The following is a 56,915-nucleotide window of genomic DNA, read 5'->3' on the forward strand; positions in this document are numbered from 1 at the left end:
GGCGGCAGTACCCGCGCCATGGGATTGAAAAGCGCCTGACTGCTAGAATCGGAGCACGTCAACCATCCGGGGAATCCGATGAGCCGCAGTGCCGCTTTTTCCACTGATTTCGTCACCGATTTTGCCACCGCCGACCTGTGCGACGACAACGCCATCCTGCTCGAGGATGGCCGCCTGGCCGTGCTGCCGCCCGTGTTCCGGCACTTCGGCACGCGCCTTCGGTTCGCCGGGCGGATCGTCACCGTGAAGGTGTTCGAGGATAACGCGCTGGTGCGCGCCTTGCTGGAAACGCCGGGCGACGGACAGGTGCTTGTCGTCGATGGCGGCAGCAGCCTGCGACGGGCATTGCTCGGCGGCCAGCTGGCTCTGCTGGCGCAGGACAATGGCTGGGCCGGCGTCGTCGTCGATGGCTGCGTGCGCGACACCGTGGAAATCGACAGCTGCGACATCGGCATCCGCGCGCTGGCGGCCCACCCGCAGCGCAGTGCCAAGAAGGGCGCCGGCGAGCGCAATGTGCGGGTGCAGGTCGCCGGCGTGCCCGTCAATCCGGGCGACTGGCTGTATGCGGATGCGGATGGCATCCTGGTTGCCCAGCAGCGGCTGGCCTGAGGGCCTTGACGGGAACGCGATGGCCGGCGTCGGCATGTTGGCATCGTGGTTGCCGGTGCAGCGGGCGCTTCCAGCATGTGTTCGGTCGATATCGCCCGTTTTTGGTGGCGTTCCCGTTCTCTGGGATAATGGCGGTTCGAATCATCCCATTGAGAACCATGTTCAGTTACCGTCACGCCTTCCATGCCGGCAATCATGCCGACGTCCTGAAGCATTTTGTCCAGATCCAGCTGCTGCAATACCTGAACCAGAAGGACGTGGCCTACACTTATATCGACACGCACGCCGGCGCCGGCCTGTATACGCTCGATAGCGCGCAGGCCACGAAAACGGGCGAATTCGAAACGGGCATCGGGCCGCTGTGGGACCGCACCGACCTGCCGGCGCCGCTGGCCGACTATGTCAACCTGGTCAAGGCCATGAACCCGAGCGGCAAGATGCGCTTCTACCCCGGGTCGCCCTACGTGGCCGAGCAGGTGGCGCGCGAGATGGACCGCCTGCGCCTGTTCGAACTGCACCCGGCCGACGTGCGGATCCTGAACGACAATTTCATCAAGCTGGAGCAGCACAAGGCGGCGCAGGGCGTGCGCAGCACGGTGCGCGGCAAGCGGGTCATCGTCAACAAGGCCGACGGCTTCCTTGGCGTGAAGGCGCTGCTGCCGCCGCCGTCGCGCCGCGCGCTGGTGCTGTGCGATCCGCCGTACGAGGACAAGCAGGATTACCGCAAGGTCGTCGACATGCTGGGCGACGCGCTGAAGCGCTTCCCGGCCGGCACCTATGCAATCTGGTACCCGGTGCTGCAGCGGATCGAGGCGCGCAACTTCGCCGAGAAGCTCAAGCACCTGCCGGCGCAAAGCTGGCTGAACGTGACGCTGTCGATCTCGGGGCCGACGCCGGATGGCATCGCGCTGCACACGAGCGGCATGTTCGTGCTGAACCCGCCGTATACGCTCGTGGCGACCCTGAAGAGCGTGATGCCTTACCTGGTGCAGGTGCTGGGCCGCGACAAGGGCGCCGCGTTCACGCTCGACAGTGGCGAAGGCGCGCCCCCTCGCGTCCAGGACAAAAGGAATGTCACGCGGCGGTCATAAACTGATTGCCATTTCGCTAATGAGCGGTTATGGTAGCGGCATCGTTTTCAAGCAGGTCCCTCCATGACACTGGCAGTTAGCCCGGATATTCCGATGCCCTACGCCAACCAATTTTTCCTGGCGCGGCAACCCATCCTCAATCGTTCCCAGCGGCTCGTTGCCTACGAGCTGTTGTACCGTAACGCCGAATGCGACGGTGCGCACTTTACAGACGGCGCTGCGGCCACCGCTTCCGTGATTGCCCATGCTTCCGAGCTGGGCATGCAGAAGGTGGTCGGTGAGCAACTGGCCTATGTCAACGTGGACACGGCCGGCCTGATGAGCGATTTCATCCACTTCCTGCCGAACGACAAGGTGATCCTGGAGGTGCTGGAATCGGTCGAGGCGACGCCGGACGTGGTTGCGCGCGTCGTCGAACTGAAGCTGGCCGGTTACAAGTTTGCCCTGGACGATGTGGTGGCCACCTCGGACAGCGTGGCCAAGCTGCAGCCCTTGATGGACGTGATCAAGATCGATATCCAGGGCATGGGTCGCGACACGCTGGCCGCGTTGACCCGCTCGCTGAAAAACCCGAGCCAGAAACTGCTGGCGGAAAAGGTCGAGACGCAGGAGGAGTTCCGCCACTGCATGGACCTGGGTTTTGAATATTTCCAGGGATATTATTTTGCCCGGCCGGTCATTTTGTCGGGCAAGAAGATAGCGCCATCACAGATGGCCATCATGCATCTGCTGGACTTGCTGGCGTCGGACGCGGACCAGCGCGACATCGAACGGGGCATCAAGCTCGACCCGGTGATCACGCTGAACCTGCTGCGCCTCGTCAACACGCCGGCCGTCGGCGCCCGCTTCCGCATCAATTCCGTGGGCCATGCCCTGATCGTGCTGGGCCGCCAACAACTGCAGCGCTGGCTGCAGATCCTGCTGTATGTCAAAGGCCAGCAGTATGATTCGCCCCTGCTGCAATTGGCCACCACGCGCGGCAAGACGATGGAAAACGTGCTGGAGCACCTGCGCCCCGGCCAGCGCATCGGCGCCGATATCGGCTTCACAGTCGGCATCATGTCACTGATGGATACGCTGTTCTCGGTGGCGATGCCGGAAATCCTCGACAGCGTGAACGTGCTGGACGACGTGCGTGCCGCGCTGCTGCATCGCACCGGCGACTATGGCGACGTGCTGAAACTGATCGAGCTGGTCGAGGACGCCCGGGAAGGTCCGGAGCTGACGAGCCTGCTGCACCGCATCGGCCTGGCGCCATCGACGCTGTACGCCAGCCAGCTGGCCGCGTACGACTGGATCAACAACTATACGAGCGGCGTGACCGTCACGCCCGTCCGCTGATTCCGCCTAGACCGCCAGGAACAGGAATACCGTCGGCTTCTTGTGGAAATCCGGCGCCCGGCCGCTGGCCAGCGCGCTTTTCCATTGCCCCGCCGTGTGCGTGCGAATTGTTTCCGATGGCAGGCTGATATCGGTTGCCACGCAGACGAGCGTGCCGGGCTGGCAAGCCGCCACCAGCGCCTCGAGCAGCGCCCCGTTGCGGTAGGGCGTCTCGATGAACAGCTGCGTCTGCTTTTCCGCGCGCGAGCGCATCTCCAGCTCCTTCAGGCGTTTGGCGCGTGCCGCGGCGTCCGTGGGCAGGTAGCCGTTGAACGCGAAGCTCTGGCCGCTCAGCCCGCTTGCCATCACGGCCAGCAGCAGCGAGGATGGTCCGACCAGCGGCCGCACGGGAATGTTTTCCTGGTGGGCCAGGCGCACCAGGTCCGCCCCCGGATCGGCCACGGCCGGCACGCCCGCTTCGGACAGCAGGCCCACGTCGTGCCCCGCCCGGAGGGGCGCCAGCAGCCCCGCCAGCGCCTCGGCCTTCGTGTTGACATTCAGCTCGGTAATGGCGATTTCCTGCAGCGGCCGCGCGAGCGGGTGCACGGCGTTCACCAGCTTCAGGAAGGCCCGCGCCGTCTTGGCGTTTTCGGCAACGAAGTGCGCCAACTGCGCCGTCAAGGCCTGCACGTGCTCGGGTATGACATGGTTCAGCGCCGTGGTGTCGCCCAGCGTGTTGGGAATGAGGTAAAGGGTGCCGGGCATGGTCAGGCCTTGAAAAATGGGACGCCGGCCGCGCGCAGCATGCCGGTCAACGCGATCAGCGGCAGGCCGGTCAGCGCGGTGGGGTCGGACGAGTCGATGCGTTCCAGGATCGCGATGCCGAGGCCTTCATTCTTCGCGCTGCCGGCGCAATCGTAGGGCTGCTCGATGCGCAGGTAGGCATCGAGTTCGGCGTCCGGCAAGTCGCGGAACTTGACGACCGTCTGGATGTCTTCCAACTGGCAAGTGCCGGTGCGGCCATCCCACAGGCACAGCGCCGTATGGAAGACCACTTCGCGCCCGCGCATCGTTTGCAGCTGGGCGAGGGCGGCCGCATGGGTGCCGGGCTTGCCGATCTGCAGATCGTCCAGCGTGGCCACCTGGTCGGAACCGATCACGAGGCTGCCGGAGTGGCGCGCGGCGACGGCGCGGGCCTTTTCACGGGCCAGGCGCAATGCGGTGGCCGATGGCGACTCGCCGGCCAGCGGGGTTTCATCGATGGCCGGCACGTCGACCGTGAAGGGCAGCCGCAGGCGGCCCAGAAGCTCGCGGCGGTAGGCCGAGCTCGAAGCGAGGATTAGTGAAGAAAAGTTGTGATTCATGGAAAGATTTTATTGTGGCGAGGCGCCACGAATTGTTATATGCTTCGTGCGCGTTGGATTTATGCCGCACTGCGCTGGCAACGAGCTCTCGAATACCCCTGGAAGTGCGGGATACGCGCGCAAGTCTTTGACCAGGCGCTGAAAACCCTGCTATTATCTCAGGTTTTCGAGGGAAGTTTTAGCCGATGAGCGCTGCGATGAACGTCCAACTGATCGACGCCTTTGAATTCTGTCGGACGGGCGGTACCCGTGAAGGCGTGACGCCGGTGGCCAGCATGGAGCGCCTCGTGCGCGATTGCGCCTCTCCCGATGGCGAGCTGGCCTGGAAGGCCGAAGGTGGAACAAGCAAGCAGGGGTTCCCGCAACTGCGCCTGGCCGTGCACGGCACCGTGCAACTGACCTGCCAGCGCTGCCTGGCCCCGTTTGCCTACGAGATCGATTCCTCGACCGTGCTGATGCTGGGCGAGGATGATGCCAAGGCCGATGAAATCGAAACGGTCATCGATGACGAGACGATCGACGTGATCGTCGGTACGCGCTCGATGAACCTGATGGACCTGATTGAAGACGAGGCCCTGCTGGCCTTGCCGCAAGCGCCGAAGCACGACACCTGCCCCGATACGGCGGTGCTCGATGCGGTGCGCAGCGAAAAGAAATCGCCATTCGACGCGCTCAAAGCGTTGAAAAAATAAAGTCAATTTTGCAGTAAAAAATATGCCAATCGGCTGCGAGTGGCATTGAGTAGTAATGCAGCATGGTAGCGCGACAGGTATTTTCAATGCCGCAATGCCGCTGGGATACTCGATTTGCATGTATTTGCCAGTCGATTGTGTTAAAATTTTAGAACTTATGTATTAGGAGTCATCATGGCTGTTCAACAGAACAAGAAGTCCCCGTCGAAGCGCGGCATGCACCGTTCGCACGATTTCCTGACCGCCCCGAACCTGGCAGTCGAGCCGACCACCGGCGAAACCCACCTGCGTCACCACATCAGCCCGAACGGCTTCTATCGTGGTCGCAAGGTGCTGAAGACCAAAAACGACGAGTAATCGGCGTTTTGGTTTCGGCCAAAGACCAAAAGCGGTGCACGCGAAAGTTTTATCGTGGCGCCGCTTTTTCTTTTCGCCGTCCCCGAGCACCTTCCAGCATGCGATGGCTGTATTCGCGCTTGCTGTTCCCCGGCCTGCCGGGAATTGATGTGTCTTGAAACCGCAGGCTCCGGCGCTGTCGCCGGGATTGCATCTTGCCCGCAATGACAATAAAAATTTCTATCGACTGCATGGGCGGTGACCACGGCCCGTCGGTCACGATTCCTGCTGCAATTTCCTTCCTGAACCGCGTATCCGATGCCGAATTGATCCTGGTGGGCCTCGAGGACGTGCTCCGCGCCGAACTCAAAAAGCACCGCGCCGGCGACCATTCCCGCATCACCATCCTGCATGCCTCCGAACAGGTGCTGATGGACGATCCTCTCGAGGTCGCCCTGCGCCGCAAGAAGGATTCGTCGATGCGCGTGGCCATCGAGCAGGTCAAGGATGGCAAGGCCCAGGCCTGCGTTTCGGCCGGCAATACCGGCGCGCTGATGGCCGTGTCCCGCTATGTACTGAAAACCATGGCCGGCGTCGATCGCCCGGCCATCTGCGGCATCATGCCGAACCAGAAGGATGGCCCCACCTATGTGATGGACCTGGGCGCCAACGTCGACTGCGAACCGCACCACCTGCACCAGTTCGCGATCATGGGCTCCGTGCTCGTGCACGCGATGGAAGGCATCGCCCGGCCCACGATCGGCCTGCTCAACGTGGGCACCGAGGACATCAAGGGCAATGAAGTGGTGAAGGCCACCTCCGCCTTGCTGCAGGCCGACCACGAACGCGGCAAGCTCAATTTCTTCGGCAACGTGGAAGGCAACGACATCTTCAAGGGCACGACGGACGTCGTCGTGTGCGATGGCTTCGTCGGCAACGTGGCCTTGAAGGCCGTCGAAGGCGTGGCGGGCTTCTTCAAGATGGTGCTGACCACCGAATTCAAGCGCACGCCCCTCACCATGCTGGGCGCCGCGATCGCCAACAGCGCGCTGAAGCGGATCCGGCGACGCCTGAACCCTGCGCGCTATAACGGCGCCAGCCTGCTGGGCCTGCGCGGCCTGGTGTTCAAGAGCCACGGCAGCGCCGAAGCGGAAGCCTACGAATGGGCCATCCGCCGGGCCTACGATGCTGCAAAGAACGATGTGCAGCAGCAGCTGGCGGATCTGATCGCCGAACTGATGCCGCGCGAAAACACAACGATTGGATGAGACGGCATGACCCTGTACAGCAAAATCATCGGCACGGGCAGTTACCTGCCCGAGCAACGCGTCACGAATCAGGAGCTGGCCGAGCAGCTGGCGGCCAAGGGAATCGAAACGTCCGACGAGTGGATCACCTCCCGTAGCGGTATCGCGGCGCGCCATTATGCGGCGCCGGAACAGGTTTCTTCCGACCTCGCGGTGCATGCGGCACAGCGGGCGCTGGAAATGGCGCAGTTGCAGCCGGACGATATCGACCTGATCATCGTCGCCAGCTCCACGCCGGACTTCTTCGGCAGCTTCCCCAGCACCGCCTGCATCGTGCAGCGCAAGCTGGGCATGACCAATACCAGCGCGGCCGTGGACGTGCAGGCGGTCTGCAGCGGCTTCGTCTACGCGCTGGCGTCGGCGGACAGCTTCATCAAGTCGGGCATGCACAAGAACGTGCTGGTGATCGGCTCGGAAGTGTTTTCGCGCATCCTGAACTTCGAGGACCGCACCACGTGCGTGCTGTTCGGCGATGGTGCCGGTGCCGTCGTGCTGAGCGCGTCGGAAGAACCTGGCGTGCTGGCGTGCAAGCTGCATGCGGATGGCCGCCACTCGGACATCCTGTCCGTGCCCGGCAACGTGGCCGGCGGCGCGGTGGCGGGCAGCGCCTTCCTGTACATGGATGGCCAGGCCGTGTTCAAGCTGGCTGTCACGGTGCTGGAAAAGGTCGCCCATGAGGCGCTGAACGCGGCTGGCATGACGAGCAGCCAGATCGACTGGCTGATCCCGCACCAGGCCAATATCCGCATCATGAATGGCACGGCGAAGAAGCTGGGCATGTCGCCGGAAAAAATGGTCGTGACCGTCGACCAGCACGGCAACACGTCGGCTGCGTCGATCCCGCTGGCACTCGATACCGCCGTGCGCGATGGCCGCGTGAAAAAGGGCGACGTCGTGCTGATGGAAGGCGTCGGCGGCGGCTTCACGTGGGGGGCCGTCCTGGCGAGGATGTGACCAAAAAAAGCTTTGCCTGCTTGCCAGGACTTGGCGAGGATGTGACCCAAAAAGCTTTGCCTGCCCGCCAGCACGTGGCGCGATGCAGGCTTCGGCTTGCGCTGTAGGTGGAATGCAAACGGCGGTGTACAATGCGCGCCGTTTTAGAATTGTTGCTCTAAACGTGGATGCTCCTGCGCGTCCACCTTTCATAACGAGAACACACCATGACCCAATTCGCATTTGTATTCCCCGGCCAGGGTTCCCAGGCCGTGGCCATGATGGCCGGTTTCGCCGGCAATCCGGTCGTCGAGCAGACGATCGCCGAAGCGTCGGACGCGCTGCAGTTCGACCTCGGCAAGCTGATCGCCGAAGGCCCGAAGGAAGAACTCGACCTCACCACCAACACGCAACCGGTCATGCTGACGGCCGCCGTCGCCGTCTACCGCGCGTGGATCGCCGCGGGCGGTCCGGTGCCGTCCATCGTCGCAGGCCACAGCCTGGGCGAGTACTCGGCGCTGGTCGCGGCCGGCGTGATTCCCTTCAAGGATGCGGTGCCGCTCGTGCGCTTCCGCGCCCAGGCCATGCAGGAAGCGGTGCCGGTGGGGCAGGGCACGATGGCCGTGGTGCTGGGCCTGTCGGACGAGGACGTGCGCGCCGCCTGCGCCGAGGCCGTGGCCGCCGATCCAACCCAGGTGGTGGAAGCGGTCAACTACAACGCGCCCGCCCAGGTCGTGATCGCAGGCCACTCGGCTGGCGTGGACAAGGCATGCGAAATCGCCAAGGCCAGGGGCGCCAAGCGCGCCATGCGCCTGCCGGTGTCGGCGCCATTCCATTCGTCGCTGCTCAAGCCGGCATCGGACCGCTTGCGCGACTACATGGAAAGCATCCATTTCCATGCGCCCCAGATCGATTTGATCAATAACGTCGATGTTGCTGTTTTACATGATCCGGCCAGCATCAAGGATGCGCTCGTGCGCCAGGCCGCCAGCCCCGTGCGCTGGGTGGAAACGATGCAGAAGGTGGCGGCGGGTGGCATCACCCAGGTCGTCGAATGCGGCCCGGGCAAGGTGCTGATGGGGCTGACCAAGCGCATCGATCCGAACCTCGTGGGCGACGCGATCACCGACCAGGCTTCGCTGGAACGCCTGCTGGCAACGTTGAAATAACATCGAAGGAAGACCATGAACCTGTCCAACCAAGTCGCACTCGTCACGGGCGCATCGCGCGGCATCGGCAAGGCCATCGCCACCGAACTGGCGCGCCAGGGCGCGAAGGTGATCGGCACGGCCACCACCGAAGCGGGCGCCGAAGCGATTTCCGCCTACCTGGCCGGCATCGGCCCGGATGCGGGCAAGGGCATCGTGCTGGATGTAACCGATGCGCAGCGCTGCGGCGCCGTCATCGACGAAGTGAGCAAGCAATCCGGCGCGATCGGCATCCTCGTCAATAACGCCGGCATCACGGCCGACCAGCTGGCCATGCGGATGAAAGACGATGAATGGGACAAGGTCATCGCCACCAACCTGTCCGCCGTGGGCCGGCTCTCCCGCGCGGTCCTGCGTGGCATGATGAAAGCCAAGACTGGGCGTATTATCAATATCACCTCGGTGGTGGCCTCGTCCGGTAATCCGGGCCAAATGAATTATGCGGCAGCCAAGGCCGGCGTCGAAGGCATGTCGCGCGCGCTGGCCCGGGAAATCGGCAGCCGCAACATCACCGTGAATTGCATCGCACCGGGTTTCATCGATACGGACATGACGAAGGTCCTGGGCGAGGAACAGCATGCGGCCCTGCTCACGCAGATCCCGCTGGGCCGCCTCGGCAAGCCCGAAGATATCGCCGCGGCGGTGGCTTTCCTGGCCTCGCCGGGTGGCGCATATATTACCGGCACGACATTACACGTGAATGGCGGCATGTACATGGGGTAATAAGGAAGCATGAGGAATTGAACGGTTTTGCGTGGGGTAATATGCGCAATCCCGTTTTTTAGCAGCGATTTCGGTAAAGCTGAGCACAGAAGCCGAAATTAGTTTTTCAGCGCGCAAACCTGATAAAATGCGCGCTTTCCGTAACATACACACAATGGAGCCATAACATGTCCGATATCGAACAACGCGTTAAGAAGATCGTCGCCGAACAACTGGGCGTCGCCGAAGCCGACATCAAGAACGAATCGTCTTTCGTCGATGACCTGGGCGCCGATTCCCTCGACACCGTTGAACTGGTAATGGCACTGGAAGACGAGTTCGAGATGGAAATCCCTGACGAACAAGCTGAAAAGATCACCACCGTGCAGCAGGCTATCGACTACGCGACCAACCACGTCAAGGCCTAAGTTCGTAGCAACAGCAGCAAAGATCGACTCCAGGAGAATCGCTTGAGTTCCAAAAACCGTCGTGTGGTGGTTACCGGCCTCGGTTGCGTGTCCCCGATCGGCAATACGATTGCCGAAGCGTGGAACGCGATCACCGAGGGCAAATCCGGTATCGCCAACATCACCAAGTTTGATGCCAGCGCGTTCTCGACCCGCTTCGCCGGCGAGGTCAAGAACTTCAACGTCGAAAGCTATCTCGACGTCAAGGAAGCCCGCCACATGGATGCGTTCATCCATTTCGGCATGGCTGCGGGTATCCAGGCGATCCAGGATTCCGGTCTGGTCGTCACCGAAGAGAACGCCGATCGCATCGGCGTGATCATCGGCTCCGGCATCGGCGGCCTGCCGATGATCGAAGAACAGAAAGCGGATTACGACAAGCGCGGTCCGCGCCGTATCTCGCCGTTCTTCGTGCCGGCCTCGATCATTAACATGATCTCCGGTAACCTCTCGATCAAATACGGCATGCGCGGTCCCAACCTGGCGATCGTCACCGCATGCACCACCGGCCTGCACAGCATCGGCGCGGCAGCGCGCCTGATCGAATACGGCGATGCCGACATCATGGTGGCCGGCGGTGCCGAATCCACGGTGTCGCCGCTGGGCCTGGGCGGCTTTGCATCCGCCCGTGCGCTGTCGAGCCGCAACGACGATCCCGCGACCGCTTCGCGTCCGTGGGACCAGGATCGCGACGGCTTCGTGCTGGGCGAGGGCGCCGGCGTGATGGTGCTGGAAGAGTACGAGCATGCCAAGGCGCGCGGCGCCAAGATCTACGCGGAATTGCTGGGCTTCGGCATGAGCGCGGATGCCTACCACATGACGTCGCCGCTGGAAGATGGCAGCGGTGGTGCCAAGTCGGCGATCGCGGCCATGAAGAACGCCGGTATCAATCCCGACCAGGTGCAATACCTGAATGCGCACGGCACGTCCACGCCGCTGGGCGACGCGGCCGAAGTCACCGGCATCAAGTATGCATTCGGTGACCATGCCAAGAGCCTCGTGGTGAGCTCGACGAAGTCGATGACCGGCCACCTGCTCGGTGGTGCCGGCGGCCTCGAAGCCGTGTTCACCGTGCTGGCGATCCACCACCAGGTGGCACCGCCCACGATCAACCTGTTCAACCAGGATCCGGCGTGCGACCTGGACTTCTGTGCCAACGTCGCCCGCCCGATGGCCATCCAGTATGCCGTCAAGAACTCGTTCGGCTTCGGCGGAACGAACGGCAGCCTCGTGTTCGGAAAAGTTTGAACTTCCCCTGCTCACTCCGGTCATACCGAAGTGAGCGCCAGTGGTCCGGCGGCTGACTGTTGACATGATTGTCGACGGTCAGCCGCCGCGGCCTGCCGGTGCCGGCATTCGTCGGCACCGATCGCCCGGCAAGAGGCCGGCGCTTCCTGTTTTTTCCAGGTCATCGGCTGATCCAGCACGCGACATCCGTCATGCGCTGATCCGTCATTTGCTGATTCGTCATGCGCCGCCGTCATGTGCTGATTCGTCATGCGTTGATCCGTCATGCCTGATCCGTCATGCACTGACGCCTCGCGCATTGCTGCACCCCGTGTTTCATGTCGTCGCCCTGAGCGTTGTCACGCCATTGCCATGTCCATCGCCATTGCCGCCGTCATCCGTCCATCGCGCGCCTTGCACTTGGCGCAGGTAGCGCTGTGCGTGGCCGTGCTGGCCTGCGCGGCCTGGTCGGGGCCGGGCATCGCAGGCGCGTTCCTGCTGGCCGCTGGCGTTGTGGGAGCCGCTTCCGGACGAGCTTTTGTCAAGCCGGCGCGCATTGATATTTCGGCTGTCGGGCAAATCCGCCTGGCGGTATACCACCAGAGGGATGCGCAGCACGCGGGCATGGGGCAAAGCGTGCGGCTGCTGCCGGGCTCCACAGTATGGCCCGGCCTGTTGCTGTTGCGCTTGGAAAGCGAAGCGGGCAAGGCTGGCCGTGTGTACTGGCTGATCGTGCTGCCCGACAGCGCTGCGCTGGACGTGCGGCGCCGGCTGTCGCTGGCGGTGCGTGCGATTGCCGTGAATGCGGCGGGCGATAACGGCGCCGCTAAAAAAATCCTGTAAACCCCCGAACCAATTACCTCGCACCGCCTCTATAGCCATATGGAGCGCCGGCGCTGCAGGCCACCGAGGGCTAAGGTGTGACGACAGACCGTGAAAGCGATCAACTGCTGGTCGAGCGAGTCCAGGCAGGTGAGCGGCAGGCATTCGACTTGCTCGTGTCGAAGTATCAGCGCAGGCTGATGCGGCTGGTGTCGCGCATCGTGCACGACCCCGCCTCGGCGGAAGACGTGGTCCAGGAAAGCTTCATCAAGGCGTTCCGTGGCCTGCGCCATTTCCGTGGCGATTCCGCTTTCTACACGTGGCTGTACCGGATCGGCATCAACACCGCCAAGAATTTTCTCGTCACGCAGAGCCGGCGCACCACCGCGGCGCCTGCCGATGCCGAGAGCGCGGCGGCACTGGGTGAAATCGATGGCCTGCGCGACATCAACACGCCGGAGTCCATGCTGGCCAGCAAGCAGATCGCGGAAACGGTCAATGCCGCGATGGAGGCGCTGCCCGTCGATTTGCGCACGGCGATCCTGCTGCGCGAAATCGAAGGCCTGAGTTATGAAGAGATATCGGAAATCATGTCATGCCCTATCGGAACCGTACGCAGCCGCATTTTCCGGGCGCGTGAAGTGATCGCCGACAAATTGCGCCCACTCCTGGATGTGCCGGTTGACAAGCGCTGGTAGGCCTCCGAAACTGACAGTTCAGCCCGTTTGATCATCGTTATTTTTTCCGCCCAGGGATATGTCATGGAAACCCCGACCCGCCTCCAGGAAAACATCTCGGCGATGGTGGACAACGAATTGCCGGCGTCCGAAGTCGAGCTGACCCTGGCCGCCTTGTCCGAGCCGGATGGGCTTGCCGCCTGGCGCATGTACCACCTGGTCGGCGATGCTTTGCGCGCGCACCAGCCGGAAGCGGAGCTCTCCGCCAGCTTCGCCGAGCGCCTCGCCGAGTGCCTCGCTGCCGAGGAATTGCCGGGCCGTCCCGCCGACCCAGCCGTGCGCGAAGGTCCCGCAGCCGTCACGCTGCCCTGAGCGCATCGTCTGCTTCCCGGCTGCCGCGCGGCCGCGCCAGCCTTCCGCTTCCCGGCTGCCATGCGGCCGCACCAGTCTTCCGCATTCTGGCCGCCGCACGGCTGCGCCAACCGTCCATTGCCCCGGCTGGCGCCACGTTACAGCGCGCTACAAATCTCCTCTTGAAATTTGTTATCAGCTGCAACATCTTGTGCGTGCTGCAACTTCAGCTTTTCGCTTACCATACAGCGGAGCCTCCGGCTTGCGTTGCGCCCTGACCCATACCGAAAACAGACATTCTATGAAAACCAATATCTCTGCTGGTAACAAAACCTTGTCGGCGCTGCTGGTCAGCGCGGGTATCCTGTTTGCACCTGCCATGACCGGTCTGGCACCCGTCCACGCCGCGCCGGCGACTGGCGCCGTGGCGGGGCTGCCCGATTTTGCCGACATGGTGGAGAAAGTCGGTCCGGCCGTCGTCAATATCCGCACCACCGAGCGCCAGCGCATGCGTCCCCCCGGTGCCGAGGATGAGGAAATGCAGGAATTCTTCCGCCGCTTCTTTGGCGGCCAGATGCCCACCCCGCGCCGCGAAGGCCAGCAGCCGCGCGGCAACCGCCAGCAGCAGCAGATACCGCAGGAGCGCGAAGTGCAGCGCGGCGTTGGTTCCGGCTTCATCATTTCCGCCGACGGCTATGTGCTGACCAATGCGCACGTGGTGGCCGGTGCCGATGAGGTCTATGTCACGCTGACCGACAAGCGCGAATTCAAGGCCAAGGTGCTGGGCTCCGACGCGGGTACCGACGTGGCCGTGCTGAAGATCGACGGTTCGCGCCTGCCGGTGCTGACGATGGGCGACTCGAACCGGATCCGCGTCGGCGAATGGGTCGTGGCCATCGGCTCGCCGTTCAACCTGGAAAACTCGGTCACCGCCGGCATCATCTCGGCCAAGTCGCGCGACACCGGCGAATACCTGCCGCTGATCCAGAGCGACGTGGCCGTCAATCCGGGCAACTCGGGCGGGCCGCTGATCAATATGCGCGGCGAAGTCATCGGCATCAACTCGCAGATCGCCACGCTGTCCGGCGCCTATAACGGCATTTCGTTCGCCATTCCCATCGACGAGGCCATGCGCGTGGCCGACCAGCTGAAGAAATCCGGCAAGGTCACGCGCGGCCGCATCGGCGTGCAGATCGGCGAAGTCACGCGCGACGTGGCCGAATCGCTGGGCCTGAAGGATGCTCGCGGCGCCGAAGTGTCGATGGTGGAAGAGGGCGGCCCGGCATTCAAGGCCGGCCTGCGCCCCGGCGACATCGTCACCAAGTTCAATGGCAAGGACATCGAGCGTTCGTCCGACCTGCGCCGCCTGGTCGGCAACACGGCCCCGAATACCCGTGCCACCATCACGGTCTGGCGCCAGGGCAAGGCGGTCGACCTGCCTGTCACCGTTGCCGAGCTCGAGTCCGACCAGCCACGCGGCGCCCGCGGCGAAGGCAGCAAGCCATCCGGCGAAGGCGCGGCCAATGCGCTGGGCCTGAAGGTGACCGACCTGTCCGCCGCCGAGAAGAAGGAGCTCGGCGTGCAGGGCGGCGTGAAGGTGGCCGCGGCAGAAGGCGTGGCGGGTGGCGCCGGCATCCAGGAAGACGACGTGCTGCTCCAGCTGAACAACTCGCCGATCATCGACGCCAAGCAGTTCAACGCGCTCGTCTCGAAACTCGATCCGAAGCGCAATGCGGTCGTGCTCGTGCGCCGTGGCAACCTGGCGCGCTTCCTGACGCTGCGCCCGGCCCCGGCACCGGCACCGAAGTAAGCGACAGGCGGCATGGACGGCCATTAGGCCGCCCATGCCGCGCAGGCATACCCGCGCGTTGCGCCCTCCGCATACCTCCATGCATTTCACACTCTATTCGCGCAGTTATTGCCACCTGTGCCAGGACATGCTCGATGCCCTCCTGGCATTGCGCACGCCTGGCCGGTCGTTCACCGTCGACGTGATCGACGTGGATGCCGACCCCGCGCTGGTGGCCCGCTTTGACGAGCTGGTTCCCGTGCTGTACCGCGGCGAGGAGCAGCTGTGCCATTACTTCCTGGATGAACCAAAGGTATCGGCCTTGGTCGCGGCAATCCCGCATTCATGAGTTTTTAAGCCCGCGTGGACGCCCGGGGCGTCAGATTTCGGGCTTTCCACTCTGAAATCCGGTAAAATGCCAAGGGTTTTCCTTGCACGTTTTCTCGAAAGGCGCTCGGCAGGGCTTTCCCCGCCCAGAGCGCCTTTTGTATTGGCCGCATCATTGTTGGCCTTCACGCCGTTTTTATCGCCGTTTTATAAATGAACAACATTCGCAATTTTTCCATCATCGCCCACATCGACCATGGCAAATCCACGCTGGCGGACCGCATCATCCAGCTGTGCGGCGGCCTGTCCGATCGCGAAATGGAAGCCCAGGTGCTCGATTCGATGGACCTCGAGCGCGAACGGGGCATCACCATCAAGGCCCAGACGGCGGCGCTGAAATACCGGGCGCGCAATGGGGAAATCTACAACCTGAACCTGATCGACACGCCGGGCCACGTCGACTTCTCGTATGAAGTGTCGCGCTCGCTGTCCGCCTGCGAAGGCGCGCTGCTGGTCGTCGACGCCTCGCAGGGCGTCGAGGCGCAGACGGTGGCCAACTGCTACACGGCGCTGGACCTCGGCGTCGAGGTGGTGCCGGTGCTGAACAAGATCGACTTGCCGAACGCCGATCCACCGTCGGCGATCGCCGAGATCGAGGACGTGATCGGCATCGAGGCCGGCGACGCCGTGCACTGCTCGGCCAAGACGGGCCTGGGCGTGGAAGACGTGCTGGAATCGATCATCGCCAAAGTGCCGCCGCCGAAGGGCGATCCGGCCGCGCCGCTGCAGGCGCTGATCATCGACTCGTGGTACGACCCGTATGTCGGCGTCGTCATGCTGGTGCGCGTGGTCAACGGCACGATGAAGCCCAAGGAAAAGATCCTCCTGATGGCCACGGATTCCGTGCAGCTGGTGGAAGACATCGGCATCTTCTCGCCCCGTTCGGTATCGCTGCCGCAACTGTCGGCGGGCCAGGTGGGCTTCGTGATCGCCGGCATCAAGGAACTGAAAGTGGCCCGCGTGGGTGACACGATCACGACCGCCGTCAAGCCGGCCGAGGCACCGCTGCCCGGCTTCAAGGAAGTGCAGCCGCAGGTGTTTGCCGGCCTGTTCCCCGTGGAAGCAAACCAGTACGACGCGCTGCGCGACTCGCTGGAAAAGCTGAAATTGAACGATGCCGCGCTGATGTACGAGCCGGAAGTGTCGCAGGCGCTGGGCTTCGGCTTCCGCTGCGGCTTCCTGGGCCTGCTGCACATGGAAATCGTGCAGGAGCGCCTCGAGCGCGAGTTCGACATGGACCTGATCACCACGGCGCCCACGGTGGTGTACGAAGTGGAACAGCGCGATGGCTCCATCCTGAAGGTGGACAACCCTTCGCGCATGCCCGATCCGTCGCACATCAACGATGTGCGCGAGCCGATCGTCACCGTCAACCTGTACATGCCGCAGGAGTACGTGGGTTCCGTCATCACGCTGTGCATCGCCAAGCGCGGTGTCCAGCTGGACATGGCCTACCACGGCCGCCAGGTGAAGCTCGTGTATGAAATGCCGATGGCCGAGATCGTGCTGGACTTCTTCGACAAGCTGAAATCCACGTCGCGCGGCTATGCGTCGATGGACTACGAGTTCAAGGAATACCGCTCGGCGGACGTCGTCAAGGTCGACATGCTGATCAACAGCGAGAAGGTCGACGCGCTGGCCATCATCGTGCACCGCGCCAATGCGCCGTATCGCGGCCGCCAGGTGGCGGCGAAGATGCGCGAACTGATCCCGCGCCAGATGTTCGACGTGGCGATCCAGGCCGCGATCGGTTCGAACATCATCTCGCGTGAAAACGTCAAGGCGCTGCGCAAGAACGTGCTGGCCAAGTGCTATGGCGGCGACATCTCGCGGAAGAAGAAGCTGCTCGAGAAGCAGAAGGCGGGCAAGAAGCGCATGAAGCAGGTCGGTTCCGTCGAGATCCCGCAGGAAGCGTTCCTGGCAATCCTCCAAGTGGAAGAAAAATGACATTGCAAAGCATCCTCGGCAATTTTGCGCTGATCCTGTTCGTGCTGATGGTGGTAACCGGGATCATCTGGGTCCTGGACGTGTTTTACCTGGCGAAACAACGCCGCGCCGCCGCCGACAAGGCGCTGGCAGACTACGATGCCCGCACGGCCAAGCTGACGGCCGACGGCATCAAGGTCGACAGCAATGCGCACAGCCGGGCCCAGATCGAGCAGGCGCTGCTGCGCCAGCCGACGTGGATCGAGTATTCGGGCAGCTTCTTCCCGGTGATCGCGCTGGTCTTCTTCCTGCGCTCCTTCCTGTTCGAGCCGTTCAAGATTCCATCGTCGTCGATGGTGCCCACGCTGCTCGTGGGGGACCTGATCTTGGTGAACAAGTTCACGTATGGCATTCGCCTGCCGATCGTGAACCAGAAGATCATCCAGCTCAACGACCCGCAGCGCGGCGACGTGATGGTGTTCAAGTACCCGATGGACATGAGCCAGGATTACATCAAGCGCGTCGTCGGCGTGCCGGGTGATAAGATCACTTATGAAAACAAGCGTTTGACCGTGAACGGCAAGCCGATCAGCTACGTGGCGCAAGACGATTACCTGGAAGAAGAATCCCTGAACTACAAGAAGCAGTTCAAGGAAAACCTGTCCGGGACCGAGCACCGTATCCTGAACGACGACCGCGCGCCCACGCTGAACCTGTCGGACGTGCGCGATTTCCCGAACAAGGAAGCCTGCACGTACACGTATGACGGCTTTACGTGCACGGTGCCGGCAGGAAATTACTTCATGATGGGCGACAACCGCGACAACAGCGCGGACAGCCGCTACTGGGGCTTCGTGCCCGACAAGAACATCGTCGGCAAGGCGGTGGCCGTGTGGATGAACCTGTCCAGCATGAGCCGGATCGGCGGTATCCAGTAAGGAGCACGCATGCGTGAACGTGGCAGGCAGGGTGGCATCTCGCTGACCGGTTTGATCGTGGTGCTGGCGCTGATCGGCGTGATCGGCGTGCTGGCGATGAAGATCCTGCCGACCTACACGGAATACCGCGCGGTCAACGACGCGATCGCCAAGGCCAGGGCGGCAGGCGGCACGCCGCAGGAGATGCGCGCCGCGTTCGACCGCAGCGCCGAGGTAAACTACATCAGCTCGATCAGCGGTCGCGACCTCACGATCGAGCGCGTCAATGGCGAACTCGAAGTTTCCTTCGCTTACGACAAGAAAATCCACCTGGCCGGGCCGGCCAGCGTGCTGCTCGAATACAGTGGATCAACCGCGAAGGGTGGCCAGGCCACCGCCGAGTGACACGACAGACAGCACAGACAGGACAGACAGGACGATGAATCTACAGTTATTGCAAACCAGGCTGGGCCACACGTTCGGGGATGCTGGATTATTGCAGCAGGCCCTGACCCATCGCAGCCACAGCAGTTTGCATAACGAGCGCCTGGAATTCCTCGGCGATTCGATCCTGAACTGCGTCGTTGCGTCGATCCTCTACGAGCGCTACCTGCAGATCGACGAAGGCGACCTGTCCCGCCTGCGCGCCAACCTGGTGAAACAGCAGTCGCTGTACGAGATCGCGCAAAAGCTCGAACTGTCGCAATTCCTGCGGCTGGGCGAGGGCGAACTGAAATCGGGCGGTTTCCGCCGGCCATCGATCCTGGCCGACACGCTCGAGGCCTTGCTGGGCGCGATCTTCCTCGACGCCGGCTTCGATGCGGCGGCGAAAGTGGTGCGCTCGTTCTATATTCCCATCCTCGACACGGTCGACCCGCGCACCCTGGGCAAGGATGCCAAGACGCTGCTGCAGGAGTTCTTGCAGAGCAAAAAGATTTCGCTGCCGCTGTACAACGTGGTGGCCACGCACGGCGCCGCGCACAGCCAGGAATTCGAAATCGAGTGCCTGGTGCCCAAGCTGGGCATCCAGGTCTATGGCCGGGGCGGCAGTCGCCGCGCCGGCGAACAGGCAGCCGCCAAGCTGGCGCTGGAAGTGGCCGAACAGGCTGCGCAAAAGGCGCCTGCCGCCGCGCGCAAGAGCAAACCCCGTGCCGCGCAGCTCAAGCTTGCGGGCATCGCCACCGTCCAGGGCGGCGATGCGGCGGAAAAGAAGCTCGCCAACAAATAACCGAGAAACAACATGACTGACGCCACCACGCCCGCAGGATTCCGCTGCGGCTACATTGCCATCGTCGGCCGCCCCAATGTGGGCAAGTCGACGCTGATGAACACGCTGATCGGCGCCAAGGTCAGCATCACCTCGCGCAAGGCGCAGACGACGCGCCACCGCATCACCGGCATCCAGACGCTGGCCGATGCCCAGTTCATCTATGTCGACACGCCGGGCTTCCAGACGCGCCACGCGAACGCGCTGAACAAGACGCTGAACAAGACCGTCACCGGCACGCTCGATTCCTCGGACGTGATCCTGTTCCTCGTCGAGGCGGGCACATTCGGCGACGCCGACCAGCAAGTGATCGACCTGCTGCCGAAAGACGTGCCCGTGATCCTCGTGATCAACAAGTCCGACCGCGTGAAGGACAAGGCCGTGCTGCTGCCGTTCGCGCAGCAGGTGGCATCGAAATTCGATTTCGCCGCCGTGGTGCCCGTCTCGGCCAAGCTGCGCTTCCAGCTCGACGGCCTGCAGAACGAAATCAAGCGCCTGCTGCCGGAAAACGACCCCGTCTTCGGCGAAGACGACATCACCGACCGCAGCGAGAAATTCCTCGCCTCCGAGATCGTGCGTGAAAAACTGTTCCGCTTCGTCGGCGACGAGCTGCCGTACACGAGCACCGTGCTGATCGAGAAATTCGAGCAGGAAGGCAACCTGCGCCGCATCTTCGCCGCCATCCTCGTCGAGCGCGATGGCCACAAGTCCATGATCATCGGTAACAAGGGCGCCCGGCTGAAGGAAGTCTCCACCCAGGCCCGCCTGGACATGGAAAAGCTGTTCGGCGGCCCGGTCTACCTGGAGATCTGGGTCAAGGTCAAATCCGGCTGGGCCGACAACGAAGCCGGCCTGCGCGCCTACGGCTACGAATAAGCGGGCCATGGCGAAGCGCCAACCCATGGCCGAGCCCGTGTCCACCTTGGGGTCAGGCCTCGAAGCGGACACGAACTCGGCCGCAGGCGTTCGGAGTACCGCCACTGCCGACCCCGTGTCCACCATGGGGTCAACCCCGAAATCGGACACGAACCCGGCCGTTACCAGCGGCGCGCCCCTCGCAGTGCGCGACAACGCCGTGTCCTACCTGCTCAAGCAGTCCCCGGCGGCCGCGCCCCCGCAGCAGGTCCGCAAGCGCACCGCGCCCCGCACGGTGGGCACGCGCGTCACCGCCCAACCGGCCTTTGTCCTCCACAGCTATCCGTACAAGGAAACCAGCCTCATCGTCGAGCTGCTGACGCGCGACTTCGGCCGCGTGGCACTGATCGCGAAAGGCGCCAAGCGCCCGCATTCGCAGTTGCGTGGCGTGCTGCAGACCTTCCAGCCCGTGTCGGCCGGCTGGACCGGCAAGAACGAATTGCGCACGCTGACCGATGCCGACTGGGTCGGCGGCTTGCTGCCGCTGGAAAAGACGGCACTGCTGTGCGGCTTCTACCTGAACGAGCTGCTCGTGAAACTGCTGGCGCGCGACGATGCGCATCCCGCGCTGTTCGACCATTACGTGTCGACGTTGAACCAGCTGGCCCACAACGAACCGCCGCCGATCGTCTTGCGAAAGTTCGAAGCGGCCTTACTTAAGGAGACTGGCGTGGCCGCCGACCTCACGCGCTGCGCCGACACGCGCGGCAAGGTGAAGGCCGGCGTGCAATACGTGGTCGACCCCGACCGCGGCCCACGCCCTGCCATGGACGCCGACACGGCGCCGCGCGTGGCGGGCAAGACATTGCTGGACATGGCGCGCGAAGATTACGCCGACCCGGCCACGCAGGCGCAGAGCAAGCAGTTGATGCGCTTCCTGCTGGCCCACCAGCTGAATGGTGCGCCGCTGAACACGCGCCAGATTTTGATCGACCTGATGCAACTTTAAAAACAAGAGACCATGAGCTTCCTGCACCCCTCCGGCACGATGATCGACCTGGGCGTCAACATCGACCACGTCGCCACGCTGCGCAATGCGCGCGGCACCAAGTACCCCGACCCGATCCGTGCCGCGCTGCTGGCCGAACAGGCCGGCGCCGACTGCATCACGCTGCACCTGCGCGAAGACCGTCGCCACATCAAGGATGACGACGTGATCCGCATGGCGCCGCAGCTCGTCACGCGCATGAACCTGGAAGCGGCGGTCACGCAGGAAATGATCGACTTCGCCTGCCGCATCAAGCCGGCGGACGTGTGCCTGGTGCCGGAAAAGCGCACCGAGATCACCACCGAGGGCGGGCTGGACGTGGTGCGCTTCCACAAGGAGGTGGCCGCCGCGGTGAAGCAGCTGCAGGGCGAGAACATCCGCGTCAGCCTGTTCATCGATGCCGACGAAGCGCAGATCCAGGCCGCGGCCGACGTGGGCGCGCCCGTCATCGAACTGCACACGGGCGCCTATGCCGATGCCGAAGGCGAGGAGCAGTTGCGCGAACTCGAACGCGTGCGCAATGGCGTGCAATGGGGCGTGCGGCACGGCCTGAAGGTCAATGCCGGCCATGGCCTGCACTACACGAACGTGCAGGCGATCGCCGCCATCCCGCAGATCGAGGAACTGAACATCGGCCACGCGATCGTGGCCCACTCGGTGTTCGTCGGTTGGGAAAACGCCGTGCGCGAAATGAAGGCCATCATGGTGTCCACCCGCCTGGGAGCCCGATGATCCACGGGATCGGCACCGACATCTGCAAGGTGCCCCGCATCGGCGAAGCGCTGGCCCGCTCGGGCGAACGCTTCGCACGCCGCGTGCTCGGTCCCGAGGAAATGGCGGTGTTCCGCGAGCGCAGCGAACGCAATCCCGTGCGCGGCGTGCGTTATGTGGCCACGCGCTTCGCGGCCAAGGAAGCGTTCTCGAAAGCGCTGGGCCTTGGCCTGCGCCCGCCCATGACATGGCCCGCCGCCCAGCTGCTCAATGATGCGCTGGGCAAGCCGTGCATCGTGTGCAGCGGCGATCTGGAACAATACATGGCGCACCACCGCCTGGTGGCGCAGGTGTCCGTCAGCGATGAAGAGGAATACGCGGTCGCGTTCGTGATCGTGGAGAAGCGTGATGAGTGAGATGAAGGAAGACAGCACGGCGGGAACAACGGCGGCAACCGTCGTGGCAATGGCGACCGGCATGCCCACGCAGTCGGCGCGGGAGCAGGTGCTGGCGACAGTGGCCAAGCTGCCGAATCTGCCCGGCGTGTACCGCTACTTCGACGCCGAAGACAAGGTGCTCTACGTGGGCAAGGCGCGCGACCTGAAGAAGCGCGTGTCGAACTACTTCCAGAAAAACCTGTCGAGCCCGCGCATCGCGATGATGGTCGAGCGCATCGCGAGGCTGGAAACAACGGTGACGCGCAGCGAAGCCGAAGCGCTGATCCTCGAGAACAACCTGATCAAGTCGCTGCAGCCGCGCTTCAACATCCTGTTCCGCGACGATAAATCGTACCCGTACCTGAAGCTGACCGGGGACGCGGTGCCGCGCATGGTGTACTACCGCGGCGCCGTCGACAAGAAGAACCAGTACTTCGGGCCGTTCCCGTCCGCGTGGGCGGTGAAGGAATCGATGCAGATCCTGCAGCGTGTGTTCATGCTGCGCACCTGCGAGGACAGCGTCTACCAGAACCGCACGCGCCCGTGCCTGCTGAACCAGATCGGCCGCTGCAGCGCGCCGTGCGTGGGCGCCATCAGCGCCGAGGATTACCGGGTCGACGTGAACAACGCCGCCCGCTTCCTGCGCGGCCGCACCACCGAGGTGATGGAAGAGCTGCAGCAGAAGATGCACGGCTACGCGTCAAACCTGAAATTCGAGCAGGCCGCCGCCGTGCGCAACCAGATCCAGTCGCTGTCGAAGGTGCTGCACCAGCAGAGCATGGAAACGTCCGATTCGGACGTGGACATCATCGCCGTGGTGGTGCAGGGTGGCCGCGCCTGCGTGAACCTGGCCATGGTGCGTGGCGGGCGCCACCTCGGCGACCGCGCCTACTTCCCCACCCACGTGATGGATGCGGAAGCCGTGGCCGAGCTGCCGATGGACGTGGAGGTGCTGTCGGCCTTCCTCGTGCAGCACTACACGGAAAAAACGATCCCCGGCGTGCTGATCCTGAACATCGAATTCGACCAGCCGGAACTGATCCTCGCCTTGCAGGAGCAGTGCGGCCACCGCATCAACCTGCTGTTCCAGCCGCAGGGCCAGCGCCGCCAGTGGCTCGAGCTGGCGCAGAAGGGCGCCGAGATCGCGCTGGCGCGGCTGCTGTCCGAACAGGGCTCGCAGCAATCGCGCACGCGCGCGCTGGCCGACGTGCTGGGCCTCGAGAACGACGACCTTGAAACGCTGCGCGTGGAATGCTTCGACATCAGCCACACGATGGGCGAGGCGACGCAGGCCTCGTGCGTGGTGTTCCACCACCACCAGATGCAGAACGGCGAATACCGCCGCTACAACATCAACGACATCACGCCCGGCGACGATTACGCGGCGATGCGCCAGGTGCTGATGCGCCGCTACGAGAAGGTGGCCAACGGCGACGGCGTGATGCCGGACGTGGTGCTGATCGACGGCGGCAAGGGCCAGGTGGAAATGGCGCGCCAGGTCTTCGTGGAACTCGGGCTCGACATCGGCCTGATCGTGGGCGTGGCGAAAGGCGAGGGCCGGCGCGTGGGCCTGGAAACGCTGATGTTCGTCGATGGCCGCCCGCCGCAGGAACTGGGCAAGGAATCGGCCGCGCTGATGCTGGTGGCGATGATCCGCGACGAGGCGCACCGCTTCGCGATCACCGGCATGCGTGCCAAGCGCGCCAAGACGCGCCAGACGTCCACGCTGGAAGAGATCGAGGGCATTGGCGCCAAGCGCCGCCAGCGCCTGCTGGCGCGCTTCGGCGGCCTGCGCGGCGTGACGAATGCCAGTGTCGAAGACCTGATGTCCGTCGAGGGCATATCGGCCAAGCTGGCCGAAGAAATCTACCGGCGGCTCCACTGAAAGCGCGCAGGGCAGGGCGGCGACTGTCCTGCTGAACCGTGCTTGCTGGTATTACCCCGGTCGGCAAGGTAGACTAGCGGCGCGTTAGCACAATTCCTACACCGCCGCCTTTAAGCTTCTATGCCATTCAACATCCCGATCCTGCTGACCTGGCTGCGCGTTGCGCTGATCCCCCTGGTCGTGGGCGTGTTCTACCTCCCTCCGTCATGGCTTCCCCTGCAGGACCGCAACCTCGCCGCCACCGTCGTGTTCATCGTGGCCGCCATCACCGACTGGTTCGATGGCTTCCTGGCCCGCCGCTGGAACCAGACCTCGGCCTTCGGCGCCTTCCTCGACCCGGTCGCCGACAAGCTGATGGTGGCCGGCGCGCTGCTGGTGCTGGTGCAGCTGGACCGCTGCAATGCGATCCTCGCCTTCATCATCATCGGCCGCGAGATCACGATCTCGGCACTGCGCGAATGGATGGCGCAGATCGGCGCATCGAAATCAGTGGCGGTGAACTCGATCGGCAAGATCAAGACGGCCGCGCAGATGACCGCGCTGCCGGCGCTGCTGTACTACGACGTGATCTTCGGCGCCGTCGACACGCGCTTCTGGGGCGAGAAGCTGCTGTGGCTGGCCAGCGTGCTGACCGTGTGGTCGATGTTCTACTACCTGAAAAAGGCCTGGCCGCTGATCAAGGAACGCTCGGGCAATTTGAACTAAACAGTATTTTTAGTTTCTCCCTTGACAGGCCATTTCGATCCTCTATAATGCTGGCCTGTTGTTGATGACAACGCAGCAGCAAGCACGAAGCGGGAGTAGCTCAGTTGGTAGAGCGCAACCTTGCCAAGGTTGAGGTCGAGAGTTCGAGACTCTTCTCCCGCTCCAGAAGGCGCTTGAATGTTTAGTGTTGAGTCAACAATTCGCTGGGCATCGTTTGATGTTTCTGCGATAATGTAGTGCTAGATGCGTGCGGTTCCTGAAATGCGGGAGTAGCTCAGTTGGTAGAGCGCAACCTTGCCAAGGTTGAGGTCGAGAGTTCGAGACTCTTCTCCCGCTCCAGTCGAAAGACCGGGGCAGCAGTAAAGGTAGTCACTCCAAGCGGGAGTAGCTCAGTTGGTAGAGCGCAACCTTGCCAAGGTTGAGGTCGAGAGTTCGAGACTCTTCTCCCGCTCCAGTCGAAAGACGGGCAGCAGTCAAAGCAGTAACTCCAAGCGGGAGTAGCTCAGTTGGTAGAGCGCAACCTTGCCAAGGTTGAGGTCGAGAGTTCGAGACTCTTCTCCCGCTCCAGAATTCCTGGGTTTCAGATCATAACCGGCTGAAATCCCGATGCAAGTCTCCTCCGGCGAGGTAGCAAAGCGGTTATGCAGCGGCCTGCAAAGCCGTCTAGACGGGTTCGACTCCCGTCCTCGCCTCCAAGATTAGTGACTAGCGAATGCTAGGCAAATCAAAGACAGAGCCCACTTCGGTGGGCTTTTTCTTTTGTCAGCAAGCTTATACGGAACGCTGGCCTGCGCTTCCTGATGAACCGGTACCAGCTTCACTAGGCCATCTGCCCTTCCACCAGCCGTTCGAAGACTTCGCGGGTCACGGCCTTCGAGTAGAAGTAACCCTGGATGTAGTCGCAGCCGATGGCTGCCAGCGCGTCGCGCTGCGCGCCCGTCTCCACGCCTTCGGCGATGGCCTCGATGCCGAGCCGGTGCGCCAGGTCGACGATGGCTTCGGTGAGCGCCTTGTCGCCGCTGTCGCCGGGCAGGTTGTCGATGAACGACTTGTCGATCTTCAGGTAATCGATCTCGAACCGCTTCAGGTAGGACAGCGCGGAAAATCCGGTGCCGAAGTCGTCGATCGACACCTTGGCCCCGGCGGCATGCAGCGTGCCGAGGCAGCGATTCACCTGCTCCGCATCGTGGACCAGCACCCCTTCGGTGATTTCCACGGTAATGCTGTGGTGGGGCAGGTCCGCCCGGACCACGCGGTCGAGCCAGGACAGGGGGCCGCGCTGCTCGAATTGCGATGGCGAGATGTTGACGCTCAGTTCGATCACGCGGCCGTAGGTCCGTTGCCACCGCTGCACGCTGGCGATGGCTTCCTCCACCACCCACTCGCTGAGCTCCCGGATCAGCCCCGCCTCTTCCGCCAGCGGGATGAACAGCGCGGGACTGATCATGCCGCGTTCCGGATGGCGCCAGCGCAGCAGCGTCTCGGCCTTGCGGATGCTGCCCGTCGCGACTTCGACGATGGGCTGGTAGTACACGGCCAGCTCGTGCCGGGCCAGCGCCTGGCGCAAGTCGTTGGTCAGCAAGTACTTCACATGCGCCCGCTCGTGCAACTCCGGCATGAAATACTGGAATTGTCCGCGCCCCGCTTCCTTCGACAGCCGCACCGCGTGCTCGGCATGCCTGACGAGCTGGATGGCGTCGCTGCCATTTTCCGGATAGACGCTGATGCCGACGCTGGCGGAGACGTAGGCCACGCCGTCCGGATCGAGGGGCAGCGGCGCGGCGACGGCATCGATCACGGCCTGGGCCAGCGGCTCCGGGTGGAGTTGCCGGTCGACTTCGTGGATCACCAGCGCGAACGCGTCGCCCCCCAGGCGCCCCATCGTGGCATCTTCCGGCAGGCACGCGGCGATGCGCCGGGTCAGCTCGATCAGCGCCCGGTCGCCCTGGGCGGCGCCGAAGCTGTCGTTGATGTCGCGGAAGCGGTCGAAGTCGAGCAGCAGCGCGGCCAGCGCCTCGCCGGCGCCGTGCGCCTTGCGGATGTCCTGTTCGAGACGGTCGAGGAACAGCCCGCGGTTCGGCAACCCGGTCAGCGCGTCGAAGTTGGTCTGGCGCCAGATCAGCTCATCCTTCTGCTTTTGCGCGCTGATGTCGTGGAACTGGATCACGTGGCGGAAGATATTGCCGTCCGGCTGGCGGATCACGCGGATATCCACACACTTGGTGGTCTCGGTGCCGTCGGCGTTGCGGTCCAGCACTTCGCCCTGCCACTGGCCATCGGCCACCAGGTGCTGCCACAGGTGCGCATAGAAGCCGCTGTCGTGCACGGCCGACTCGAACAGCCGCGGGCGCGTGCCACGGGCCGCGGCCAGTGACATGCCGGTCTGTGCCGTGAATGCGGGATTGACGTCGACGATGCGGTTGTCGCCATCGGTGACGACGATGGCTTCCGGGCTGGTCTGGTAGATCAGGTTTGCCATGCGCATCGATTCTTCCAGCGCGCGGCGCTCGGTCACGTCCTGCACCGTGCCGCGCAGCTTGACAACCCGCTCGCCGTCGAGCACGGGACTGCACAGCATGCGTACCCAGGTGCGCGGACCCGGCGCCTCGAACTCCAGTTCCAGGTCGAACGGCTTGCCGTGGGCGATGGCCGCCGCGCAGGCCCGCCTGGCCACTTCCCGGTCGCTCACTTTGCAGCAGCCCAGGAAAAGTTCCAGCGTCAGCGGCCGGTCCGTCACGGCATGGCAGATGCGTGCCACCTCGTCGGTCCAGCGCAACAGTCCGTCGACCGGGTCGAGCTCCCACGCGCCGATGCGGGCAAGCGCGCTCATTTCCTGCAGCAGCCTGTCCTGCTCGAACAGCAGGCGTTCGCGCTCGCGGCGCTCGGTGATGTCGCGCGCCACGCCCAGCACGCCGAGCACCGTGCCGTCGGCGTTCAGAACGGGGGTCTTGATGGTTTCAAACACGCGCCCGCCGGCCCGGCCGGGCAGCGCCACAAGGTCTTCCGCCGTGAGCGCGCGGCCGGCCAGCAGGGCGGCGATGTCGTCACGCCGGAAGCGCTCGCCCGTCACTGCGCCGAACAGCGCGACATCATCCTTGCCGATGATCTCTTCCCTCGGCCGGTCCAGCAGTGCCGTCAACTGCCGGTTGCAGGCCTGGTAGATGCCCGCGGCATCCTTCAGCCAGATCAGGTCCGGACTGCTCTCGATCAGCGTGCGCAGTTGGGCCTTCTCGTACTCCAGCTCACCGGTGCGTTTGCGTACCGCCCTGCGCATCGACACCAGCCAGGCCCCCAGCAGCAGGACCAGCCCGCCCAGCACGGCCAGCGCCTGCAACAGGGGGCGCCCGTAGCTGGCGAAGCCCAGCGGGCGTCCCATCCATTTGTCGTGCAGGGCGGCGATGTCGTCGGGGCTGATACGGGCCATGCCGCCCTCGACCAGCGCCAGCGTTGCCGCGTCGCCCTTCCTGACCGCCCGGCGCACCTGCGTTTGCGCGACTTCGACCGTCTTCACGTAATCGTCATGCACGCCGAGCCGGAAGAAATCATAGTTGGCCGCGTTGTCGTCCATGCACAGCAGCTTGACGCTGCGATCGGCAAGCCCGGCAAGCAGCGCCTGGTACGACATGGTCCGGACGTCGACGCGGCGGCGTTGCAGCCGCTCGACGCAGGCATCGTCGACCTGCACGGTGACCGCGAATCCTTTCAGGCTGGCGAAATCATGGATGCCGGTGATGGCCCGATGCGCATAGATCGATGTCGTCACGTCCGCATACGGCGCGGAGAAATCCAGGTACGCGGTGCGCCCTTCGGTGTGGAAAATGGTGTCGGCCACGTCGACCCGGTTTTCGCGCAGCAGCCGCTGCACATCGGGCCAGTCGACCGGATACAGTTCGACTTTTACGCCGGTCTGCTGCTCCCACAGGCGCCACATGTCGACCGAATAGCCTTCCAGCTTGCCGTCCGCATTACGGAAGGCAAACGGCGGGTAGTTCCGTTCCAGGACCACGCGCAGGGGTGCGGCGAAGGCGGCGGCGGGCACGCAGAGAGCGCACGCCAGCAGCATACGGACGAGCGGAACAACGATGGCCATGCCGGCCTGGCGAAGCGTGCGCACGTTATGAAGAACCGGTCATTCACCTGGCCAGCGAAGCGGTGAGACGCTGTCACCAGGGAATGCAACTGAAAGTAAACAACAGGGTACCGCATTGCGACCGTCAAGGACGCATTGCACGGATTTATTCTCGCCGGATACGCTGAACAGGTGGCCCGCGATCGGCCGGCCGCCGATGCCGAGGTAATCGGTGCAGGCTGCGGTCATGCGAGCAGTAACAAGCGCCGTTGGGCAGCCGCTGGACGGTGAGTTTTCCGGTCGAGCCACATGCTGGGCCGATCAACGGCCCGAGCGCACTTCCTGTTCTTTTTTATCGACAAACATCGCGTCATCCGCAGCCTGGATCATCGTTTCGATGGATACATCCGTGTCGTGCGGGAAGTGGGCAACGCCGACACTGTATTCGATCTGATAGGGCTTATCGAGTTTTTGGTTCGCATTGGCAGCCGCAATCCTGAACCTCTCGAGAATGCCGCCGATCCTGTTCTCGTCGGAATCCAGCAGCATGACGACAAATTCATCGCCTCCCAGGCGTGCAACGACGTCACAGTCGCGAAACGACGACAGCATGATCTGCGCGAACGAGAGCAGGGCAAAGTCACCTTCGTGATGACCATAGGTGTCGTTGATTGCCTTGAACTTGTTCAGGTCGAACAACGCGATGGATATCGGAAGCTTGTTTCGTCGGCAGACCTTCAGGCTATGATCGACCAGGGTCATGAAGCCCCTGCGGTTCGATATCATCGTCAGCTCATCGAGGGTCGCCAGCTGGATCGACTTGATTTCCTGTTCGATCATCTCACCCAAGTCCCGGAGAAGCTGCTGGTCCTCTTCATCCATCTCCCTCGGCTTGGTATCGATCAGGCACAAGGTCCCGATATTGATGCCTTGCCTGAGCTTCAGTACGTAACCGGCATAGAACCGGATATTCGGTGCGTCGGTAACAAGCGGGTTATCGTTGAATCTTTCGTCATCGAGCGCGTTTGGAATGATGAACAATCCACCCTGGTTGATTGCGTGACCACAGAAGGATATTTCCCTTGGTGTTTCGGTTGCGTCCAGTCCTTGGGCGGACTTGAACCATTGCCGGTCTTCATCAATCAAGCTGACCAGCGAAATCGGCACACCGAACAATCGCTTGGCGAGCCGGGTAACACGATCGAACCGCTCTTCGTGGGAGCTGTCCAGAATTTGAAGTGCTCGCAGCGCATGCAGGCGCTCGGCCTCGTTCTCGGGGATGTCAGGACGTTTCATACTGTGGCTTTCAACGCATTGTGATTTTTCGGCAACGTATCGGTCAGCTGGCACCCGTATGACTGCACGCCGGGTTTTGTCGAGTTCGCAATGACGCAATCGCCGCCATTGTAAGGCAAATTAGTTTCCTCTAAGAAAAATTCGCGAGGTCTGGATTGTATGGCTCATGCTCATGGGCACATGCCGAATCCTGCCATTCACAATCCTGTATAGCTTCTTTCAGAATGCCGCATGTCGCCGACGCATATTGGTTGTCTTGCCGAGTGCCGTTCATGTCGCCGCGTTCCGGGGAACTGAAGCGGGTGCTTCCTCCGGCGATTCCCGCGACGCGGGCCCATACCAGTCGGCCGGCCGAACCACCTGGGGCACCCGCGCTTCCTGGATGAAGTGCGGCGACATGATCTGCACGCCGTGGCGGTTGAACTCGTCGAGAACGTTCTGGTGGAGGTGGCTCAGGGCTTCGGCGCGTGCGCGCGGCGCGCTCACGTCCGCGTAGGCGACCAGGCGGTATTCGATGTAGAAGTCCGAGAGCGCCGTCTGCGCAACGAAGGCAGGCGGCGTGGCCAGGATGCCTTCCGTGTTGCGCGCGGCGGTTTCAAGCATCGCGTGCACCTGGCGCCAGGGCGTGTCGTAGCCGATGGTAACCGTGGTGTCGACGACGAAACCGCTGCCCGGGAATGCCCGCGACAGGTTCTTCGTCGTGTTGGCGAGCACATAGGCGTTCGGCATCGACACCTCTTCGCCAAGACCGGTACGCAGGCGGGTACTGAACATGCCCAGCTCGACGACCGTGCCTTCGGCCTCGCCGATCTTCACGTATTCGCCCTTGCGCAGCGGCCGGGTGTACATCAGGATCAGGCCGGCGGCACCCTGGGCGACGATGCTGGAAGCGCCGATCGACACCATCAGGCCGGCCAGCACCGTGACCCCCTGGAAGGCGGCCGTATGCGAACCCGGAAGGTAGGGATAGGCCATGGCCAGTGCGAACAGCCAGATCACCAGGTTGGCGAGGCGCCGGCTGGGCGCGGCCGTATCCTGGTCGAGCCCGCCGAGCTGGAGTTGTCCGCTTTCGATACGCCTCGAGACCGAAGTGACCGTGACCGTCGCGATATGCGCGACGGCGGCAATCAGCAAGACGATCAGCAAGCCCGGCACCGCGGCAGCCACGCTGCGCGCGATCTCCGCGCTGGTCTCGACCAGATGACCCTGCAGCCATTCGCCCCAGGCGCGCGAATAGGGAAACTGGCGCAGCACGAACGTGAGCCACAGATAACTTGCCAGCAGCCTGAGCGCCCAGGCCGCAACGATCACCAGCCTGCGCACCAGGCGGACATAATGTTCCGCGTCCAGCAGGCGCACGTTGCGGAAACTGAGCCGTTCGAGCCGCCTGGCCAGCAGCACTTGCAGGTGCCGGTCAGCCGAGGCTTGTCCCAGGCCGATGCCCCGCAGGGCAAGCAGATAGCCGAGCGTCGCCGCGACGGCCAGTCCGGCGGCGATGGCGAGATAACGCGGACTGGCCTGTTCCATCCTTTCGCCCAGCGCCACCGACATGCGCGCCGCGCTGTCGGCGGCGACGCTGTCGGGCGTGTCGCCGGCAAGCAGGTTGACGTCGCCCGGTGTTACCAGGAACAGCAGCGAGCCGTCGAGCAGGACCTGGGCGCCTTCGGGGATCGAGCGGATGCTGGCGATCCCGCGCCCCTTCCTGGCGAGCACCCGTTCGAGGCGGCGCTCGGCGGCCTCGGCGCGGTCGGCCGGAGAGTAGCCAGCCAGCGGGGCGCGGAACACGAAGATGGACCGGTTGGCGACGACCAGCTCCGCGCTCGGGGCGGCGGGCACCTGCGTCTGCACCTGCGCCTGCGCCGGCAGGGCGAAGGGCACGAGCACGAAAAGGCAGGCAAGCAAGGCGAGGCGCAGGCGCAAAATGGAGGTCATGAGGATGGTCATGAAGGCGGGCATGGTCGGGCGCAGTGAAAGAGGGCGTGGCCGGCGGACCGGTTCCCGGCAATCTTTACATGGAACGGTCCGCCGGGCAAAACCACTATCGAGTCAACAGCGGTTCGATGCGGGGCGGGACAGCGGGAACAGCATGGCGATTCCGGCGCTCGTCAACCGCGCCGACCTGGCCGTCAGCGCCGCCGGGCCCACTGGTACACGCCGCCGTCCGCCATCAGGGAAAGGTACAGCCGGTCGCCGTCGATCCGGTAGCTGCGCACCGACTCGATGTCGCGGGGCAGGCGTTCATTCATCGCCTGCGGGGGGCACATGGCCCGCGTCGTTGCGACGGTGCCGAAGCGCAGGCTGCCGCTCCCGGCGCCCGCCGCGTCGCCCTCCCAGGTGCCATTCCAGCGATTGCAGTCGAAGCGGAAGACCGCCTTGCCGTCGGCGCTGAATTGAAGCTGGTACTGCTCCGCCTCCTGCGGCTTGATCACGCCGGTCGTGTCGCTTGAGGAAGTGAAGGACACCAGGTTCCAGGCGCTCCCCGCGAGCCCTGCATTGCGCGGTCCGGCGCTTCCTTGCGGGCCGCCCGCGCAGCCCGCGAGCAGGGCGGCCGCGAGGCCCGCGCATGCAACGCGCCAGGTGCGCGCAGGGCGGCGGCGCAGGCGTTGATCGATCCGGTGCAAAGACATCATCGACGATTCCTTTCAAGTTGATCCCGGCCTGGTACTGCCCGGCGAGCCGACTGGACCCGGGACATGAGCGTTCCGCCATTGTAGTCCGGCACCGCAAGTCGCGGCATCACGCCGCACGCCATGGTCACCGGACCGGAGCAGCCAAATGGCGCGGCACCCTGTCGAGCGTGATCACGAGCGGGTGATGGTAGACCTTGCGCTTGTGCGCGTTGGTGTTGTAGTACTCGCCCGTCCAGAAATTCTCCTTTGCGGTCACGCCGGCAGGCGTGTCGCGGTCGTTCCACGTCATGAACCACAGCCACCACGCGCCATCGGCCGCGAGCTTGTCCGGATCGGGAATGTAGCCATTCTCGCTGAGCGCGACGGGCTTGTTTTCCGGCGTCGTCCTGCGCGCTTGCAGATAGGTGCGCAACTGCGAGCCGTAGGCCTTGTTGTCGCCTTCGTCGTAGATATCGTGGCTGATGATGTCGACGACGTCGTCGCCCGGATACCAGGCGGGGTCCTGGCCATTCCACACCCAGATAAGGTTGTGGAGGCCATGGACGTTGACCAGCCGGTCATACATGTGGCGCCACAGCAGGATGCTGGCATAGGCTTGCGGCACCCCGTCGTTGCGGGCCCGGCCCCACCAGAACCAGCCATCGCCATCGTTTCCGGATGCTTCGTGCAGCGGGCGCCACAAGACTGTCACGCCGGCGCCGGCGAGCTTTTTCAGTTCGGCTGCGACCAGGTCGATACCGTCGTCGATCTGGCGCAGCGCCGGGCTGGTGCTGTCCAGCGCATTCCCGGCGACGGGGATGGTGAACGCCGTGTTGTTGCCGGGATTTGCATCGCGCACGTAGAAATTGGCCTTGTTGACCGAAGGCGTGCGCAACAGGGCCGGGTCGCGCCAGTGCCAGCTGAACGCAACGAGCCCGCCCCGGCGGGCCCAGGCGATCGCTTCCTCGGTCTGGCGCTGGCCATCGGCCGAGCCAGGGGGCATGCCGTAGTTCATGAAATCGTAGCCCATCAGCGCCGGATACTTGCCCGTGTCCGCGTGGACCCGTTCGGCCATGTCGATCGCATCCTTCCAGGTCAGGTCGGACTGGCCGGACAGCACGTAGCGCCCCCAGGTACTGCGCAGCCAGGTGTACAGGTCGCGGGTTGCCCGCGTTGCCTGCGCGTCGACCGGTGCATCGCGGCCGGCCCCCGCCGGCATGCCGTTCCGGCGATCCGGGCAGAAGCTGCGCGCGATGCAGTAGCGGCCTTCTTCGAAGCCCCAGCCGTCGCTGCGGGTGCAGGACGGCCAGGCCTTGGCATTGACGAAGCAGGTCTCCGCAGTGTTGGTCGGGCCATTGGCGCAACCGGCCAGTACCAGGCTCGCAAGCATTGCGAGCGGCTTCATGAGTGTCGAGCGAAAACGCATCGTGGCTCCTGTGGGCCCGGCACCGCCGGGCGGTCATGAAAAGAGAGGGGGTCTGCCCGTGTCGTGGCGGGACCCGGCAACGCACCAGGCGCGCCAGCATGTCGCCACCGGGCCGCGCGTTGGCGGCACCCGGTGAGCGGTGTCGAAATGTAGGCGGGCCGGCGGCCGGCAGCAATAGCGACGTTCGATACGCCGCCGTGTTTAGCCCTGTTTAGTGATCCCGTGCCGTCGCCCGATCGGGGCGATGGGGCAGGGACGGGCTTCGGCAGGAGCCAGGGCGTTGGCCGCCCGATGGCAGGTTCAGCGGCCGCCGGCCGCGAACTCGCGCGCCGACAGGCGCACCTTGACGGTCGCCACCGGCGCATCGGCCGCTTCGGCGAGGATCACCGTGTACTCGCCGGCGGCGATCTTCCACTTGCCGCTGGCGCTGTCGAAGACGGCCAGCGTGCGCGGGTCGATGGCAACGCGGCTGGCGCGGCGTTCGCCGGCCCCCAGCGCCAGCTTGTCCCAGCCGCCCAGGCGCTTCGGCGCCTCCCAGCCGGCACCGGCCTTGCTCACGTAGACCTGCGGCACCGCCTTGCCGGCGCGCTTGCCGTCGTTGGTCACGCTGAACGACACGTCGATCGTGCCATCCTTTGCCGCCGCCGCCAGGCCGGCGTACTTGAACGAGGTGTACGACAGGCCATGGCCAAAGGCAAACAGCGGCTTGAGGCCTTTCTTGTCGAACCACTTGTAGCCGACCGCCGCGCCTTCGATGTCGTAGTCGGTCGTGAAGCGGCTCCCTTCCGGCAGGCCGGTACCGTCCACCACGGGGCGCGGCAACTGGTCCACCGAGGTCGGGAAGGTGGCCGGCAGGCGGCCGGAGGCATCCACCTCGCCGGTCAGCACGCGGGCGATCGCCTCGCCGCCGCTGCTGCCCGGGTACCAGGCCTGCACCACCGCGTCGACCTTGTCCAGCCACGGCATGGTGACCGGCGAACCGGTTTCCAGCACCACCACGACAGGCTTGCCGGCGGCCGCCACGGCGGCGATCACCGCGTCCTGGCCGCCGGGCAGCGACAGGTCGGGCTGGTCGATGCTCTCGGCGGTCCACTGCGTCGCGAAGACCAGGGACAGGTCGCTGGCCGCGGCCAGCCGGGCGGCCGCGGCCGTATCCTTGCCATCGTGATAGACGATCTTCGCATTCAGGCGCTTCGCCAGCGCCTGCATCGGCGAGGAGGGCAGGTAGACGATCGGGCCGGGGAACGTTTTCGGGCCTTCGTTGGGCACCGGCGAGCCGCCGATCGGGTACACCTGCGAGGAACCGCCGCCCGACAGCACGCCCACGTCGGCATGGCCGCCGATGATGGCGATGGTGCGATGCGCGCCGGCCAGCGGCAGCACGCCGTTGCGGTTCTTCAGCAGCACGATGCCTTCCTCGGCGGCCTGCCGGGAAACCTGCGCATCCGCGGCGAAATCGATCTTTTCCGGTTCAACCCGCACCGGGTGTTCCATCACGCCGTTGGCATACATGGCGCGCAGGATGCGCTGCACCATGTCGTCGAGCCGGGCCTGCGGCACGTGGCCGTTTTCCACCGCTTCCTTCAGTGCCCCGTTGAAGTACGGCGACTGGTCGAACGGCCAGCCGGACTGCTGGTCCAAGCCGGACAGCGCGGCCGGAATGGTCGAGTGAACGGCGCCCCAGTCGGACATCACGTAGCCCTTGTAGCCCCAGTCGCGCTTGAGCACCTTGTTGAGCAGGTAGTCGTTCTCGCAGGCGTAGGCATTATTGACCAGGTTGTAGGCGCACATAACGGAACCCGGATCGCCCCGTTCGATGGCAACCTGGAAGGCCAGCAGGTCGGACATGCGGCCCGCCGCGTCGCCGATCTTGACGTTCACCTTGAAGCGGCCCGTCTCCTGGTCGTTGTAGGCGAAGTGCTTGACGGTGGCGAGCACGTGGTTGGACTGGATGCCGCGGATCTGCTCGCCCGCGATGACGCCGCTCAGCAGCGGATCCTCGCCCGCGTATTCGAAGTTGCGGCCGTTGCGCGGCTCGCGCTGCAGGTTGACGCCGCCGGCCAGCATCACGTTGTGGCCGGACAGGCGCGCCTGCTTGCCGATCATGGCGCCGCCCGCGTAGCTGAGCGCCGGGTTCCAGCTGGCCGCCGTGGCGATGCCCGCCGGCAGGGCCGTGCGCTGGCGCGGCGAGGGATTCGGCTGCGAGGCGACACCGGTGCCGGCATCCGTCAACTGCTGGTGCGGGATGCCCAGGCGTTCCACGCCCGGGATAAAGCCGGCAGTGAACGGCACGCCTTCCTTCGGCTTCGCCGTGCCCTTGAAATCGGTGGAGAAGTAGCCGAACACGGTCTGGATCTTTTCATCCAGCGTCATCGCGGCCACCGTGGCGCGGGCGCGCTGGTCGGGATCCGTCTTGCGGCCATCGGCGGCGGCATCGGCCGCCATGGCCTGCGCCGCCGAGGCGATAAGGGTCAATGCCAGGGCGGCGTGCTTCATGTCGATGCTGAGTTGTCTCATCCGTTACTTTCTTGTCGTTGTTGAAAACACGTCACACGCGCGCGCAGTCCTGATTCCTGGCCTGCGAACGGCGCCTGTCTCGTTGTCCCGGCCCGCCGGAAACTTGTGTGAAGTGACGTCTATGCACGTGATAAATCATCTGAAAACGATTTCATCGCATGTTCGTCATCGTTTGCTGCGAAGTCAAGGGTCTCGTAGGAAGTATCCGAAAAATCACCCGGAATTCGTATCTTTACTACGTTTAGTGCAACACACTAAACAAAATTGTTGACGGAACTTCACGGTTCCCGGTAAGTTTCGCCTCCTGAATTTGTTTTCATAAGCGCGTTGGTGAAATTCCCACCGCGTTGCCCGATGCATCCAATGCCCGAAGCCAACCCTTCGGGTTTTCTTTGCCGGCGTCTGAAAACGATTTCAGAGACCTGCGGCGTGCGGCAACGCGGCGCCAGAAAGCGGGCATCGACCCAACAAAAATTACTCTGCATCGGAGACAGAATGAATCACTTCAAGAAGACCGCGATGGCCATCGCGGTATCCCATATCGCCGCCCTGACGGCCGGCGCCGCGCTGGCCCAGTCGACCGGCTCGTCCACGGAAGGCACGGCGAATGCGAATGCCAGCGTCGTGGTGGTCTCGGGCCAGCGCGCCGCGCTGCAGTCGGCCCAGAAGATCAAGCAGGATGCCGACGAAGTCGTCGACTCGATCAATGCCGAAGACATCGGCAAGCTGCCCGACCGCTCCGTGACGGAAGTGCTGCAACGCGTGGTCGGCGTAACGATCGACCGCAGCATGGCCGGCGACCCGCAGCACTATGCGGTGGAAGGATCGGGCGTGGCGATCCGCGGCTTGAACTACGTGCGTTCCGAGTTGAACGGCCGCGACTCGTTCTCCGCCAACGGCGCCCGTTCCCTCAGCTTCGAAGACGTGCCGCCCGAGCTGATGGCCGGCGTGGACGTGTACAAGAATCCGTCGGCGGAGCAGATCGAAGGCGCGATCAGCGGCCTGGTCAACCTGCGCACGGCCATGCCGTTCGACTTCAAGGGTTTCAAGGGATCGGTCTCGGGGCAGATGTCGTACTCCACGCTGCGCGAGGGCAAGCCCACGCCGTCGACGTCGCTGCTGCTGTCGGACCGCTGGAAGACGCGCTTCGGCGAGTTCGGCCTGCTCGTCGACTTCGCCAGGTCGCAGAGCGACACCCGCACCGACAACTTCCAGATCGAGCCCTACTACCCGCGTGACAACCTGGTGCCCGGCCGCACCGTGTGGGTGCCGACCGGCGTTACATGGCGCACGATGGAATTCGAGCGCGAGCGCAAGGGCCAGTACGCCGCGGCGCAGTGGCGACCGAACCGCGACCTGTCCACGTCGCTGACGTATTTCAAGTCCAGCTACGAGAACAGCTGGAGCGAGCAGGCGATGCTGATGAAGCACACCACGCCGTATGCGATCCAGGTGGCCAACGGGGTCTACGATGCGAACGGCGCCCTGCTGTCCGGCACGCTGTCGGACCCGGAACACGGCGGCATCAACCTGAATCCGGACCGCCGCGTGTCCAGCCGCAATTCGTCGACCACCGACATCGCCTGGAATGTGCAGTGGCGCGTGAACCAGGACTGGACCATCCGCAACGACGTGCAGCGCATCCGCGCCAAGACCGGTTCGCTGGACTCCGATGTCGCCACCGGCATGCTGCTGCAGAAGCAGGGCATCGACCTGACGACCAAGCTGCCGACCTTGCACTTCGACGATGCGGACCGCGCCGCCATCGCCAATCCGAACAATTACTACTGGGCCTACACGATGGAACACCTGGACCGCTCGACGGCCAGCAACAACGTGTGGAAGACCGACGTGCAGTACAACTTCGATCACGCGATCCTGCGCGACGTGCGTTTCGGCGTGCGCTTCACCGACCGCAAGTCGCTGACGCAGAACTCGAACCCCAGCTACAACTGGCAGGCCATCACGCAGCCCTACATGCTGGGCTGGAACATCCCCACGCTGGCCTACCTGGGCGATCCCCGCTTCAACAACGAGGTGCGCGTCCACCCGTTCAACAACTTCTTCAACGGCGATGCATCGGTGCCGGCGGCGGTGTTCCCCAGCGACAGCCTGGCGCGCGGTTATCCCGACAGTTACGCGACGCTGCACAGCTACCACACCATCCTGTGCGAACAGCAGGCGGCAACCCAGGGCTGGGGCACATGCGACCCGTGGAAGCGCGCCACGTTCGGCACCGATCCGGCGGAAATCAACGACGTGGCCGAGAAGACCAAGGCCTTCTATACGCAGCTGCGCTTCGGCTTCGATGACCTGAAGTACCCGGTGGACGGCAATATCGGCGTGCGCTACGTGAAGACCGACATGCGCGCCGCCGGCTACACCGTGTTCACGCCGAACGTGGTGGCCATTCCGCCGGGCGCCGCCGTGACGGGGGTGCCGGTCCCGGACATCAAGGCGTTCTCGCGGCAGGCCGACTTCGAGCATGCGTACAGCAACGTGTTGCCCAGCCTGAACCTGCGGCTGAAGGGCACGGGCGGCTGGCAATTCCGCCTGGCGCTGGCGAAGGCCATGTCGCGGCCCGACTTCGGCCGGCTGCAGGCCTACAACCGGCTGTCGCAGCAGGTCAACAGCAGCGTCAATCCGGCCACCGGCGCGGTCAATATCGACAGCGTCAGCCTGACCGGCGAAGCTTCCGGCAATCCGATGCTCAAGCCGACCATGTCGACCCAGCTGGACGTGACCGCCGAGTGGTATTTCGCGCCCGGCGGCTCGTTCACGGTGGCCCTGTTCAACAAGCGCCTGAAGGACATCGTCGTCGACCAGATGGTCAACGTCGAATTGCCCGACACGGCGGGGGCGATGCACCGCTTCGCCACCACATCGCCGGTCAACGGCGCGAAGGGCCATGCCCGCGGCTTCGAACTGGCCTACCAGCAGTACTACGACAACGTGCCGAACTGGCTGAAGGGCATCGGCGTGCAGGCCAGCTTCACGTTCGTCGACAGCGCGCGCGACCTGTACAACCCGGTGTATTCGGAATACTGCAGCGGCAGCGCCGACGGCGCCGCCAACCTGAACCTGAACATCAACGGCTGCGACACGGATGGCCGCGTGTTCGGCAACCTGCCGCTGCAGGGCCTGTCGCGCCAGAGCGCCAACCTGTCGCTGATGTACGACCGCGGCCCGGTCTCGGCGCGCGTTGCCTACAACTGGCGTTCGCGCAGCCTGCAGTCGGTCAATGCCTGGGGTGCGCGCGGCACCGACGGCAAGGATACCAACCCGGCCAGCCCGACCTACGGCGCCGAGAACCTGGCGTGGGGCCTGCCATTGTGGGCCGAGGCCTATGGCCAGATCGACGCCTCGATCTTCTACAAGTTGACCGAAAAGCTGTCGATCGGCCTGGAAGCGCAAAACCTGACCGATGTGAAGTTCCGCCAGACCATGGACCAGCACATCGGCAACATGAACCACACCTGGTTCAAGACGGGGCCGCGCTACACGGCGCAGCTGCGTTACGACTTCTGATCCAGCGGGTGTTGCACGACAGGCCGGCCATCTGGCCGGCCTGAATGGAGACGCAGTACCGCAGTACATAACATAACGACAGGAGAAATCCATGATGCATACCGTATTCCGGCCAGCCCTGGCCACGCTCGTCCTGCTTGCCAGCGGTGCCGCCAGCGCCGCGCCTACCTGCGCCGCAACGTATGCCACGCGCGACGACTGGGCCAACGGCTTCGTCGTCGACATCGTCGTCACCAATACCGGCAGCGGTACCGTCAGCGGCTGGAACGTCACGTGGGACTATGGCAGCCCGGTCTCGCTGGCCAGTGCCCCGTGGGGCGCGCGGGTGGCCGTCGCAGGCGGCCGGATAACAGCCAGCGACGATGGCGGGCGTCCAACGATCGAGCCTGGCGCCAGTGTCGGCTTTGGCCTGCCGCTGGCGTATGCCGGCGCGCGGCCGGTCCCCGGCAGGATCACGGTCGGCGGCGTCAATTGCACGATCCAGGCACCCAGCCCGAACCTGTACAGCGACCCGCAGTCGGCCGCGGCGCGGTGGGTGCGCGACAACGCCGGCGATGGCCGTGCGGCCGAGATCGGCCCGCGCATCGCCAGCCAGCCGGCCGCGAAGTGGTTCGGCGGCTGGAGCGGCGACATCGGCAATGCGGTCGGCAGTTATGTCGGCGCGGCCGCCGCCGCGGGGCGCGTGCCGGTGCTGGTCGCCTACAACATTCCGGCGCGCGATTGCGGCCAGCACAGCGTCGGCGGCGCCGGTTCGGCGGCGGCCTACCAGGACTGGATCCGTGCGTTCGCCAACGCGATCGGCCCGCGCGAAGCCGTGGTGGTGCTGGAACCCGATGCGCTGCCGCAGCTCGACTGCCTCGAAGCGGCCGGCAAGGCAACCCGGCTGCAACTGTTCCGTCACGCGGTGGCCCAGTTCAACGAGCGGGCGCCACGCACGGCGCTGTACATCGACATCGGCAACAGCGACTGGCTGGAACCGGCCGAGGCGGCGTCGCGCCTGCTCCAGGCCGGCGTCGCCAATGCCGAGGGCTTCGCGCTGAACGTGTCGAATTACCGTACCGATGCGGAAAGCAATCCGTATGGCATCGCGGTGAGCAACGCGCTGCAGCAGCAGGCCGGCTTGGGCAAGCCGTTCGTCGTCGATACCAGCCGCAATGGCGCGGGGCCGGACGGCCGCGAATGGTGCGACCCGGCGGGCCGCAAGATTGGTGTGCCGCCGCGCGTGAACGCGGTGGGCAGCCAGCCCGCCATGACGCTGTGGGTCAAGGCGCCCGGCGAAGCCGACGGTTGCGCGGCGGCGGCGGGTACCTTCCTGCCGGAGATGGCCTACAAGATGATCCACGGGTATTGATGGCCAGCCAGCGCCGCGTGCCTTGCGGCGGCGCTGGCCATCGCATGGATCCTCCGCAGGGCGGGGCGCGCTTCCGGGCGCACGCCGCCTGTTTTGTCCCGCGCCACCCGCCCGGTCGAGTACCTCGACTTCTTGACGATTGCCCGCGCCAATACTCATGATCCCGACGTTCTCCACGCCCGACCGCGTTGCCGATCATCCGGCAGGCCCGCGCCTGCTGGCGCACGTGGGCCGCACGCATGCGCGCTTCGCGCTGGAACCGGGACCGGGCCGGACAAGCCATGTACACGTCCTGCCATGCCGGGATTACCCGACGCTGGCGGCGGCACTGCGTGCCTGGCTGGCGCAGGCCGACGTTGCCGCCGCCGCGCCATCGGTACGGCATGGCGCGATCGCGCTCGCCAACCCGGCTACGGGCAATGGCGTGCGGATGCCGAACCATCCCTGGGATTTTTCCGTTACCCGGCTGCGCGACGAGTGCGGCGTCGACGTGCTTGCCGTGGTCGACGATTTATCGGCGCTGGCCCGGGCGTTGCCGCACCTGGTAGACCGCAAGCGGCAGGTGGGAGGAGGCTGCGCCGTTGCCGATACGCCGCTGGGTTTGCTGGGCGCCGGCACGCGGCTGGGCGTATCCGGCCTGGTCCCCACGGCCGCGGGCTGGACGGCGCTGCGATCGGCAGGCGGCCACGCCAGCTTTTCCCCGTCGATGCAACGGAGATCGCGATCCTGCGGTTTGCCCGGCGCGAATTCGGTGACGTGTCCGCCGAACGGCTGATGTCCCGCGCCGGCATCGAGCTGATCTACCGCGCCCTGGCGGACCTGCGGGGCGTGCCTCCCGAAGCACTGCCTTATACCGATATCGTGCACCGCGCACTGCGCGGCAGCTGCCCGCTGTGCGACGAGACTGTCGAGGCGTTCTGCGGCATGCTGGGCACCGTGGCAGGCAACCTGGCGGTCACGCTGGGCGCGCGCGGTGGCGTGTATATCGGCGGCGCGATCGTGGCGACATTGGGCGATCGCTTCGACCGGTCTTCGTTCCGCGCGCGCTTCGAGAAGAAGGGCCGTTTCGCGCATTATCTCGGTGCGGTGCCCACGTATGTCATCACTGCCGATGATCCCGCCTTGATCGGGTTGGCGGCGATCCTCGCGGAACGGCTGGCCGGTCCGTGATCGCTGGTCGCCGCGCCATCGGGACGGCGACACGGCTCCCATAGCCGGCCTGGCTAGAACCGGCGTTGTTTCCTGGCATGGATACGCGCCATGCCGGCATCGCGCGAGAGCAGGCAGTCAGCCGCAATCCCGCTGCCCGATCGTTCAGGGCATTATCACCAAAATGGGAACAGTGAAGCCTTCAATGCCATGTTTATCCTCCAGCGAGTGGCCACTATGATGAACCCATCAACCACTCACCAGGAGCACACCATGATCCACCAAGTCATCGCCCGCGAAACCGGCAACCCTTCCGTGATGCGCTACGAAGCCGCCGCCGATATCGGCAATCCCGGCCCGGGCCAGGTCCGCCTGCGGCACGAGGCGATCGGCGTCAACTTCGTCGACACGCTGTTCCGTTCGGGGGCCTTCAAGGTGCCGCTGCCGCTGGCGATGGGCGTCGAAGGCGCGGGCGTCGTGGTGCAGGTAGGCGAGGGCGTCACGACTGTGCAGCCGGGCGACCGCGTCGCGTATTTCTTTGCCTTCGGCGCTTACTCGACCGAGCGGCTGATCGATGCGCAGCAACTGGTGCGCCTGCCGAAGGAGGTCAGTGCGGAGAGCGCCGCCGCCACATTCACGAAAGGCCTGACGGCCTGGATGATGCTGTTCGGCGCCCACCAGCTGAAAGCCGGCGAAACGGTGCTCGTGCATGGCGCTGCCGGCGGCGTGGGCTCGATGGTTGCCCGCTGGGCCAGGGCACTGGGTGCCACCGTGATCGCCACCGCCGGTTCCGCCGCCAAGGCCGCAACCGTGCAGGCGAATGGTGCGCATCACGTGCTGCTGGCGGACGATCCGGCGTTGGCGTCGAAGGTGCGCGCACTGACCGGCGGGCGCGGCGTGGACGTCGTCTACGAACTGGTGGGCAAGGACACGTTCGCGCAATCGGTGGCGGCGCTGCGCGACGGCGGCCACCTCGTCCACGTGGGCAATGCCTCGGGCAGCCCCGTCGTCGACAAGGCCGCGCTGGCGGCACGCGGCATCCGCTATATCCAGCCCAGCACGGGGCAGTACGTGGGCGAGCGTGCCAGCCTGGAACGGGCCAGCGCCACGCTGTTCGCCGCGATGCGCGACGGCGTGTTCGGCGATGTGCAGGCGGCCCGTTATCCGCTGGCCGATGCGGCGCGCGCCCACGAGGACATCGCCGCGCGCCGCCTGTCGGGGCCTGCGATCCTGGTGCCGTAATACGTGGCGTAAGAAGTTGCGTAAAGCACTACGTCAGCGCGCCGTCAGCGCGGTGTACGGCACCGGCAGCCAGTCGAATGCCATCCCCGCGGTGCGCACGTAGCCGATCCCGGGGAACGGCGTGTGCGCGGCGGCCACCAGGTAGCCGCGCCGCGCCGCGTCCGCGAACGCGGCCTTGCGCTGGCGGGCCGCCGCCGGTGAATCCACGTCGAAGCGGATCGTGATGTCCGGCGCGGCGAACTGCACGTCCTTCGCGTGCAGCAGGTCGCCCCAGAAGTGCAGTTCCTTGCCGCCGCTCTTCAGCACATAGACCGTGTGGCCCGGCGTGTGGCCCACGGCCGGCCGCGTGGACAGGCCCGGCAGCAATTCCGCCGTGCCCTCGAACGTCTTCACTTTCCCCATGGCCCGGTAGGGCGCGAACTGTTCCGCAGCCTGGTCGAAGCCGGCACGCTGGTTCTCCGCGGCGCGCGGCCTGTTGGCCAGGTCAAACCAGAAATCCGCATCGTGCCGGTTCACGTACACCGTGGCATTCGGGAACAGCGCCGCGCCGTCGGCCGTGAGCCCGCCCGAATGGTCGCCGTGCACGTGCGTGATCAGCACCGCATCCACCTGTTCCGGCGCGTAGCCGGCGGCGCGCAGGCTTTCCTGCAGGCGCCCGCCGGCACCTGGGCCGAACAGCTTGCCGGCGCCCGTATCGACCAGCACCAGGTGCGTTCCCGTATTGACCAGATAGGCATTGATCGACGTTTCCACCTGCGGCGCCAGGTGGCTGCGCGCGAGCAGGGCGTTGACCTGCGCCGGCGTCGTGTTGGTCAGCAGCTGGTCCAGCGGAATCGTCACCGTGCCGTCGGAAATCGCCGTCACCTCGGCGGTGCCCACCATCATGCGGTAATAGCCGGGTGCCTGGGCAAGTGCCATCGGCGCGGCGGCCTGCGCCGCCGGCACGGCGATCGCGCTCGCCAGGACGGCGCCGGCCACCAGGGTCATCATCAGTTTCCTTGTCTTGTTCATGGCATTCTCCATCATCGGTGCCGCGCGACGGCGCAGCGATGACGCCATGATGTAAGATGGCCTTCTATCAATCAAATCGATTGTCATGATTTCCACTATCAACGAACGCAATTTTCGGGGCGTGGACCTGAACCTGCTCGTCACGTTCCTCGTGCTGATGCGGGAGCGCAGCGTCTCCGGCGCGGCGCGCAAGCTGTTCATCGGCCAGCCAGCCGCAAGCAGCGCGCTGGCCCGGCTGCGCGAACTGTTCGGCGACGAACTGCTGGTGCGCGGTCCCCACGGCATGGAGCCGACCGCGCGGGCACTGGCGCTGGAAGCGGCGCTGGCGCCGGCACTGGGCGAGGTGCAGGCGGCGCTCTTCGACACCGTGGCGTTCCACGCCGCCACAGCGGAGCACACGTTCACCCTCGGCATGCCGGACTGGGTCGAGCTGTGGCTGATGCCGCGCCTGTTCGAGCGGCTGCGGTTGGAGGCGCCCGGTGTGCGCATTGCCGTGAAGGTCTGCGATCCGTTTACGGGCACGGCGATGCTGGAAGCGGGCGAGATCGACCTGGGCGTTGGCGCGTTTCGCGAAGGCCCGCGCTGGCAGAGGTACACGCCGTTGCGCACGATGGGCTTTCGCTGCTTCTTCCATCCCGCGCAAGTGAAGACGCGGCGGCGCGGCAGGCTGGCGCTGGCCGACTACACCGCCCATCCGCACGTGCTGGTCAGCTACCGCGCCGCCTTCGAGAGCGCGGCGGACGAGCAGCTTGCTGCGCAGGGCCTGCGACGCGAGGTGCGCTACGTGACGCCGCGCTTCGCGCTGGTGCCTGAAATCCTGCGCCACAGCCCCGCGATCGGCACGGCGCCGGAAGTACTGGCGGCGCTGTGGCCGGACCTCGTATCCTGCCCGGTGCCGGTCGCGCTGCCGGCGTTCGACGTGAGCGCGATCGGGCATGTGCGCCGCGAGCGCGATCCGGCGCTGGCCTGGCTGCTGGACGTGATCGCCGCAGTGGCACGCGAGTAGGTACAAAAGAAAAATCCCGCGCGGCGGTGCCGCGCGGGATGCTGGGGAAGCAGGGAGGAGGCGACTACGGAGACCAGATCAGGCGAACTGGCGGGCCGCCGGGCGGGCCAGGCGCTGGTCCACGCTGAAAGCGCCGGCGCCGAATGCCACCACCTGCAGCAGGCCACCGGCCATCGCGAAGTTCTTCAGCAGGTGGATCAGCTGGTTCTGGTCGCCGATCGCGCTGTGGAAGGCGAGCCCGGTAACGACCGAGAACACCGCCAGCAGCGCCGCCACGGCGCGGGCCTTGACGCCGAGGACGAGCAGCAGACCGCCACCCAGTTCGACGGCAATCGCGATTGCCAGGCCCAATGTTGCGAACGGCAGGCCGACGGACTGGATATAGCCGATCGTCGCTTCCGGCGCGGCGATCTTGCCGATCGCGCTGAAGATGAAGATGGCTGCCAGCAGGACGCGGCCGATGGCGGGAACGAAGGCGTTGGCGGAGAAGGCGTTCATGATGTTTCCTTTCAGAGTGGTTGGGGTTTCTGCACACATCGTGTTGTCTGCAGCGTTGAAGTCATCTTAGGCTTCGGCGATCCATCTGAGTAGCCTATATAAATCGATGGGATGTATCGATGTCATGTATGGAATGAGAGACTTTGTAGAATCGGGCAAGCCGCGCGGAATCCCGTACCTTCCCAGTGGAGACTGCGGCCCGCATACTTGCCTGGACTGTTTACGATGAGGAGGATAGCCATGCCCCGTACGGCATCGATCGAATCGATGAAAGACCATATCCCCGGCGTGCTGCTGCGCGAGCGGAAGGCCCGCGCGCCGGACGATATCCACGTCGAGATCCATGCGCACGCGCCGGTGCAGGAACCGGTCGTGGTGCCGGCAGTGCCGGAGCCGATGCTGGTGTGGATCGTGTCCGGCGAGCCGGTCGTCGAGGAGCGGCCGCTGGGCGGAGAGTGGCTGGCCGTGCCGGTACGGCGCGGCGATTTCTACCTGACCACGTCGCCCGCGCCAGTGGAAATGCGCTGGCGGAACACGGGCCCGGAGCCGTTCCGCGTCATGCACGTCTACCTGGGCCTGCCGCTGCTGGCGCGCGTGGTCAAGGAGCTGACCGGAAATGAACTGGCGCGGTTCGCATTGCGCGAGGTGTCCGGTGAGCGCGATCCAGTGTTGAGCGGCCTGTTCGAGGCCCTGCATGGCGCGCTGTCCGGCCCCGTACCAGCAGGGCCCAGCTTCGTGCAGGGCGTGGCGCAGGCGATCACGGCGCATGTGGTGGCGCATTACGAGTGTGCCGCCGATGGCCGGGTAGTGCTGCGCGGCGGCCTGCCGGCGCACAAGCTGCGCCGCGTGCTCGACGCCATGCACGCCGGCCTGGCCGAGCCGTTCGACCTGGGCCGGCTGGCCGCGCTGGCGGAGCTGAGCGTGTTCCATTTTTCCCGCGTGTTCAAGCAGGCCACCGGCATGTCGCCATCGCGCTATGTCGCCCGGCTGCGCATGGACGAGGCGCGCCGCCTGCTTGCCGATACCAGCCAGTCCGTGCTCGACATCGGCCTGGCCGTCGGCTACACGAGTCCCAGCCACTTTGCCCAGGTGTTCAGGGACGCTACCGGGACGTCGCCCAGCGCCTGGCGGGCCGCGCGGCAGAAGGCGGCGTAGGCGGGAGCGACGTCGAGATAGAGCCAACTCGGGTAAAAGCCCGATCCAGCAAGCCGCGCCGCCCGCCGGGCCGCGCGGCTTTTTTGCGCCTGCGATTCGCTTTCAGCGCGCATTTGCGCCGGATGCAGGCAGCATGCCGCCGTCGGCAACCCGTTCACCTGGAAAGCAAAATCACGATAGTGGCAGCAAATCATGGAGGGACGCGCCATCGCCGCGACGCCACAATGACCTCACTGGATCGGCGTTACGAGCGAATCGGAAGAAGCGATCCGACGCAACGACCAGCATCTTTCCAACCCAAAGGAGCCAAAAATGAGCAAGTTCAACGTCAACGAAGTCGAAGGTAAAACCGTCATCGTCACTGGTGCCGCGAGCGGCATCGGCCGTGCCATTGCGGAGGTGCTGCATGCGCGAGGCGCACGCGTCATCGCCGAGGATATCGACCCGGCCGTCAACGAATTGAAGCGCGAAGGGCTGGTTCCTTTCGTTGCCGACGTCACGAAGGACGGCACCGCCGAGCAGGCTGTGGCGCTGGCGATCGAGCATTTCGGCAAACTCGACGTGCTGGTCAATAACGCCGGCCGCATCGTGTACAAGAACCTGGTCGACATGAGCCGCGAAGACTGGAACTGGCAGATGGAAACCAACGTGACGGGTGCCTTCCTCCATTCGCGGGAAGCCATGAAGGCGATGATGAAGCAGAAATCCGGCGCCATCGTCAATATCGCTTCCTATGCATCCTATTTCGCCTTCCCCGGCATCGCGGCATATACCGCATCGAAAGGAGCACTGGCGCAGCTCACGCGGACCCAGGCGCTGGAAGCCATCGAGCATGGCATCCGCGTCAACGCGATCGGTGTTGGCGATGTGGTGACCAATCTGCTGAATCACTTCCGGGAGGACGGCCGTGAATTCCTGGCCGAGCATGGCAAGGCCGCGCCGATCGGCCGCGCCGCGCAACCCGAGGAGATCGCCGAGATCGTCGCCTTCCTGGCGTCGGATCGCGCCAGCTTCATCGTCGGCTCGGTCGTCATGGCCGATGGTGGCATGAGCGTGCAGATCGGCTAAGCAGCAAGCCTTCTTCAGTAACGGCGCCCGGCGTGTTGCCATGCCGTGCACCGCTACTGAAAAAGGTATCCCGCATCAGCGCATCAAACATGCGGGAAAAACGGCGATGAAATTATTTAAATTAATTCTTCAGTGATGGATGCAGGGTAGCGCCACACGCTGTCGCATCCACGCCCGCCAAGCCGGGCGACAGCATCAGCCCAGCCGATCGCTACGGGCTAGCACCGATGCTGATCTCCCCTTTACGACCCGGTCTGAATTGAATGCCTCCGGGTTCCCGCCCTCATCACCTGACATTACTTGAACATTCGTTTGGCCAGTTTGAATGTCGGCTATCGGCGTAGCGGCGCCATGACCACGTGCGGGCTGAATTATCTGATTTCCCTGCGGGTTTTCGCGGGCAGTGCTGCTTTCAGGAAGCAAATCGCCGCTATACTTGAAGTGTGTCATCCATGTACATAGCCGGTCGCTGACATCGCGTTGGCATCTGGTGCAAAAAGGATTCGCATGTCCGCCGCAAAATGACGATGATGTTATGACTTTTATAAATTCTCTTCGCACTTTTCTAAATGGCTCGTCGAGTCATATTTGCTGCGTGGCGGCAGTCTTTTGCGTAAGCTTCGTCATAGCGCCAAATGTATATGCACTCGATCCCCATGCCACGCTATCCGATTATTATCTTGATGTCTGGACGGCGAAGGAAGGTGCGCCATCCGACGTTTTGGCCTTCACCCAGACACCTGACGGATGGTTATGGTTAGGGGGACACAATGGATTGTTCCGCTTCGATGGCGTACGCTTCGAACGTTTTGTGCCTGTCTCAGGTGATCCTCTTCCTAAAGCGCCGATCACGACACTTCGCGCTGAGCCTAATGGCGACCTCTGGATTGGCTATACTTCGGCCGGCCTCAGCGTATTAAGGCAGGGTAAGCTGACTCACGTAGCCTCGAGTCGCCCCGACAGCCCAATCAGTTCGGCCACTTACAGTATTGTCGTAGATACCGATAATTCGGTCTGGGCCGCAACCTCGTTGGGGTTAAGGCACTACAGCGGGGGCAAGTGGAACATCATTGGAGAAGAAGCGAATATTCCACCCCCACCCGGTACCACGGACAACGTCGGCATCGACAGGACAGGACAGCTTTGGGTGACGAATTCGCATACGGTATATCGCCTGGCGCGCCAGAGCGGAAAATTCGAGCCGGTCGGTCTTCATGGAACTGCATCTTCGCTGATCCACTCGCCGGATGGCCGTTATTGGCATAGCGCAGGCAGGAAGCTCACCCTACTATCCAATAGTGCGAACTCCAGTCAACGGCGGAGAGACGCAGTCACTTCAGATGTCGGCAAATTCGATCGCGACGGCAATTTTTGGACAATCGATTGCGAAGGCGCGGCCGTCTGTCTCTGGCGTGGTGTGGGTGCTAGGCCGGGCACGAAACTGGGGACGACGTTTGTACTCGACAAAAACGCCTTAGATCGTCCGAGTCCGCGCAGTCCTTTGTATGGCGCGGTCGGGTTGAAGCTTTTCGAGGATCGGGACGCGAATATTTGGATCACTACAAATATCGGAATTGTACGACTAAGAGACAAACGAATCAAAAAAGCGCCAATTCCCGCCAGTAAATCAATGAAGATTGCGATGGATGGCGAAGGACGGGCATACGTGCATGCTGCCTCACAAAACGTTTGGGCGCTACATAATCGGCATGACTCTGCTGTCGTGGCAAAAGGCGTTGACACATTCACAGCTTCGCTGTCGGGTGACACACTGCTCGCAATTCCCGGATACATCCAGTTCGGCTTTCAAGCCGATGCGCGCAAGATACCCTTGCCCCAAGCCGAAGGAGAGACTATTCCTAACGTAGGGTCCGTGACATACGATGGCGTGTCAATGTGGGTATACATTCGTAGGCGAGTGTTTTGGCGCTATCGTGCTGGACGTTGGGAGAGTACGTGGAGCTGGCTGGCCCCGATTTGCAAACCGCGCTCCTCGGCGCCGGCTGGGGTGGGGAGGTATGGTTTGGTTGTCGTGATGGATCTGCAGTTCGGATAACAGGTGACAACGTGACGAAATTCGGTCCGGCGCAGGGGCTTGATTTCGAAAACGCATCGTTTGTCGACGCCCGCGACGGTATCCTTGTTGGCGGCTCGGACGGCACAGCGATCCTGAGTGGCACCCGTTTTTTCCGTATTCAGGCGGAAGACCCGAGAGTTCTTTACAATGTCGTTGGGATTGCAAAAGCACCAAATGGCGATCGCTACCTGAACGGCGCCCGAGGACTTGTGTACGTCAAAGCCGCGGATTGGCGTGCAATGACTGCACAGCCGACGCAACCACTGCGCTATACATTGATCGACACACTTGATGGCTATCCCGGCGCGGCTACGTCCTTAATTGAGGGAATGGCCATCGATTCTGCTGGAATCCTCTGGTTCGGCGGGAGTGAAGGTATAGCCAGCCTGGACACGAAAGCGCCTCTACGGAAGGCGAGCCCGCTTCCGGTCTTCGTCACCGCATTGGAAACACCCACTCAACGCTATCGCACCATTGACGGCATGGTTCTTCCGCCTGGGTCATCGGGTTTACGCATCGACTACACGGCGCTCGGCTATACGATGCCAGAAAGGATACGTTTCCGTTACCGCCTCGAAGGCGTCGACAGCGACTGGATCGACGCGGGAACCCGTCGTACCGCCTACTACACCAACTTGGGCCTGGGCGAACACCGCTTCAGCGTGGTCGCGACAAACGAAGACGGCGCCTGGAATCCCGCACCCGTCACGTTCTCGTTCGAGATCGAACCGACGATCACGCAGTCGCGGCCGTTCATCGTGCTATGCGTAGTGCTGTCGCTGGCCTTGATCTATGGCTTGCACCGCCTGCGGCTGCGCCGCTCGGAGCGGCGCATCGTCGAGCACATGCGCACCCGCCAGCTGGAACGCGAACGCATCGCGCGGCTGCTTCACGACACCTTCCTGCAAAGCGTGCAGGGCCTGACGTATGCATTCCAGGGACTGGCGAATTCGCTGCCGGCGCAGAGCACGATGCGAGGGCAGATGGAAAAACTGCTGGACATGGCCGAGGATGTCATCGTGGAAGGCCGCAACAACGTCAGCGCGCTGCGCGCACCGCCGGCACGGGATGTCGAGCACGACCTGACGGTGCTGGCGCAGTCGCTGGCCGAAGCGTTTCCCGTGCAGTTTTCCTTCACATCGACAGGCACGCGGCGCGATTTCGATCCGATCATCGCCGACGAGCTGCACCTGTTTGCCCGCGAAGCGATCTTCAACGCCTGCCGGCACGCCCAGGCCGAACGGGTGAGCGTCACGCTGGAATACGATGTCCGGTTCGTGCGGCTCTGCGTGCGCGACGACGGCCGCGGCATCGATCCGCAAGTGCTGGCCGATGGTGCACCCGCCGGACACTGGGGGTTGCGTGGACTGCGCGAACGGGCCGAAGGCATGGGCGCGACGCTCGAAATCGAGTCGTCTCCCGGCACGGGGACTTTGCTGTGCCTGCGGATCGGCGCCGATATGGCATATCGAGTGCGGGAAACAATCAAAGATCGATGATCCCGCGGCGAATGGCAATGGCTACCGCATGCGTACGGTCATTCGCCCCCAGCTTGGAAAGAATCGTCTTCATGTGGCATTTTACGGTTTCTTCCGTAATGCCCATTTCCCGGGCGACCTGCTTGTTGGAGTTTCCTTGCCCGACCAGCCGGAGAACCTCCCGTTCGCGCGGCGCGACGTCCCGCTCGTCGAAGCGGTGCGCCAGCGCCATCGCAGCCTCCGCGGCGAGGTAGCGCTGGCCATGGTGCGTGGCCCGGATCGCCGCGTGCAGCTCGGTGCGAAGCGATGCTTTCAGCAGGTATCCGGTTGCCCCTGCTTTTAATGCGCGTGCGATATGGCCATCGCCGTCGAACGTGGTCACCACCAGGATATGCGTCTCGGGGGATACACTCTTGATCGCCTCGATGGCATCGAATCCCGACAGGATGGGCATCTGCAGATCCATCAGCACCACATCCGGTCGGAGCGCCGCGCACAGGTCCAGCGCCTCCCTGCCGTTGGCGGCTTCACCGACGACGGCAATGTCGGCATGGCCGGCGAGCAGCGATACCAGGCCGTAACGCAGCAGCGGGTGGTCGTCCGCAATCACGATCGTGATGGGAGCGAACGCTCTCTGCTCTCTCTCCTGGCGCTTTATCTCGCCATTCTCACTGGATGTCTGCATGGTTTGACCTTGCGGAGTCTGATCGGCTGTCATATTACCCCGTGTCTTGTTTCCTGGCGGCCCCTCGAACGAGGGATTGGCGCTGTACCGCGACATAGGGATGGTCGTCCGCCGGGCCGGGACCTAGAATCGGATATCCGTCGAAGCGTTGCATTGCGCCCTGCGATCATGATCGAGACAACCGCCATCGAAGCCGCCGCCATAGCCGTCCATCAGCATCTTCCCGGCCTTTTGCCGCTGGAGCGCAAGGCCGTCGACGTGCGCGATATCACCGTCCGGGTTATCCAGCACGACGCCGGAGCGCAATGCATCGATGTGCCGGCGGCGCCCGAGCTGGAGATCATATGGATCGTCTCCGGAGCGGCACGGCTGGCGCATCGGGCCAACGGAGAGGAGTGGAGCGAAGCGCCCATTGGTAAGGGTTCCTTTTACCTGCGTCCATCACGGAGCCCGACCGAGCTGCGCTGGACCGGCGTAACCGGTGCGCCATTCAGGACGATGCACGTGCAGATCCCGCTGTCGCTGCTGGCGGCGGTACTGCGCGACGTTCGCGGCAAAAGGCTCGACGACATTGCGCTGCCTGATGCCCGGATCGTGCGGGACGATATTCTCGCCGCCCTGTTCGAACTGCTGCGCACCGTCCTCGCCGACCATCCGCGCCCGTGCCGGAATTTCATGCAGGGCATGGCGCAGGCAATCGCTGCGCACGTGATCCGATGCCACGTTCCCTCAGGCGTTACGCCACCCGCCCATTCGGACGGTCTGCCGCGCTGGAAGCTGCAGCGTGTCGTACGATCGATGCGCGACAGCTTGTCCGACCCCTTCGACCTGGGCCAGCTTGCCGGCGAGGCACGCCTCAGCCCATTTCACTTCAGCCGGATGTTCAAGAAATCGACCGGTATGTCGCCATCGCGCTATTTCGCACGCCTGCGCATGGAGGAAGCCAGGCGCCTGCTGTGCGAAACCAGCCAGCCCGTCATCGACGTGGCGTTGTCGCTCGGGTATCGCAGTCCAAGCCATTTCGCCCAGGTATTTCGCGAGGCGACCGGCGTCTCGCCCACCGTGTACCGGCAGGGCGGTGCGCAGCATAGGGCGCTGGACCTACAGCTCGAAACCGCCGATCGTCATGCCGCCGTCGATGACGAGCAGCTGGCCATGCACGTAACTGGAAGCCGGTGACGACAGCCACAGCGCCGCATCGGCGATCTCGCCCGGCTGCGCGCCGCGTTTCGCGGGGATGGCGCGGCTGGCCAGCGCGGCGAATGCCGGATTCTGCGCACTGTTCGCAACGACCATCGGGGTCTCGGTCCAGCCGGGAGCGATCGCATTGACCCTCACGCCACGCGCGGCATTCTCCATGGCCGCCACGCGCGTCAGGCCCTGCACGCCGTGCTTCGAGGCGGCATAGGCGCTCATGCCGGCCGGGCCGGTGATCGCCGCCACCGATGCCGTGTTGACGATGGTGCCACCCTGGCGCAGCAGCAGAGGAATCTCGTATTTCATGCCCAGGAAGACGCTGCGCAGGTTGACGCCGACCACGCGGTCGAAGTCCTCCACCGGGTAGTCCTCGATGCGGTGCGTGCCGCCCGTGATGCCGGCGTTGTTGAACGCCGCGTCCAGCCGCCCCTGCTCGCGGTCGATGTGTGCCAGCAGTGTCGCCACATCGTCCTCCTGCGCCACGTTGACGACCGCCGTGCGCATTTCACCGCCGGCCCCGTGGACCAGGGCGTCAGTCTCTTCGAGCCCTTTCGCGCTCAGGTCCGCCGCGTACACCAGGGCGCCGGCCCGCGCAAAGCGCAGCGCCGCCTCCCTGCCGATGCCGGATCCGGCGCCCGTAACCAGCACTACTTTTCCGTGGAAATCGTGTTCCATGACGTGCTCCGTTCGTATTGGATGAATCCATCATAGGCACGCACGACGTGCCAATAAACGGCCCGTCACGGGAACCACTGTTCCCGTGACGGGGATAATCCGTCAGCGCGGCGGGAACAGTTTCGCCGCGGTCTTCGCCACGAGGCCGCCCTGGTGGCGGGCGCCGGCCAGGTCGATCTCGCTCGGCTGCCGCTGGCCCTGGCCGCCGGCGATCGTCGTGGCGCCGTACGGGCTGCCGCCCACCACCTCGTCGAGCGTCATCTGGCCCTGGTGGCTGTAGGGCAGGCCCACGATGGTCATGCCGAAATGCAGCAGGTTGGTGATGATGGAGAACAGTGTCTGTTCCTGTCCGCCGTGCTGGGTGGCGGTGGACGTGAACGCCGCGCCTACCTTGCCGTTCAGCGCGCCGCGCGCCCACAGGCCACCGGTCTGGTCGAGGAAGGCCGCCATCTGTGCCGGCATGCGGCCGTAGCGCGTCGGCGCGCCGATGACGATCGCGTCGTACTGTTCCAGTTCCGCCACCGTGGCCACCTGGGCCTGCTGATCGACCTTGAAATGGGCCGAGGCGGCGACTTCGTTCGGTACCGTTTCGGGCACGCGCCGGATATCGACTTCCGCGCCTTCCGCGCGGGCACCTTCCGCCACGGCGTGCGCCATCGTTTCGATGTGGCCATACGACGAGTAATACAGGACGAGGACTTTGGGCATTGCGAATCTCCGGTAAAGGGTAGTCAGAAGTAACCGGCAGCGCCTTCGGGCGCCGCCGCGTCACCGGCAGTATCAAGCCTGCATATCCCTCTGGAAATGCCCGATTGCATGGCCGGTTTGCCCGATCCTGCAATTGACCGGCCCCGGATACGCTCCCCTGCAACGAAGCAGCAAGCAGCCGATACCGGCAGCAATATCGCGACGGGCCACGCGACTTTCCCAGCGACACTAGAAGCACGTCTGGCGGCACTTCGCTGGCAACACTTCAATGGGGGCCATACATGCAGTCGAACCTGGAACGGCGCCTCGTCGACCTGCTCAAGGCGGGCACCCTCGCCAACGACGCGGGCTGTTGCGGCCTGGACGGTGTTCACTTGCTGCGCAACGTCGACCTGGCCACGCTGGCCGGTCGCTTCCCGGCCATCGTGATCGGCCGCTTCCATGCCAGCACGGAGGATGAACCACAGCCGCTGCAATGCCTGGTGCTGCCGTCGTCGTTGACCATGGTGCCGCCCGGCTGCGCGATGGCATCGCTGGCCGTGCGGATCGACGTCGACCTGAAGGCCGCAGCGGAAATCATGCTGCTGCTGCCGGCCGGTTCTTTCCCTGTCGGGTCGGGCGAGGGCGGCGCCGGTCCCGTAGTGCTGGACGATGCGGTGGGAGAACCGCTGCTGCGCTTGCTGAAGGCGCTGCGTTCGCCCACCGACACACGCGTGCTGGGTCCAGCCATGGTGCGCGAAATGCTGTATCGCGTGATGGTCGGCCCGCAGGGCGGGGCGGTGCATGCGGCGCTGGGCCAGCATCGCCATGCGGGCCGCGTCGGCAAGGCACTGCGGCGCATCCATGCCGATTATCACCGGGCGGTCGATGTCCCTTCGCTGGCCGCCGAAGCGGGCATGAGCGTTACGGCATTCCATGCCCACTTCAAGGCGCTGACGCTGACGACGCCCATGCAATACCTGAAGTCGACCCGGCTGCGCCATGCCCGGCTGCTGATGGCGCGCGATGGCGTCAGCGCCGCCAGTGCGTCGCGCCTCGTCGGCTACGAGAGCTGCTCCCAGTTCAGCCGCGAGTTCAAGCGCCTGTTCGGCCGCAGCCCCGCCCGTGAAGCTTCCGCCCTGCGCACCACGTTGGCAT

Annotated in this window: 51 protein-coding genes, 5 tRNA genes and 1 pseudogene (2 of these 57 only partly in view); 43 read left to right on the forward strand and 14 right to left on the reverse strand. The window is 64.3% G+C overall.

Annotated features, from left to right (window positions below; translation table 11 throughout):
- The 4 genes from EWM63_RS22065 to EWM63_RS22080 form a co-directional block, all read left to right on the forward strand.
- Positions 1-39, forward strand: the final stretch of a protein-coding gene (locus EWM63_RS22065) for an MFS transporter (RefSeq protein ID WP_130188454.1). The gene continues 1,173 nt to the left of window position 1, outside the view; 39 of the gene's 1,212 nt are visible here — the last part of the coding sequence; the start codon falls outside the window, past its left edge; the stop codon is at positions 37-39.
- Positions 40-78: 39 nt separating this feature from the next.
- Positions 79-609, forward strand: coding sequence for a ribonuclease E activity regulator RraA (gene rraA / locus EWM63_RS22070; RefSeq protein ID WP_130188455.1), 531 nt, complete (start codon positions 79-81; stop codon positions 607-609).
- A 158-nt stretch (positions 610-767) separates the two neighbouring features.
- Complete coding sequence (locus tag EWM63_RS22075; RefSeq protein WP_130188456.1) at positions 768-1,700, forward strand: 23S rRNA (adenine(2030)-N(6))-methyltransferase RlmJ; 933 nt, start codon at positions 768-770, stop codon at positions 1,698-1,700.
- Positions 1,701-1,793: 93 nt separating this feature from the next.
- A complete protein-coding gene (locus EWM63_RS22080) occupies positions 1,794-3,041 on the forward strand; it encodes an EAL and HDOD domain-containing protein (protein ID WP_229487428.1) in 1,248 nt (415 codons plus the stop codon).
- Positions 3,042-3,047: 6 nt separating this feature from the next.
- Here the strand turns inward: EWM63_RS22080 and EWM63_RS22085 are convergent, their stop codons facing one another.
- Both EWM63_RS22085 and EWM63_RS22090 read right to left on the reverse strand, forming a co-directional pair.
- The gene (locus EWM63_RS22085; RefSeq protein WP_130188458.1) at positions 3,048-3,785 is read right to left on the reverse strand and encodes an SAM-dependent methyltransferase; all 738 of its coding nucleotides are present in this window, start codon (positions 3,783-3,785) and stop codon (positions 3,048-3,050) included.
- A gap of 2 nt (positions 3,786-3,787) precedes the next feature.
- A complete protein-coding gene (locus EWM63_RS22090) occupies positions 3,788-4,384 on the reverse strand; it encodes a Maf-like protein (protein WP_130188459.1) in 597 nt (198 codons plus the stop codon).
- Between the two features lie 197 nt (positions 4,385-4,581).
- Here EWM63_RS22090 and EWM63_RS22095 point away from each other — a divergent pair, with 197 nt between their 5' ends.
- The 8 genes from EWM63_RS22095 (at position 4,582) to fabF (ending at position 11,277) form a co-directional block, all read left to right on the forward strand.
- Positions 4,582-5,076, forward strand: a complete 495-nt coding sequence (locus EWM63_RS22095; protein ID WP_130188460.1) for a YceD family protein — start codon at positions 4,582-4,584, stop codon at positions 5,074-5,076.
- Between the two features lie 174 nt (positions 5,077-5,250).
- Positions 5,251-5,433: a 50S ribosomal protein L32 gene (gene rpmF, locus EWM63_RS22100; protein ID WP_005666806.1), complete on the forward strand. Its 183-nt coding sequence runs from the start codon at positions 5,251-5,253 to the stop codon at positions 5,431-5,433.
- 203 nt (positions 5,434-5,636) lie between these two features.
- Positions 5,637-6,680: a phosphate acyltransferase PlsX gene (gene plsX, locus EWM63_RS22105; RefSeq protein ID WP_130188461.1), complete on the forward strand. Its 1,044-nt coding sequence runs from the start codon at positions 5,637-5,639 to the stop codon at positions 6,678-6,680.
- A gap of 6 nt (positions 6,681-6,686) precedes the next feature.
- Positions 6,687-7,673 carry a beta-ketoacyl-ACP synthase III gene (locus EWM63_RS22110; protein WP_130188462.1) on the forward strand — a complete coding sequence of 329 codons (987 nt, stop codon included), beginning with the start codon at positions 6,687-6,689 and terminating at the stop codon, positions 7,671-7,673.
- A gap of 206 nt (positions 7,674-7,879) precedes the next feature.
- On the forward strand, positions 7,880-8,821 hold the full coding sequence (gene fabD, locus EWM63_RS22115; protein ID WP_130188463.1) for an ACP S-malonyltransferase: 942 nt from the start codon (positions 7,880-7,882) through the stop codon (positions 8,819-8,821).
- Positions 8,822-8,836: 15 nt separating this feature from the next.
- Positions 8,837-9,583, forward strand: a complete 747-nt coding sequence (fabG, locus tag EWM63_RS22120; RefSeq protein WP_130188464.1) for a 3-oxoacyl-ACP reductase FabG — start codon at positions 8,837-8,839, stop codon at positions 9,581-9,583.
- Positions 9,584-9,750: 167 nt separating this feature from the next.
- On the forward strand, positions 9,751-9,990 hold the full coding sequence (acpP, locus tag EWM63_RS22125) for an acyl carrier protein (RefSeq protein ID WP_130188465.1): 240 nt from the start codon (positions 9,751-9,753) through the stop codon (positions 9,988-9,990).
- Between the two features lie 42 nt (positions 9,991-10,032).
- A complete protein-coding gene (fabF, locus tag EWM63_RS22130; RefSeq protein WP_130188466.1) occupies positions 10,033-11,277 on the forward strand; it encodes a beta-ketoacyl-ACP synthase II in 1,245 nt (414 codons plus the stop codon).
- Positions 11,278-11,297: 20 nt separating this feature from the next.
- On the opposite strand, the gene EWM63_RS22135 is transcribed toward fabF, so the two are convergent.
- Entirely contained in the window at positions 11,298-11,543 is a 246-nt protein-coding gene (locus EWM63_RS22135) for a hypothetical protein (protein WP_130188467.1), read from the reverse strand.
- On the opposite strand from EWM63_RS22135, the gene EWM63_RS22140 reads away from it, so the two are divergent.
- The 20 genes from EWM63_RS22140 (at position 11,542) to EWM63_RS22235 (ending at position 25,728) form a co-directional block, all read left to right on the forward strand.
- A complete protein-coding gene (locus tag EWM63_RS22140) occupies positions 11,542-12,099 on the forward strand; it encodes a hypothetical protein (RefSeq protein WP_130188468.1) in 558 nt (185 codons plus the stop codon). The genes EWM63_RS22135 and EWM63_RS22140 overlap by 2 nt on opposite strands.
- Positions 12,100-12,176: 77 nt before the next feature.
- Positions 12,177-12,776 (forward strand): RNA polymerase sigma factor RpoE, encoded by a 600-nt coding sequence (rpoE, locus tag EWM63_RS22145; RefSeq protein WP_130188469.1) that lies wholly within the window; start codon positions 12,177-12,179, stop codon positions 12,774-12,776.
- Positions 12,777-12,839: 63 nt separating this feature from the next.
- Entirely contained in the window at positions 12,840-13,127 is a 288-nt protein-coding gene (locus EWM63_RS22150) for a sigma-E factor negative regulatory protein (protein ID WP_130188470.1), read from the forward strand.
- A gap of 280 nt (positions 13,128-13,407) precedes the next feature.
- A complete protein-coding gene (locus EWM63_RS22155) occupies positions 13,408-14,916 on the forward strand; it encodes a DegQ family serine endoprotease (protein ID WP_130188471.1) in 1,509 nt (502 codons plus the stop codon).
- 79 nt (positions 14,917-14,995) lie between these two features.
- On the forward strand, positions 14,996-15,244 hold the full coding sequence (locus EWM63_RS22160; RefSeq protein ID WP_130188472.1) for a glutaredoxin family protein: 249 nt from the start codon (positions 14,996-14,998) through the stop codon (positions 15,242-15,244).
- Positions 15,245-15,435: 191 nt separating this feature from the next.
- The gene (gene lepA / locus EWM63_RS22165) at positions 15,436-17,229 is read left to right on the forward strand and encodes a translation elongation factor 4 (RefSeq protein WP_130188473.1); all 1,794 of its coding nucleotides are present in this window, start codon (positions 15,436-15,438) and stop codon (positions 17,227-17,229) included.
- Positions 17,226-18,146 (forward strand): signal peptidase I, encoded by a 921-nt coding sequence (gene lepB, locus EWM63_RS22170; RefSeq protein ID WP_130188474.1) that lies wholly within the window; start codon positions 17,226-17,228, stop codon positions 18,144-18,146. Before lepA ends, lepB begins: the two co-directional genes overlap by 4 nt.
- A gap of 9 nt (positions 18,147-18,155) precedes the next feature.
- Positions 18,156-18,530: a DUF4845 domain-containing protein gene (locus EWM63_RS22175; RefSeq protein WP_130188475.1), complete on the forward strand. Its 375-nt coding sequence runs from the start codon at positions 18,156-18,158 to the stop codon at positions 18,528-18,530.
- 34 nt (positions 18,531-18,564) lie between these two features.
- Entirely contained in the window at positions 18,565-19,353 is a 789-nt protein-coding gene (rnc, locus tag EWM63_RS22180) for a ribonuclease III (RefSeq protein ID WP_130188476.1), read from the forward strand.
- Positions 19,354-19,365: 12 nt separating this feature from the next.
- Complete coding sequence (era, locus tag EWM63_RS22185) at positions 19,366-20,268, forward strand: GTPase Era (RefSeq protein WP_130188477.1); 903 nt, start codon at positions 19,366-19,368, stop codon at positions 20,266-20,268.
- A 124-nt stretch (positions 20,269-20,392) separates the two neighbouring features.
- The gene (gene recO / locus EWM63_RS22190; protein ID WP_130190540.1) at positions 20,393-21,256 is read left to right on the forward strand and encodes a DNA repair protein RecO; all 864 of its coding nucleotides are present in this window, start codon (positions 20,393-20,395) and stop codon (positions 21,254-21,256) included.
- 12 nt (positions 21,257-21,268) lie between these two features.
- The gene (gene pdxJ / locus EWM63_RS22195) at positions 21,269-22,027 is read left to right on the forward strand and encodes a pyridoxine 5'-phosphate synthase (RefSeq protein ID WP_130188478.1); all 759 of its coding nucleotides are present in this window, start codon (positions 21,269-21,271) and stop codon (positions 22,025-22,027) included.
- Complete coding sequence (gene acpS / locus EWM63_RS22200; protein ID WP_130188479.1) at positions 22,024-22,422, forward strand: holo-ACP synthase; 399 nt, start codon at positions 22,024-22,026, stop codon at positions 22,420-22,422. Before pdxJ ends, acpS begins: the two co-directional genes overlap by 4 nt.
- Before the next feature lie 61 nt (positions 22,423-22,483).
- Entirely contained in the window at positions 22,484-24,328 is a 1,845-nt protein-coding gene (gene uvrC / locus EWM63_RS22205; protein ID WP_130190541.1) for an excinuclease ABC subunit UvrC, read from the forward strand.
- A 120-nt stretch (positions 24,329-24,448) separates the two neighbouring features.
- On the forward strand, positions 24,449-25,033 hold the full coding sequence (gene pgsA / locus EWM63_RS22210; RefSeq protein WP_130188480.1) for a CDP-diacylglycerol--glycerol-3-phosphate 3-phosphatidyltransferase: 585 nt from the start codon (positions 24,449-24,451) through the stop codon (positions 25,031-25,033).
- 89 nt (positions 25,034-25,122) lie between these two features.
- Positions 25,123-25,198: transfer RNA gene (locus EWM63_RS22215), tRNA-Gly, on the forward strand.
- Positions 25,199-25,296: 98 nt separating this feature from the next.
- Positions 25,297-25,372, forward strand: a tRNA-Gly gene (locus EWM63_RS22220).
- A 39-nt stretch (positions 25,373-25,411) separates the two neighbouring features.
- A tRNA-Gly gene (locus EWM63_RS22225) sits at positions 25,412-25,487 on the forward strand.
- Between the two features lie 37 nt (positions 25,488-25,524).
- Positions 25,525-25,600: transfer RNA gene (locus EWM63_RS22230), tRNA-Gly, on the forward strand.
- Positions 25,601-25,654: 54 nt separating this feature from the next.
- Positions 25,655-25,728, forward strand: a tRNA-Cys gene (locus EWM63_RS22235).
- 125 nt (positions 25,729-25,853) lie between these two features.
- Here the strand turns inward: EWM63_RS22235 and EWM63_RS22240 are convergent.
- The 6 genes from EWM63_RS22240 to EWM63_RS22265 all read right to left on the reverse strand — a co-directional run bounded on the left by EWM63_RS22240 (position 25,854) and on the right by EWM63_RS22265 (position 36,950).
- Positions 25,854-29,123, reverse strand: a complete 3,270-nt coding sequence (locus EWM63_RS22240; RefSeq protein ID WP_130188481.1) for an EAL domain-containing protein — start codon at positions 29,121-29,123, stop codon at positions 25,854-25,856.
- Positions 29,124-29,423: 300 nt separating this feature from the next.
- Entirely contained in the window at positions 29,424-30,398 is a 975-nt protein-coding gene (locus tag EWM63_RS22245; protein ID WP_130188482.1) for a GGDEF domain-containing protein, read from the reverse strand.
- Positions 30,399-30,668: 270 nt separating this feature from the next.
- On the reverse strand, positions 30,669-32,330 hold the full coding sequence (locus tag EWM63_RS22250; protein WP_130188483.1) for a mechanosensitive ion channel family protein: 1,662 nt from the start codon (positions 32,328-32,330) through the stop codon (positions 30,669-30,671).
- Between the two features lie 194 nt (positions 32,331-32,524).
- Positions 32,525-33,028, reverse strand: a complete 504-nt coding sequence (locus tag EWM63_RS22255) for an META domain-containing protein (protein WP_130188484.1) — start codon at positions 33,026-33,028, stop codon at positions 32,525-32,527.
- Between the two features lie 124 nt (positions 33,029-33,152).
- Complete coding sequence (locus EWM63_RS22260) at positions 33,153-34,412, reverse strand: glycosyl hydrolase (RefSeq protein ID WP_229487432.1); 1,260 nt, start codon at positions 34,410-34,412, stop codon at positions 33,153-33,155.
- 321 nt (positions 34,413-34,733) lie between these two features.
- Positions 34,734-36,950 carry a beta-glucosidase gene (locus EWM63_RS22265; RefSeq protein ID WP_229487433.1) on the reverse strand — a complete coding sequence of 739 codons (2,217 nt, stop codon included), beginning with the start codon at positions 36,948-36,950 and terminating at the stop codon, positions 34,734-34,736.
- Between the two features lie 495 nt (positions 36,951-37,445).
- Between EWM63_RS22265 and EWM63_RS22270 the strand changes: the two genes are divergently transcribed.
- The 4 genes and pseudogenes from EWM63_RS22270 (at position 37,446) to EWM63_RS22285 (ending at position 44,220) form a co-directional block, all read left to right on the forward strand.
- On the forward strand, positions 37,446-40,478 hold the full coding sequence (locus EWM63_RS22270; RefSeq protein ID WP_130188486.1) for a TonB-dependent receptor: 3,033 nt from the start codon (positions 37,446-37,448) through the stop codon (positions 40,476-40,478).
- A 91-nt stretch (positions 40,479-40,569) separates the two neighbouring features.
- Positions 40,570-41,829 (forward strand): glycoside hydrolase family 6 protein, encoded by a 1,260-nt coding sequence (locus tag EWM63_RS22275; protein ID WP_130188487.1) that lies wholly within the window; start codon positions 40,570-40,572, stop codon positions 41,827-41,829.
- Positions 41,830-41,986: 157 nt separating this feature from the next.
- Positions 41,987-42,999, forward strand: a pseudogene (gene glk / locus EWM63_RS22280) (glucokinase).
- Positions 43,000-43,251: 252 nt separating this feature from the next.
- On the forward strand, positions 43,252-44,220 hold the full coding sequence (locus EWM63_RS22285) for a zinc-binding dehydrogenase (protein ID WP_130188488.1): 969 nt from the start codon (positions 43,252-43,254) through the stop codon (positions 44,218-44,220).
- Positions 44,221-44,253: 33 nt separating this feature from the next.
- On the opposite strand, the gene EWM63_RS22290 is transcribed toward EWM63_RS22285, so the two are convergent.
- Entirely contained in the window at positions 44,254-45,231 is a 978-nt protein-coding gene (locus EWM63_RS22290; RefSeq protein WP_229487434.1) for an MBL fold metallo-hydrolase, read from the reverse strand.
- A gap of 85 nt (positions 45,232-45,316) precedes the next feature.
- On the opposite strand from EWM63_RS22290, the gene EWM63_RS22295 reads away from it, so the two are divergent.
- Positions 45,317-46,237, forward strand: coding sequence for a LysR family transcriptional regulator (locus EWM63_RS22295; protein WP_130188489.1), 921 nt, complete (start codon positions 45,317-45,319; stop codon positions 46,235-46,237).
- 78 nt (positions 46,238-46,315) lie between these two features.
- On the opposite strand, the gene EWM63_RS22300 is transcribed toward EWM63_RS22295, so the two are convergent.
- Complete coding sequence (locus tag EWM63_RS22300) at positions 46,316-46,735, reverse strand: DoxX family protein (RefSeq protein WP_130188490.1); 420 nt, start codon at positions 46,733-46,735, stop codon at positions 46,316-46,318.
- Between the two features lie 240 nt (positions 46,736-46,975).
- Here EWM63_RS22300 and EWM63_RS22305 point away from each other — a divergent pair, with 240 nt between their 5' ends.
- From EWM63_RS22305 to EWM63_RS22320, 4 genes are all read left to right on the forward strand, one after another.
- Positions 46,976-47,890, forward strand: a complete 915-nt coding sequence (locus tag EWM63_RS22305) for a helix-turn-helix domain-containing protein (protein WP_130188491.1) — start codon at positions 46,976-46,978, stop codon at positions 47,888-47,890.
- Between the two features lie 312 nt (positions 47,891-48,202).
- Complete coding sequence (locus EWM63_RS22310) at positions 48,203-48,958, forward strand: SDR family NAD(P)-dependent oxidoreductase (RefSeq protein WP_130188492.1); 756 nt, start codon at positions 48,203-48,205, stop codon at positions 48,956-48,958.
- A 490-nt stretch (positions 48,959-49,448) separates the two neighbouring features.
- Positions 49,449-51,014: a ligand-binding sensor domain-containing protein gene (locus EWM63_RS22315; RefSeq protein ID WP_130188493.1), complete on the forward strand. Its 1,566-nt coding sequence runs from the start codon at positions 49,449-49,451 to the stop codon at positions 51,012-51,014.
- 11 nt (positions 51,015-51,025) lie between these two features.
- Positions 51,026-52,534 (forward strand): ATP-binding protein, encoded by a 1,509-nt coding sequence (locus tag EWM63_RS22320; protein WP_130188494.1) that lies wholly within the window; start codon positions 51,026-51,028, stop codon positions 52,532-52,534.
- Here EWM63_RS22320 and EWM63_RS22325 read toward each other — a convergent pair.
- Positions 52,521-53,198, reverse strand: a complete 678-nt coding sequence (locus EWM63_RS22325) for a response regulator (protein WP_130188495.1) — start codon at positions 53,196-53,198, stop codon at positions 52,521-52,523. The two genes, EWM63_RS22320 and EWM63_RS22325, sit on opposite strands and share 14 nt — an antisense overlap.
- A gap of 168 nt (positions 53,199-53,366) precedes the next feature.
- Between EWM63_RS22325 and EWM63_RS22330 the strand changes: the two genes are divergently transcribed.
- Positions 53,367-54,377 carry a helix-turn-helix transcriptional regulator gene (locus EWM63_RS22330; protein WP_165390889.1) on the forward strand — a complete coding sequence of 337 codons (1,011 nt, stop codon included), beginning with the start codon at positions 53,367-53,369 and terminating at the stop codon, positions 54,375-54,377.
- On the opposite strand, the gene EWM63_RS22335 is transcribed toward EWM63_RS22330, so the two are convergent.
- Both EWM63_RS22335 and wrbA read right to left on the reverse strand, forming a co-directional pair.
- The gene (locus tag EWM63_RS22335; protein WP_130188497.1) at positions 54,300-55,070 is read right to left on the reverse strand and encodes an SDR family NAD(P)-dependent oxidoreductase; all 771 of its coding nucleotides are present in this window, start codon (positions 55,068-55,070) and stop codon (positions 54,300-54,302) included. The two genes, EWM63_RS22330 and EWM63_RS22335, sit on opposite strands and share 78 nt — an antisense overlap.
- A gap of 102 nt (positions 55,071-55,172) precedes the next feature.
- Positions 55,173-55,778 carry an NAD(P)H:quinone oxidoreductase gene (wrbA, locus tag EWM63_RS22340; RefSeq protein ID WP_130188498.1) on the reverse strand — a complete coding sequence of 202 codons (606 nt, stop codon included), beginning with the start codon at positions 55,776-55,778 and terminating at the stop codon, positions 55,173-55,175.
- A 281-nt stretch (positions 55,779-56,059) separates the two neighbouring features.
- Here wrbA and EWM63_RS22345 point away from each other — a divergent pair, with 281 nt between their 5' ends.
- Positions 56,060-56,915, forward strand: partial view of an AraC family transcriptional regulator gene (locus EWM63_RS22345; RefSeq protein WP_130188499.1) — the 5' portion only. It continues 62 nt past the right edge of the window; only the first 856 of its 918 coding nucleotides appear in the window; its start codon is at positions 56,060-56,062; its stop codon lies beyond the right edge, outside the window.

The sequence above is a fragment of the Pseudoduganella lutea genome, assembly GCF_004209755.1.
Taxonomy (GTDB): domain Bacteria; phylum Pseudomonadota; class Gammaproteobacteria; order Burkholderiales; family Burkholderiaceae_D; genus Rugamonas; species Rugamonas lutea.

Coding starts and splice junctions, on each gene's coding strand:
- rraA (WP_130188455.1), top strand. CDS start 79: ATGAGCCGCAGTGCCGCTTTTTCCACTGATTTCGTCACCGATTTTGCC.
- EWM63_RS22075 (WP_130188456.1), top strand. CDS start 768: ATGTTCAGTTACCGTCACGCCTTCCATGCCGGCAATCATGCCGACGTC.
- EWM63_RS22080 (WP_229487428.1), top strand. CDS start 1,794: ATGCCCTACGCCAACCAATTTTTCCTGGCGCGGCAACCCATCCTCAAT.
- EWM63_RS22085 (WP_130188458.1), bottom strand. CDS start 3,785: ATGCCCGGCACCCTTTACCTCATTCCCAACACGCTGGGCGACACCACG.
- EWM63_RS22090 (WP_130188459.1), bottom strand. CDS start 4,384: ATGAATCACAACTTTTCTTCACTAATCCTCGCTTCGAGCTCGGCCTAC.
- EWM63_RS22095 (WP_130188460.1), top strand. CDS start 4,582: ATGAACGTCCAACTGATCGACGCCTTTGAATTCTGTCGGACGGGCGGT.
- rpmF (WP_005666806.1), top strand. CDS start 5,251: ATGGCTGTTCAACAGAACAAGAAGTCCCCGTCGAAGCGCGGCATGCAC.
- plsX (WP_130188461.1), top strand. CDS start 5,637: ATGACAATAAAAATTTCTATCGACTGCATGGGCGGTGACCACGGCCCG.
- EWM63_RS22110 (WP_130188462.1), top strand. CDS start 6,687: ATGACCCTGTACAGCAAAATCATCGGCACGGGCAGTTACCTGCCCGAG.
- fabD (WP_130188463.1), top strand. CDS start 7,880: ATGACCCAATTCGCATTTGTATTCCCCGGCCAGGGTTCCCAGGCCGTG.
- fabG (WP_130188464.1), top strand. CDS start 8,837: ATGAACCTGTCCAACCAAGTCGCACTCGTCACGGGCGCATCGCGCGGC.
- acpP (WP_130188465.1), top strand. CDS start 9,751: ATGTCCGATATCGAACAACGCGTTAAGAAGATCGTCGCCGAACAACTG.
- EWM63_RS22140 (WP_130188468.1), top strand. CDS start 11,542: ATGCCTGATCCGTCATGCACTGACGCCTCGCGCATTGCTGCACCCCGT.
- EWM63_RS22135 (WP_130188467.1), bottom strand. CDS start 11,543: ATGACGGATCAACGCATGACGAATCAGCACATGACGGCGGCGCATGAC.
- EWM63_RS22150 (WP_130188470.1), top strand. CDS start 12,840: ATGGAAACCCCGACCCGCCTCCAGGAAAACATCTCGGCGATGGTGGAC.
- EWM63_RS22155 (WP_130188471.1), top strand. CDS start 13,408: ATGAAAACCAATATCTCTGCTGGTAACAAAACCTTGTCGGCGCTGCTG.
- EWM63_RS22160 (WP_130188472.1), top strand. CDS start 14,996: ATGCATTTCACACTCTATTCGCGCAGTTATTGCCACCTGTGCCAGGAC.
- lepA (WP_130188473.1), top strand. CDS start 15,436: ATGAACAACATTCGCAATTTTTCCATCATCGCCCACATCGACCATGGC.
- lepB (WP_130188474.1), top strand. CDS start 17,226: ATGACATTGCAAAGCATCCTCGGCAATTTTGCGCTGATCCTGTTCGTG.
- EWM63_RS22175 (WP_130188475.1), top strand. CDS start 18,156: ATGCGTGAACGTGGCAGGCAGGGTGGCATCTCGCTGACCGGTTTGATC.
- rnc (WP_130188476.1), top strand. CDS start 18,565: ATGAATCTACAGTTATTGCAAACCAGGCTGGGCCACACGTTCGGGGAT.
- era (WP_130188477.1), top strand. CDS start 19,366: ATGACTGACGCCACCACGCCCGCAGGATTCCGCTGCGGCTACATTGCC.
- recO (WP_130190540.1), top strand. CDS start 20,393: ATGGGGTCAACCCCGAAATCGGACACGAACCCGGCCGTTACCAGCGGC.
- pdxJ (WP_130188478.1), top strand. CDS start 21,269: ATGAGCTTCCTGCACCCCTCCGGCACGATGATCGACCTGGGCGTCAAC.
- acpS (WP_130188479.1), top strand. CDS start 22,024: ATGATCCACGGGATCGGCACCGACATCTGCAAGGTGCCCCGCATCGGC.
- uvrC (WP_130190541.1), top strand. CDS start 22,484: ATGCCCACGCAGTCGGCGCGGGAGCAGGTGCTGGCGACAGTGGCCAAG.
- pgsA (WP_130188480.1), top strand. CDS start 24,449: ATGCCATTCAACATCCCGATCCTGCTGACCTGGCTGCGCGTTGCGCTG.
- EWM63_RS22240 (WP_130188481.1), bottom strand. CDS start 29,123: ATGGCCATCGTTGTTCCGCTCGTCCGTATGCTGCTGGCGTGCGCTCTC.
- EWM63_RS22245 (WP_130188482.1), bottom strand. CDS start 30,398: ATGAAACGTCCTGACATCCCCGAGAACGAGGCCGAGCGCCTGCATGCG.
- EWM63_RS22250 (WP_130188483.1), bottom strand. CDS start 32,330: ATGACCTCCATTTTGCGCCTGCGCCTCGCCTTGCTTGCCTGCCTTTTC.
- EWM63_RS22255 (WP_130188484.1), bottom strand. CDS start 33,028: ATGATGTCTTTGCACCGGATCGATCAACGCCTGCGCCGCCGCCCTGCG.
- EWM63_RS22260 (WP_229487432.1), bottom strand. CDS start 34,412: ATGAAGCCGCTCGCAATGCTTGCGAGCCTGGTACTGGCCGGTTGCGCC.
- EWM63_RS22265 (WP_229487433.1), bottom strand. CDS start 36,950: ATGAGACAACTCAGCATCGACATGAAGCACGCCGCCCTGGCATTGACC.
- EWM63_RS22270 (WP_130188486.1), top strand. CDS start 37,446: ATGAATCACTTCAAGAAGACCGCGATGGCCATCGCGGTATCCCATATC.
- EWM63_RS22275 (WP_130188487.1), top strand. CDS start 40,570: ATGATGCATACCGTATTCCGGCCAGCCCTGGCCACGCTCGTCCTGCTT.
- EWM63_RS22285 (WP_130188488.1), top strand. CDS start 43,252: ATGATCCACCAAGTCATCGCCCGCGAAACCGGCAACCCTTCCGTGATG.
- EWM63_RS22290 (WP_229487434.1), bottom strand. CDS start 45,231: ATGAACAAGACAAGGAAACTGATGATGACCCTGGTGGCCGGCGCCGTC.
- EWM63_RS22295 (WP_130188489.1), top strand. CDS start 45,317: ATGATTTCCACTATCAACGAACGCAATTTTCGGGGCGTGGACCTGAAC.
- EWM63_RS22300 (WP_130188490.1), bottom strand. CDS start 46,735: ATGAACGCCTTCTCCGCCAACGCCTTCGTTCCCGCCATCGGCCGCGTC.
- EWM63_RS22305 (WP_130188491.1), top strand. CDS start 46,976: ATGCCCCGTACGGCATCGATCGAATCGATGAAAGACCATATCCCCGGC.
- EWM63_RS22310 (WP_130188492.1), top strand. CDS start 48,203: ATGAGCAAGTTCAACGTCAACGAAGTCGAAGGTAAAACCGTCATCGTC.
- EWM63_RS22325 (WP_130188495.1), bottom strand. CDS start 53,198: ATGCAGACATCCAGTGAGAATGGCGAGATAAAGCGCCAGGAGAGAGAG.
- EWM63_RS22330 (WP_165390889.1), top strand. CDS start 53,367: ATGATCGAGACAACCGCCATCGAAGCCGCCGCCATAGCCGTCCATCAG.
- EWM63_RS22335 (WP_130188497.1), bottom strand. CDS start 55,070: ATGGAACACGATTTCCACGGAAAAGTAGTGCTGGTTACGGGCGCCGGA.
- wrbA (WP_130188498.1), bottom strand. CDS start 55,778: ATGCCCAAAGTCCTCGTCCTGTATTACTCGTCGTATGGCCACATCGAA.